Source organism: Acidisoma silvae (genome assembly GCF_020618775.1).
In the GTDB taxonomy this organism is placed as follows: domain Bacteria; phylum Pseudomonadota; class Alphaproteobacteria; order Acetobacterales; family Acetobacteraceae; genus Acidisoma; species Acidisoma silvae.
Genome location: NZ_JAESVB010000001.1, coordinates 451,419 through 506,992, shown reverse-complemented (window position 1 = coordinate 506,992; position 55,574 = coordinate 451,419). Strand labels below are relative to the sequence as shown.

Annotated in this window: 51 protein-coding genes, 1 tRNA gene and 1 pseudogene (2 of these 53 cut by a window edge); 17 read left to right on the top strand and 36 right to left on the bottom strand. The window is 64.8% G+C overall.

Going from position 1 to position 55,574, the window contains the following annotated elements; all coding sequences use genetic code 11:
* Nucleotides 1-1,071, bottom strand: the 5' portion of a protein-coding gene (gene ubiM, locus ASILVAE211_RS02405; RefSeq protein ID WP_227319675.1) for a 5-demethoxyubiquinol-8 5-hydroxylase UbiM. It extends 120 nt beyond the left edge of the window; the window shows 1,071 of its 1,191 coding nt (coding positions 1-1,071); its start codon is at nt 1,069-1,071; its stop codon lies beyond the left edge, outside the window.
* A 106-nt stretch (nt 1,072-1,177) separates the two neighbouring features.
* Nucleotides 1,178-1,954 (bottom strand): triose-phosphate isomerase, encoded by a 777-nt coding sequence (gene tpiA, locus ASILVAE211_RS02400; protein WP_227319674.1) that lies wholly within the window; start codon nt 1,952-1,954, stop codon nt 1,178-1,180.
* A 104-nt stretch (nt 1,955-2,058) separates the two neighbouring features.
* On the opposite strand from tpiA, the gene ASILVAE211_RS02395 reads away from it, so the two are divergent.
* Nucleotides 2,059-3,252 (top strand): BaiN/RdsA family NAD(P)/FAD-dependent oxidoreductase, encoded by a 1,194-nt coding sequence (locus ASILVAE211_RS02395; protein ID WP_227319673.1) that lies wholly within the window; start codon nt 2,059-2,061, stop codon nt 3,250-3,252.
* Between the two features lie 37 nt (nt 3,253-3,289).
* Nucleotides 3,290-4,792, top strand: coding sequence for an ATP-binding protein (locus ASILVAE211_RS02390; RefSeq protein WP_227319672.1), 1,503 nt, complete (start codon nt 3,290-3,292; stop codon nt 4,790-4,792).
* 55 nt (nt 4,793-4,847) lie between these two features.
* Here ASILVAE211_RS02390 and ASILVAE211_RS02385 read toward each other — a convergent pair whose 3' ends face one another.
* The 3 genes from ASILVAE211_RS02385 to ASILVAE211_RS02375 are packed head-to-tail and all read right to left on the bottom strand — an operon-like array spanning nt 4,848 to nt 7,491.
* A complete protein-coding gene (locus ASILVAE211_RS02385) occupies nt 4,848-6,179 on the bottom strand; it encodes an ATP-binding protein (RefSeq protein ID WP_227319671.1) in 1,332 nt (443 codons plus the stop codon).
* A gap of 34 nt (nt 6,180-6,213) precedes the next feature.
* Nucleotides 6,214-6,948 carry a response regulator gene (locus ASILVAE211_RS02380; protein WP_227319670.1) on the bottom strand — a complete coding sequence of 245 codons (735 nt, stop codon included), beginning with the start codon at nt 6,946-6,948 and terminating at the stop codon, nt 6,214-6,216.
* 9 nt (nt 6,949-6,957) lie between these two features.
* Nucleotides 6,958-7,491: a MarR family winged helix-turn-helix transcriptional regulator gene (locus tag ASILVAE211_RS02375; RefSeq protein WP_227319669.1), complete on the bottom strand. Its 534-nt coding sequence runs from the start codon at nt 7,489-7,491 to the stop codon at nt 6,958-6,960.
* 250 nt (nt 7,492-7,741) lie between these two features.
* Between ASILVAE211_RS02375 and ASILVAE211_RS02370 the strand changes: the two genes are divergently transcribed.
* A complete protein-coding gene (locus tag ASILVAE211_RS02370) occupies nt 7,742-10,069 on the top strand; it encodes an FdhF/YdeP family oxidoreductase (protein ID WP_227319668.1) in 2,328 nt (775 codons plus the stop codon).
* Nucleotides 10,070-10,311: 242 nt separating this feature from the next.
* Here ASILVAE211_RS02370 and ASILVAE211_RS02365 read toward each other — a convergent pair whose 3' ends face one another.
* From ASILVAE211_RS02365 to rpmH, 10 genes and pseudogenes are all read right to left on the bottom strand, one after another.
* Nucleotides 10,312-11,259, bottom strand: a complete 948-nt coding sequence (locus ASILVAE211_RS02365; protein WP_227319667.1) for a YihY/virulence factor BrkB family protein — start codon at nt 11,257-11,259, stop codon at nt 10,312-10,314.
* A 95-nt stretch (nt 11,260-11,354) separates the two neighbouring features.
* A complete protein-coding gene (locus ASILVAE211_RS02360) occupies nt 11,355-11,957 on the bottom strand; it encodes a TetR/AcrR family transcriptional regulator (protein WP_227319666.1) in 603 nt (200 codons plus the stop codon).
* A gap of 127 nt (nt 11,958-12,084) precedes the next feature.
* Nucleotides 12,085-12,777: a hypothetical protein gene (locus ASILVAE211_RS02355; protein ID WP_227319665.1), complete on the bottom strand. Its 693-nt coding sequence runs from the start codon at nt 12,775-12,777 to the stop codon at nt 12,085-12,087.
* Nucleotides 12,778-12,893: 116 nt separating this feature from the next.
* Nucleotides 12,894-13,586 (bottom strand): hypothetical protein, encoded by a 693-nt coding sequence (locus ASILVAE211_RS02350; protein WP_227319664.1) that lies wholly within the window; start codon nt 13,584-13,586, stop codon nt 12,894-12,896.
* Nucleotides 13,587-13,621: 35 nt separating this feature from the next.
* The gene (gene argB / locus ASILVAE211_RS02345) at nt 13,622-14,524 is read right to left on the bottom strand and encodes an acetylglutamate kinase (RefSeq protein WP_227319663.1); all 903 of its coding nucleotides are present in this window, start codon (nt 14,522-14,524) and stop codon (nt 13,622-13,624) included.
* A gap of 52 nt (nt 14,525-14,576) precedes the next feature.
* Nucleotides 14,577-15,278 carry a ribosome biogenesis GTP-binding protein YihA/YsxC gene (yihA, locus tag ASILVAE211_RS02340; protein WP_227319662.1) on the bottom strand — a complete coding sequence of 234 codons (702 nt, stop codon included), beginning with the start codon at nt 15,276-15,278 and terminating at the stop codon, nt 14,577-14,579.
* A 7-nt stretch (nt 15,279-15,285) separates the two neighbouring features.
* Nucleotides 15,286-17,067: a membrane protein insertase YidC gene (gene yidC / locus ASILVAE211_RS02335; RefSeq protein ID WP_227319661.1), complete on the bottom strand. Its 1,782-nt coding sequence runs from the start codon at nt 17,065-17,067 to the stop codon at nt 15,286-15,288.
* The gene (gene yidD, locus ASILVAE211_RS02330; protein ID WP_406566004.1) at nt 17,067-17,399 is read right to left on the bottom strand and encodes a membrane protein insertion efficiency factor YidD; all 333 of its coding nucleotides are present in this window, start codon (nt 17,397-17,399) and stop codon (nt 17,067-17,069) included. The genes yidC and yidD overlap by 1 nt, the downstream gene beginning before the upstream one ends.
* A 110-nt stretch (nt 17,400-17,509) precedes the next feature.
* Nucleotides 17,510-17,836 (bottom strand): annotated as a pseudogene (gene rnpA / locus ASILVAE211_RS02325) (ribonuclease P protein component); the annotation flags it as partial.
* A 40-nt stretch (nt 17,837-17,876) separates the two neighbouring features.
* On the bottom strand, nt 17,877-18,011 hold the full coding sequence (gene rpmH / locus ASILVAE211_RS02320; RefSeq protein ID WP_227319659.1) for a 50S ribosomal protein L34: 135 nt from the start codon (nt 18,009-18,011) through the stop codon (nt 17,877-17,879).
* A 199-nt stretch (nt 18,012-18,210) separates the two neighbouring features.
* Between rpmH and ASILVAE211_RS02315 the strand changes: the two genes are divergently transcribed.
* Both ASILVAE211_RS02315 and ASILVAE211_RS02310 read left to right on the top strand, forming a co-directional pair.
* Nucleotides 18,211-19,185: a patatin-like phospholipase family protein gene (locus ASILVAE211_RS02315; RefSeq protein WP_227319658.1), complete on the top strand. Its 975-nt coding sequence runs from the start codon at nt 18,211-18,213 to the stop codon at nt 19,183-19,185.
* Nucleotides 19,182-19,937, top strand: coding sequence for a sensor histidine kinase (locus ASILVAE211_RS02310; RefSeq protein ID WP_227319657.1), 756 nt, complete (start codon nt 19,182-19,184; stop codon nt 19,935-19,937). Before ASILVAE211_RS02315 ends, ASILVAE211_RS02310 begins: the two co-directional genes overlap by 4 nt.
* 169 nt (nt 19,938-20,106) lie before the next feature.
* Here ASILVAE211_RS02310 and ASILVAE211_RS02305 read toward each other — a convergent pair whose 3' ends face one another.
* From ASILVAE211_RS02305 to ASILVAE211_RS02290, 4 genes are all read right to left on the bottom strand, one after another.
* Nucleotides 20,107-21,309 (bottom strand): MFS transporter, encoded by a 1,203-nt coding sequence (locus ASILVAE211_RS02305; RefSeq protein WP_227319656.1) that lies wholly within the window; start codon nt 21,307-21,309, stop codon nt 20,107-20,109.
* A gap of 122 nt (nt 21,310-21,431) precedes the next feature.
* Nucleotides 21,432-21,914: a cupin domain-containing protein gene (locus ASILVAE211_RS02300; protein ID WP_227319655.1), complete on the bottom strand. Its 483-nt coding sequence runs from the start codon at nt 21,912-21,914 to the stop codon at nt 21,432-21,434.
* Complete coding sequence (locus ASILVAE211_RS02295) at nt 21,911-22,576, bottom strand: MBL fold metallo-hydrolase (RefSeq protein WP_227319654.1); 666 nt, start codon at nt 22,574-22,576, stop codon at nt 21,911-21,913. The genes ASILVAE211_RS02300 and ASILVAE211_RS02295 overlap by 4 nt, the downstream gene beginning before the upstream one ends.
* A 9-nt stretch (nt 22,577-22,585) precedes the next feature.
* On the bottom strand, nt 22,586-23,278 hold the full coding sequence (locus ASILVAE211_RS02290) for a DUF6134 family protein (RefSeq protein WP_227319653.1): 693 nt from the start codon (nt 23,276-23,278) through the stop codon (nt 22,586-22,588).
* 165 nt (nt 23,279-23,443) lie between these two features.
* Between ASILVAE211_RS02290 and ASILVAE211_RS02285 the strand changes: the two genes are divergently transcribed.
* The 3 genes from ASILVAE211_RS02285 to gltA all read left to right on the top strand — a co-directional run bounded on the left by ASILVAE211_RS02285 (nt 23,444) and on the right by gltA (nt 27,043).
* Nucleotides 23,444-23,983 (top strand): SixA phosphatase family protein, encoded by a 540-nt coding sequence (locus ASILVAE211_RS02285; RefSeq protein ID WP_227319652.1) that lies wholly within the window; start codon nt 23,444-23,446, stop codon nt 23,981-23,983.
* Complete coding sequence (locus tag ASILVAE211_RS02280; RefSeq protein ID WP_227319651.1) at nt 23,976-25,562, top strand: CHAD domain-containing protein; 1,587 nt, start codon at nt 23,976-23,978, stop codon at nt 25,560-25,562. The genes ASILVAE211_RS02285 and ASILVAE211_RS02280 overlap by 8 nt, the downstream gene beginning before the upstream one ends.
* A gap of 173 nt (nt 25,563-25,735) precedes the next feature.
* On the top strand, nt 25,736-27,043 hold the full coding sequence (gltA, locus tag ASILVAE211_RS02275; RefSeq protein WP_227319650.1) for a citrate synthase: 1,308 nt from the start codon (nt 25,736-25,738) through the stop codon (nt 27,041-27,043).
* A 129-nt stretch (nt 27,044-27,172) separates the two neighbouring features.
* On the opposite strand, the gene ASILVAE211_RS02270 is transcribed toward gltA, so the two are convergent.
* The 3 genes from ASILVAE211_RS02270 to ASILVAE211_RS02260 are packed head-to-tail and all read right to left on the bottom strand — an operon-like array spanning nt 27,173 to nt 29,011.
* Entirely contained in the window at nt 27,173-28,051 is an 879-nt protein-coding gene (locus tag ASILVAE211_RS02270) for a glycerophosphodiester phosphodiesterase (protein WP_227319649.1), read from the bottom strand.
* A 27-nt stretch (nt 28,052-28,078) separates the two neighbouring features.
* Entirely contained in the window at nt 28,079-28,750 is a 672-nt protein-coding gene (locus tag ASILVAE211_RS02265; RefSeq protein ID WP_227319648.1) for a GNAT family N-acetyltransferase, read from the bottom strand.
* Nucleotides 28,751-28,771: 21 nt separating this feature from the next.
* Nucleotides 28,772-29,011 carry a hypothetical protein gene (locus ASILVAE211_RS02260; protein ID WP_227305465.1) on the bottom strand — a complete coding sequence of 80 codons (240 nt, stop codon included), beginning with the start codon at nt 29,009-29,011 and terminating at the stop codon, nt 28,772-28,774.
* A gap of 229 nt (nt 29,012-29,240) precedes the next feature.
* Between ASILVAE211_RS02260 and ASILVAE211_RS02255 the strand changes: the two genes are divergently transcribed.
* The 3 genes from ASILVAE211_RS02255 to ASILVAE211_RS02245 all read left to right on the top strand — a co-directional run bounded on the left by ASILVAE211_RS02255 (nt 29,241) and on the right by ASILVAE211_RS02245 (nt 31,385).
* Complete coding sequence (locus tag ASILVAE211_RS02255; RefSeq protein WP_227319647.1) at nt 29,241-29,969, top strand: orotate phosphoribosyltransferase; 729 nt, start codon at nt 29,241-29,243, stop codon at nt 29,967-29,969.
* Nucleotides 29,970-30,193: 224 nt separating this feature from the next.
* A complete protein-coding gene (gene rpsD, locus ASILVAE211_RS02250; RefSeq protein ID WP_227319646.1) occupies nt 30,194-30,808 on the top strand; it encodes a 30S ribosomal protein S4 in 615 nt (204 codons plus the stop codon).
* 73 nt (nt 30,809-30,881) lie between these two features.
* Entirely contained in the window at nt 30,882-31,385 is a 504-nt protein-coding gene (locus ASILVAE211_RS02245; protein ID WP_227319645.1) for a GNAT family N-acetyltransferase, read from the top strand.
* On the opposite strand, the gene ASILVAE211_RS02240 is transcribed toward ASILVAE211_RS02245, so the two are convergent.
* The 4 genes from ASILVAE211_RS02240 to mutS all read right to left on the bottom strand — a co-directional run bounded on the left by ASILVAE211_RS02240 (nt 31,373) and on the right by mutS (nt 38,311).
* Complete coding sequence (locus ASILVAE211_RS02240; protein ID WP_227319644.1) at nt 31,373-31,747, bottom strand: hypothetical protein; 375 nt, start codon at nt 31,745-31,747, stop codon at nt 31,373-31,375. The two genes, ASILVAE211_RS02245 and ASILVAE211_RS02240, sit on opposite strands and share 13 nt — an antisense overlap.
* 159 nt (nt 31,748-31,906) lie before the next feature.
* Nucleotides 31,907-32,773 (bottom strand): SMP-30/gluconolactonase/LRE family protein, encoded by an 867-nt coding sequence (locus tag ASILVAE211_RS02235; protein ID WP_227319643.1) that lies wholly within the window; start codon nt 32,771-32,773, stop codon nt 31,907-31,909.
* Between the two features lie 64 nt (nt 32,774-32,837).
* Nucleotides 32,838-35,639 (bottom strand): [protein-PII] uridylyltransferase, encoded by a 2,802-nt coding sequence (locus ASILVAE211_RS02230; protein ID WP_227320118.1) that lies wholly within the window; start codon nt 35,637-35,639, stop codon nt 32,838-32,840.
* Nucleotides 35,640-35,641: 2 nt separating this feature from the next.
* A complete protein-coding gene (mutS, locus tag ASILVAE211_RS02225) occupies nt 35,642-38,311 on the bottom strand; it encodes a DNA mismatch repair protein MutS (protein WP_227319642.1) in 2,670 nt (889 codons plus the stop codon).
* Nucleotides 38,312-38,749: 438 nt separating this feature from the next.
* Between mutS and ASILVAE211_RS02220 the strand changes: the two genes are divergently transcribed.
* The 3 genes from ASILVAE211_RS02220 to ASILVAE211_RS02210 all read left to right on the top strand — a co-directional run bounded on the left by ASILVAE211_RS02220 (nt 38,750) and on the right by ASILVAE211_RS02210 (nt 41,887).
* Nucleotides 38,750-39,883, top strand: a complete 1,134-nt coding sequence (locus ASILVAE211_RS02220; protein WP_227319641.1) for a Hint domain-containing protein — start codon at nt 38,750-38,752, stop codon at nt 39,881-39,883.
* Between the two features lie 88 nt (nt 39,884-39,971).
* Complete coding sequence (gene speB / locus ASILVAE211_RS02215; RefSeq protein WP_227319640.1) at nt 39,972-40,874, top strand: agmatinase; 903 nt, start codon at nt 39,972-39,974, stop codon at nt 40,872-40,874.
* An 8-nt stretch (nt 40,875-40,882) separates the two neighbouring features.
* Nucleotides 40,883-41,887: a P1 family peptidase gene (locus tag ASILVAE211_RS02210; RefSeq protein ID WP_227319639.1), complete on the top strand. Its 1,005-nt coding sequence runs from the start codon at nt 40,883-40,885 to the stop codon at nt 41,885-41,887.
* 130 nt (nt 41,888-42,017) lie between these two features.
* On the opposite strand, the gene ASILVAE211_RS02205 is transcribed toward ASILVAE211_RS02210, so the two are convergent.
* The 4 genes from ASILVAE211_RS02205 to ASILVAE211_RS02190 are packed head-to-tail and all read right to left on the bottom strand — an operon-like array spanning nt 42,018 to nt 46,970.
* A complete protein-coding gene (locus ASILVAE211_RS02205) occupies nt 42,018-43,502 on the bottom strand; it encodes an amidase (RefSeq protein ID WP_227319638.1) in 1,485 nt (494 codons plus the stop codon).
* Nucleotides 43,499-44,311, bottom strand: coding sequence for an ABC transporter permease (locus ASILVAE211_RS02200; protein ID WP_227319637.1), 813 nt, complete (start codon nt 44,309-44,311; stop codon nt 43,499-43,501). The genes ASILVAE211_RS02205 and ASILVAE211_RS02200 overlap by 4 nt, the downstream gene beginning before the upstream one ends.
* Nucleotides 44,308-45,267: an ABC transporter permease gene (locus tag ASILVAE211_RS02195; protein ID WP_227319636.1), complete on the bottom strand. Its 960-nt coding sequence runs from the start codon at nt 45,265-45,267 to the stop codon at nt 44,308-44,310. Before ASILVAE211_RS02195 ends, ASILVAE211_RS02200 begins: the two co-directional genes overlap by 4 nt.
* Entirely contained in the window at nt 45,264-46,970 is a 1,707-nt protein-coding gene (locus ASILVAE211_RS02190; protein WP_227319635.1) for an ABC transporter substrate-binding protein, read from the bottom strand. Before ASILVAE211_RS02190 ends, ASILVAE211_RS02195 begins: the two co-directional genes overlap by 4 nt.
* Between ASILVAE211_RS02190 and ASILVAE211_RS02185 the strand changes: the two genes are divergently transcribed.
* A complete protein-coding gene (locus tag ASILVAE211_RS02185) occupies nt 46,939-47,358 on the top strand; it encodes a DUF2306 domain-containing protein (protein WP_227319634.1) in 420 nt (139 codons plus the stop codon). The genes ASILVAE211_RS02190 and ASILVAE211_RS02185 overlap by 32 nt on opposite strands.
* Before the next feature lie 18 nt (nt 47,359-47,376).
* Here ASILVAE211_RS02185 and ASILVAE211_RS02180 read toward each other — a convergent pair whose 3' ends face one another.
* Both ASILVAE211_RS02180 and ASILVAE211_RS02175 read right to left on the bottom strand, forming a co-directional pair.
* Complete coding sequence (locus tag ASILVAE211_RS02180) at nt 47,377-49,524, bottom strand: malate synthase G (protein ID WP_227319633.1); 2,148 nt, start codon at nt 49,522-49,524, stop codon at nt 47,377-47,379.
* A gap of 28 nt (nt 49,525-49,552) precedes the next feature.
* Nucleotides 49,553-51,052 carry a PfkB family carbohydrate kinase gene (locus tag ASILVAE211_RS02175; RefSeq protein WP_227319632.1) on the bottom strand — a complete coding sequence of 500 codons (1,500 nt, stop codon included), beginning with the start codon at nt 51,050-51,052 and terminating at the stop codon, nt 49,553-49,555.
* Nucleotides 51,053-51,229: 177 nt separating this feature from the next.
* Between ASILVAE211_RS02175 and ASILVAE211_RS02170 the strand changes: the two genes are divergently transcribed.
* Both ASILVAE211_RS02170 and ASILVAE211_RS25920 read left to right on the top strand, forming a co-directional pair.
* A tRNA-Gln gene (locus ASILVAE211_RS02170) sits at nt 51,230-51,303 on the top strand.
* 141 nt (nt 51,304-51,444) lie between these two features.
* Complete coding sequence (locus ASILVAE211_RS25920) at nt 51,445-51,579, top strand: hypothetical protein (protein WP_264478638.1); 135 nt, start codon at nt 51,445-51,447, stop codon at nt 51,577-51,579.
* Nucleotides 51,580-51,604: 25 nt separating this feature from the next.
* Here ASILVAE211_RS25920 and ASILVAE211_RS02165 read toward each other — a convergent pair whose 3' ends face one another.
* The 4 genes from ASILVAE211_RS02165 to ASILVAE211_RS02150 all read right to left on the bottom strand — a co-directional run.
* The gene (locus ASILVAE211_RS02165) at nt 51,605-52,990 is read right to left on the bottom strand and encodes an MFS transporter (RefSeq protein ID WP_227319631.1); all 1,386 of its coding nucleotides are present in this window, start codon (nt 52,988-52,990) and stop codon (nt 51,605-51,607) included.
* An 89-nt stretch (nt 52,991-53,079) separates the two neighbouring features.
* Nucleotides 53,080-53,433: a hypothetical protein gene (locus tag ASILVAE211_RS02160; RefSeq protein WP_227319630.1), complete on the bottom strand. Its 354-nt coding sequence runs from the start codon at nt 53,431-53,433 to the stop codon at nt 53,080-53,082.
* Nucleotides 53,430-54,884, bottom strand: coding sequence for a hypothetical protein (locus tag ASILVAE211_RS02155; protein WP_227319629.1), 1,455 nt, complete (start codon nt 54,882-54,884; stop codon nt 53,430-53,432). The genes ASILVAE211_RS02160 and ASILVAE211_RS02155 overlap by 4 nt, the downstream gene beginning before the upstream one ends.
* Before the next feature lie 29 nt (nt 54,885-54,913).
* Nucleotides 54,914-55,574 carry the end of a putative bifunctional diguanylate cyclase/phosphodiesterase gene (locus tag ASILVAE211_RS02150; protein ID WP_227319628.1) on the bottom strand. It continues 1,400 nt past the right edge of the window, so 661 of the gene's 2,061 nt are visible here — the last part of the coding sequence; the start codon falls outside the window, past its right edge; its stop codon occupies nt 54,914-54,916.

Below are 55,574 nucleotides of genomic sequence, written 5' to 3'. Positions count from 1 at the left end.
CGGGCTTTCCTTGCTGTAAAGCGTCGCGACCGCATTGGTGCCGGCGAAAAGGGGAAAGCTGGCGCGGCGATGGCGGGATTCATACCGGCGCAGCGCGCCCGCCAGACCGGCCTCGACCCCAGCGGCTTTCAGCTCGGCCGCCAGAATGGCCATGCCGGCAAGGCCGAGATTGAACCCATGGGCGGTGACCGGGTGCATACCAACCGCCGCATCACCGATGACGGCAAAGCGCTGGCCGGCGAAGCGATGCGCGAAGGTCGCGACCAGCGGATAGGCGTGGCGCGTGCTGACAAGCCGCAGAGTCCCGAGCTTACGGCGGGCAAGGCTGCGCTGCATCTCGGCCTCGAATGCCGCCGGCTCCATCGCCATCAGTTTCGCGATGTCGGCGGCGCTGCGGGTGATGACGACGGATGAAATCTGGCCGTTGACCGGCAGCAAGGCTGCCGTCTGCCCATAGTCGAACCACTCGACCGCCGTTTCATGATGCGGGGCGTCATGCGCCATGCGGCAGACCATCATCGACCGCTTGAAGTCATGGGTGATGGCGCCGATGCCCTGGCCTTTGCGCGACTCTGAAAAGCGCGTGTCGGCGGCAATCGCCAGTTTGGCCGTGATCGTGTCACCGCCGGCCAAAGACAGGGTGGCCTGATCCCGCGTCACCGTCGGCGTCTCCAGCGCGGTGCCGGCAAAAAGCGACATGCCGTCCGCCTGCCGGAAACGGGTAAAGAGGGCGCGGCGGATGAGATGATTGGGCACCAGGAAGCCCAGCGGCTGGTCGCTGGTTTCCTTCGGCGGATTGAAGGTCAGCGCATGGGACGCATGGCCGTTCATGACCTGAGCGCGGCGCAGCGGTGAGATGGACTCGGCCGGAATTTCGTCCCAGGCACCGAGGCTTTCCAAAATCTGACGCGAATGGTGGGTGAGCGCGATTTCCCGCCCGTCGAAGGGCGGGTCGGCCAGCACGCTTTCCGCCTGGCGCTCCACGATCGCGACTGACAACCCCTGTCCGCCCAGGCTTTGGGCGAAGGCGAGGCCCACCGGACCGGCACCGATAATCGCGACGTCATACACAGCAGGACACTCCCCGAATGCGGATGGCGAACCATCCGACTTCGCGTTTCAGTATAATGCGCGGCGGCCCTCAGGGATGCAGGCCGCCGGCGCATGGCCGCTTCTATCAGCCGAGCTTGGCATCCGCCACGATGCGGACCATGGCGGCGAAGCCTTCCGCCGTCCAGGCCGAGCGGCCGATGAACAGGCCGTCGACATTGGGCAGGCTGATCAGGCCGGCGCCGTTCGCGGGGGAGACCGAGCCACCATAGATGATACGGGTATCTTCGGCGGTCTTCGCACCCCATTCACGGGCCAGCAGCGCGCGCAGCGCGGCATGACGTTCCTCGACATAGGCTGGCGGCGCGGCTTCGGCCTGGCCGATGGCCCAGCGCGGCTCATAGGCTAGAACGACGCCGGGAATGCTGGCGGCCGTCTGGCCTGCCAGCGCCGTCGTCACCTGATAGCGCAGGGTATCGTCGGAGGTGCCGTTCTGCTTGTCGGCGGCACTTTCGCCGAGGCACAGAATCGGCGTCAGGCCCGCCTTCATGGCGGCATCGATCTTCAGGCGCACCAGTTCATAGGTCTCGCCGAAATGCGTCAGCCGCTCGTGATGGGCGAGTTCGGCATAGCGGCAGCCAACTTCCTTCAGCATCGGCGCGGAAACTTCGCCGGTCCAGGAGCCGCTGTCCTCCCAATGGATGTTCTGGCCGCCGATGGCGACCGGCGAGCCCGCAAAGGCCGCCGAGGCAGCCGACAGCGAGACCAAGGGCGGCAGGACGAAGATATCCAGCCCCTCCGTCTTCTGCTCGGCCAGCAGCGCACGCAGCTTGGCCGCATAGGTCAAAGCGGCGGCCGGGCCGTGGTTCATTTTCCAGCCGGTACCAACCAGGGGTTTACGCATCTTGGCCTCTCTGTCGTCTATGCACGGATGATGTCTTTCAATCCGCGTTCTGTTGCTCTTGTTTCCGCCCACCGATATCCCTGCGAACCGGGATTGGACAGGCTATGATTGCCGTCATCGGCGCAGGTCCGGCCGGCCTGATGGCCGCCGAGACCCTGGCGAAAGCGGGTCTGGCCGTCACGGTCTTCGACCAGATGCCCTCGGTGGGACGCAAATTCCTGATGGCAGGGCGCGGCGGCCTTAACCTCACCCATTCCGAAAATCTTGCGACGTTCCAGACGCGCTATGGGGCGGCGGTGTCCCCGCAGCTGATCGCGGCTGTGCAGAATTTCCCGCCCGACCGCTTGCGCGAATGGGCGGAGGGCCTGGGTCAGACGCTGTTCGTCGGTTCCAGCGGACGCGTCTTTCCGAAAGCCATGAAAGCGAGCCCGCTGCTGCGCGCCTGGCTGCAACGGCTGGCGACGCTTGGCGTCAGTTTCCGGCTGCGCCAGCGCTGGCTGGGTTTTGCCGATGACGGCGCGCTGCTGTTCGAGGGCGCCGAGCCTGTGCGGGCGGACGGCGTGGTGCTGGCGCTGGGCGGCGCGTCCTGGCCGAAACTCGGCAGCGATGGCGGCTGGGTTTCCGCACTCACCGCGAAAGAGATCCACATCGCCCCCCTGCGACCCGCCAATGCAGGCTTGCGCATCGGCTGGACCGAGCTTTTCCGCGAAAAATTCGCGGGCACGCCTCTGAAATCGGTCGCGATACGCTGGCAGGATCGGGTCTCCCGGGGAGATGGTATAATGAGCACATATGGTATGGAGGGGGGACTGGTCTATCCCCTGACCAGCGCACTGCATGACACGACGGCGACAAGCGGGCTGGCTGAGGTCACGATCGACCTGCGGCCGGAATTCAGCGAGGCGCAGGTCGCCGACAAGCTGCGGCAGATGCGGCCCAGCGACAGCCTCTCCACCGGATTGAAACGCGCGCTTTCCCTCGCCCCGGTTGCCGTCAGCCTGCTGCGCGAAGCCAGCCGCGATCTGCCGCGTGACCCGGCTGGCCTCGCCCATCTCATCAAGCATCTGCCGCTGACGGTGACAGGCACGGAATGCCTGGCCCGCGCCATTTCCTCCGCAGGCGGCATTACCTGGGACGAGATCGACCCGCGCTTCATGCTGAACCGCCTGCCCGGCGTCTTCGTGGCCGGGGAAATGCTGGACTGGGACGCGCCGACCGGCGGCTATCTGCTGCAGGCCAGTTTCGCAACCGGCTTTGCCGCAGGCCAGGGAATGCTCGACTGGCGCGGACAGGGTTGATACTCCCCTCCTCGCCAAGGAGGCGCCTTACCGAGTCATGACAATCGCGATCGAAATGGGGCAGACGGCGGCCAATGCCCCGGCGGTGCTGGATTTGGAAGAATTGCTGGCCACCCGCCTTCTAGTGCAAGGCAATTCCGGCTCCGGCAAATCCCACCTTCTGCGCCGGCTGATGGAGCAGAGCGCGCCCTGGGTGCAGCAGGCCGTGATCGACCCGGAAGGGGATTTCGTCACGCTCGCCGACCGCTTCGGCCATCTGGTGATCGACGCCGAGGAACATACCGAACACGGCTTGCAACTGGCCGGAGAACGCGCGCGCATGCATCGCGTCTCCACCATCCTCAATCTGGAAGGGCTGGACGCCGAGAACCAGATGCGGCGCGCGGCGGCCTTCCTGGGCGGGCTCTTCGATGTCGGGCGCGAGCACTGGTATCCGATGCTAGTAGTGGTGGACGAGGCGCAGTTATTCGCCCCGGCTGTCGCGGGCGAAGTATCCGATGACGCGCGCAAACTCTCCCTCGGCGCCATGACCAACCTGATGTGCCGTGGCCGCAAGCGCGGCCTAGCCGGGATCATCGCCACCCAGCGCCTGGCCAAGCTCGCCAAGAATGTCGCGGCCGAGGCGTCGAACTTCCTCATGGGCCGCACCTTCCTCGATATCGACATGGCGCGCGCCGCCGATCTGCTGGGCATGGAGCGCCGACAGGCGGAAGCGTTTCGCGACCTCGAACGGGGCCACTTCATGGCGCTGGGTCCGGCGCTGTCCCGTCGCCCGCTGTCCCTGCGCATCGGCGATACCGAGACTCAGGCGCGCAATGCGACACCCCGGCTGATGCCCATGCCCAATGCCAGCCTGGAAGATGCCGCGGCCGTCATTCTGGCAGCACCGCCGCCCGAGGCGATGCGCGCCGCCGCCCGCCGCGCGCCTAGCACCCCGCCGCCCGATCTGCTCAGCCAGCTGATGGCCGCCAAGCCGGCCGCCAGCGAACAGGCGCGCGAGGTTGAGGTGACACCGCTGACGCCAGAGGAGATCGCGGCCCGCCGGGCGCGGCTGGACAATATTCTGCGCGCCATCCTGGCCGACCCCGAGGCCGGTTTCCGCGCCATCGGCGTGCTGTATCAGGATTTCCTGGTGCGCTGCCGGATCGAGGGCCTGGGCACGGGTGCGCCGGACCTTTCGGCTTTCCGCCGCATGCTGACCCGCGCGCGCGCCGGCATCAGCGCCGAGATGGCCGAGGATGCGGTGTGGCAGGATGTCTCGGCCCGCGCCGCCGTGCTGCCCGAGGATATGCAGGGCATCTTCATGATGATCGCGGGTGCCGCGCGTGAGGGCGCCCCCTGCCCTGGCGACCCGGCGCTGGCCCGCGCCTATGGCACGCGGTCACCCAGCCGCGCGCGGCGTCTGCTGACCTATATGGAAGAACAGGGGCTGATCGTCTGCCAGACGGATGGCGCCGGCCGCCGCATCGTGACGCTGGTGGAACTGGCCTGGGCGACCGCCCCCGGCGACCCGAATGCGGATGCCGTTTTAGCGGTTTGAAGTCTGCATGAACGCGCAACCGCGATAATCAGGGCGCCGACCCAAGACAGCGCCGTCACACCGGCAGGCGAACCCCGGCCCGCAGCCCGCCCAGCGGACTGCGCGACAGAATGATCTCCCCGCCATGGGCGCGCACGATATCGCGCGCGATGGTCAGGCCCAGCCCATGGCCGCCGCTGGCCTCCCCGCTTTCGAAGGGCCGAAAGACCGTCTCCAACCGCTCCTGCGGAATGCCCGGCCCGTCATCATCCACCGTCACCTCCACCATGCTGGCCGAGAGATAGGCGATGCCGACCGCCACATGCGGCGCGTGGCGCCGGGCATTGTCGACCAGATTGGTGATCGCGCGGCGAATGGCGTCGGGGCGCAGCAGCAGCACCAGATCGGGCGTGCCATGCAGCGTGACCCGTGACCCGGCCCGGCAGGCGCGGGCCACCACTTCCTCCAGCATGGCCGAGAGATTGGTGATCTGGGTCTTCTCCTCCCCCTCGCCGCGCGCGAAAGCCAGATAGCCGCTGATCATGCGCTCCATCTCTTCGACATCGGTCGTCATATCCGCGATATCGGGCTGAAGCTCCGGCGTCTTAGGCAGCATCGCCAATGTCAGCCGCATGCGCGTCAGCGGCGTCCGCAGGTCGTGGCTGACGCCGGCCAGCATATCGGTGCGCTGGGCCAGGAAGCGCATGATGCGCTCCTGCATGCGGTTGAAGGCGATGGCCGCGCGCCGCACTTCCCTGGCACCTTCCGGCCGGATGGGTCCACGGTCGCGCCCCATGCCGAAGGACTCGGCCGCCCGCGCCAGCCGGCGGATGCCGCGCACCTGAATGCGCAGGAACAGGCTGGCAACCACGACCAGCAGAACCGAGGTGCCGAAGACCCAGGCCGCGAACATGAACAGCGACCCGGCCCACAGCCGCTTGCGCGGAATATCGACATGCACCACGCCGTTTTGCAGCTGCACGCTGACGATGACGAAATCCGGGTTCGAGACCCAATCGGCGGTGAAGGGCTTGCCCAGATGCTGGGCCAGCGCCGCCGACAGATCGTCATCCATCGGACCGAAAATATTGACCATCTTGCGATTCTCGAGCTTAGCGCCGGGATCGAAAGCCATGGTCAGCTGAAACTGCTCCTGCACCTCATTCATGATGCGCCATTGCCGCGCCGGGTCCGGCCCACGATCGAGCTGATCCAGCGTGAAGGCGATTTCGCTGGCGATGCTGAAGGCGAAGCGGCGCGACACGATGCTGAGATGGCTGCCGTAAAAGACCTGCAGCACCACCGCTTCCAGCAGCAGCACCGGCAGCAGGATGATCAGCAGGCTGCGCGCAAACAGCCCGCGCGGCAGGAACTTCCGAAAAAGGCGCTCGGGCAATCGCATCGCCATCGTCAGTCGGCCTTGAACGGCGCCGGCCGGGCGGTCACAAACCCGGCTTCAGCACATAGCCCCGGCCACGCACGGTATGGAGATAGCGCGGCTCCCGGCTGTCGCGTTCGATCTTGCGGCGCAGGCGGGTGACCTGCACGTCGATGGCGCGCTCGCCGGGCTCCTCCATGTCCAAGGCCTCGGCAATCTCTTCCCGCGACAGGATCTCATTCGGCTTACGGGCGAGCGCCGTCAGCAGTGCCAGTTCCCCGCCTGTCAGGCGGATGGGACCGCCGGAATTGCGCAGCTCTCCCCGCGCGGAATCGAATTCCGCGTCGCCCAGGCGGATCGGGCCGATATCGACGGTCTGCGTATTGGCGACCGCGCCGGCGCGGCGCAGCAAAGCCCGCACGCGCAGCACCAGTTCATAAGGGTCGAAGGGCTTGCCCAGATAATCATCCGCCCCGGCCTCGAAACCCGCGATGCGGTCTTCCGGCGCGCCGCGCGCCGTCAGCAGCAGCACCGGCAGTTCCGGGTCACCGTTCCGGCGCAGGTCATCGACCAGTTCCAGCCCGCTTTCACCCGGCATGGTGACGTCCAGCACCATCAGGTCCGGACGCAGCGAGCGCAGGCTATCGCGCGCATGGGCCGCATCCTCCGCCGCCGTGACCCGAAAACCGTGATCGGTCAGGTAGCGCACCAGCAGACGCCGCAGCTTCTCATCGTCATCGACGACGAGAATATGGGCGTTCAAGGTCGCGTCGGCCGCGGTGGAGACAGTGGCGCTCATGGACGGTCCTCAGGCAGATCGGGCGCGCAGCTCCCGCGCTGCCGCTTCCATGGCGGCAAGATGGGCCTGCCCCGTCTCATCCGTCAAAGCCCGCAGTACGCGGCGGAACCCTTCCACCGCCGTGCTGCCGGCATCGCGATAGGCGCGCAGCAGCAGGTCACGCTGCCGCTCGAACAATTGCCGTTCCAGCGCGGCGCCCTTGGGTGTCAGGCTGAGCAGGCGCTGGCGGCGGTCCACCCGGCCCGGCGCCTGAGTGACATAGCCTTCTTCGATCAGCGTCGTCAGCACGCGCGACAGGCTCTGTTTCGTGATGCCGAGGATGGAGAGCAGGTCAGAGACGCTCATGCCCGGCATTCGGGCGATGAAATGCAGCGCGCGATGATGGGCGCGCCCCAGTTCCAGCTTCTCCAGCACCTCATCCGCCGCATGGGTGAAGTCGCGATACGCGAAGAACAGCATGTCCTGCGCCAGACGCAGCTCCTCCTCCCGCAAAAAAAGCAAGCCTGCGCCGGCATTCGACGGAGACGACGCGCTGGGGGGCATAGCTGACATGGCCGCAGTTTAAGGCAGCTTCATTGCCTTAACAAGAATTGCGGGCAAAGACCCGCTTTGCTTTCCGCAACAATATGTCGGCATCTATCTTACATACCGCTCATTTCTTTCGGCGCCGCCAAGGCATCATCTGCCCTTGCGCGACCGGCAGGCGCGGGTTCAGATGCTCATTGAAACAGTCGCGGCTGTCGCAAGCGCAGACTGCCGACGGCACGAAGCCTCGATCAAAAGGGACCGCTGCATGAGCGACAATGTGATCGAAAAGGGCTCGCCCGAAGGTATCGAACCCTATGACGGTCCGGCCGGCGGCTGGGGCGCCCTAAAGGCGGTCGCGAAAGCGCTGCGTGAGCAGATGAACACCGTGTCGGGCGGCAAGCTGCTGCTGCGCAACAACCAGCCGCATGGGTTCGATTGCCCCGGCTGCGCCTGGCCTGACCCGAAACACACCTCGACCTTCGAATTCTGTGAAAACGGCGCCAAGGCCGTATCCTGGGAAGCGACGAAAAAGCGCGCGACGCCCGCCGTCTTCGCCCAGCACACGGTCAGCGACATGCTGACCTGGACGGATCGCGATATCGAAAATCTCGGCCGGCTGACGCATCCGATGGCATATGACGCGGCCAGCGATACCTATGTCGAAATCGGCTGGGACCAGGCTTTTACCAAGATCGCCGCTCATCTGAACGCCCTGCCCGACCCGAATATGGCCGAGTTCTATACCTCCGGCCGCGCGTCGAACGAGGCCGCCTTCCTGTATCAGCTTTTCGTTCGGGCTTACGGCACCAATAACTTTCCCGACTGCTCGAACATGTGCCACGAGGCGACCAGCGTCGGCCTGCCGCAATCCATCGGCATCGGCAAAGGCACGGTCAGCCTGGAAGATTTCGACCATGCCGACATGATCCTGTCGATCGGCCACAACCCCGGCACCAATCATCCGCGCATGATGCGGACATTGCGCGAGGCCTCGCTGCGCGGCGCGCCGATCATCGTGCTCAACCCGCTGAAGGAACGCGCGCTGGAACGCTTCGCGGACCCGCAGGCGCCGGTGGAAATGGCAACCTTCAGCGCGACCCCCATCGCCAGCGCCTATCACCAGCTCAAGGTCGGCGGCGATGCGGCGGCGCTCAAGGGCATCATGAAGGCGGTGCTGGCGCTGGACGCGGCCGATCTCGCGGCGGGCGGCCCCGGCACGCTGGACCGCGCCTTCATCGCCGAACATACCAACGGTTTCGAGGCTCTCAAGACCGATCTGGAAACGACGGACTGGGCCGATATCGAAACCGTCTGCGGACTTCCGCGCTCCGTTCTGGAAGACACGGCGCGAAAATATTGCGCCGCCAAATCCGTCATCGTCTGCTACGGCATGGGCGTGACGCAGCATCGGCGCGGTACCGAGAATGTGCAGCAGATCGCAAACCTGCTGTTGCTGCGGGGCAATTTCGGCAAGCCGGGCGCCGGTATCTGCCCGCTGCGCGGACATTCGAACGTGCAGGGCGACCGCACCGTCGGCATCGACGAGAAGGCCCCTGCTGCATTGCGCGAAGGCATCAAGCGCGTTTTCGGTTTCGATCCGCCGGTCGCCAAAGGCCATGACGCGGTCGAATCGATCGAAGCGATTTCGGAAGGCCATTCCAAAGTTCTGATCGCCCTCGGCGGCAATCTGGCCGTCGCGATGTCCGATCCGCTGACGACCTTCGCCGCCATGCGCAAGCTGGATCTGGCGGTGCATATCGCGACCAAGCCCAACCGCTCGCATCTGCTGGTGGGCAAAGAAACCCTTCTTCTGCCCTGCCTGGGCCGGACGGAACTCGACCGTCAGGCCAAGGGTGCGCAATCGGTGACCGTCGAGGACAGCATGTCCATGGTCCATGCCTCCACTGGCCGGCTGCCGCCGCCGTCGCGGGAGGTGCGTTCGGAACCCGCGATCGTGGCAGGCATCGCCAAGGCCGTGCTCGGCACCCGCCACGGCATCGATTGGGACGGCATGATTGCCGATTACGACCTCATCCGGGACAAGATCGAGGGCGTGTTTCCCGTCGCCTTCAAGGATTACAACATGCGCATCAAGGAGCCGGGCGGCTTCCGCCTGCCCTTGGCGCCGACCGAGCGGAAATGGCTGACGCCGTCGGGCAAGGCGGAATTCCGGCTCTTTCCCGGCATCTATGAAGATCCGCGCCTGACGGACCCGAAGGTGCTGACGCTGACGACGCTGCGTAGCCACGACCAGTACAATACGACGATCTATGGGCTGGATGACCGCTATCGCGGCATCTTCGGCCGCCGCGACGTCGTTTTTCTCAATGCCGACGACCTGGCAGCCCAGGGGTTGCAGGCGGGCGATCTGGTGGATGTGGAAGCCGAACCGGAAGCGGGCGAAGCCCCCTATCCCGGCGCGGTGCTGCGCAACCAGACCATCGTCGCCTATAACATCCCGCGCGGGTCAGCCGGCGCCTATTACCCGGAAGCGAATATCCTGATCCCCCTGTCGCACCAGGATAAGCATAGCGGCACGCCGGGCTATAAATCGGTCCCGGTGCGGATCTCTCCGGTGACGCGCGCCGCCTAACGCGGCCCGGCCTGACTCGGCTCGGCCTGACGCGGCGGGGTAAGACTGAAGCGCTCTCTATCGTCGCCCGCGGGCTTGTCCCGCGGGCCTACCCGTTACGGCGCACAGACGTCGTCATGGCGCCACGAGGGGTAGATGCCCGGCCTAAAGCCGGGCACGACATAATGGGTAATGCGTCCGCCTAAACCCGAAACGCTCTAGCGCGGCCCGGCCTGACGCGGCCCGGCCTGACGCGGCCCGGCCTAGCGCGGCTCGGCCTGATCGGGCGTTTTGGGTGGCACGCCCTGGGTCCAGGCGCCGAAGGCGCGGCGTGCCTGGGCCTGACTGCCGTGGCGGTTGGCATAGACTTGCGTGAATTCGGCCCCGAGCAGAAAAATCTGCGCCGAGTAATAAACCCAGAGCAGCAGGATCACGAGCGCGCCCGCCGCCCCGTAGGAGGAGGAGACGTGGCTGCCGCCGATATAGAGCGCGATAGCCGCTTTCCCGACCGTATAGAGCACGGCGGTGAAGGCCGAGCCGATCAGCACATCCCGCCAATACAGCTTCTTGTCCGGCAGAACTTTGTAGACGGCCGCGAAAAGCACGGTCGTGAAGACGAAGGACACGGCCATATTGATCAGCGGCAGCATGAAGCCGACATCCGGCACGACCTGATTGATGCGCCGCCAGGCGGCGGCGATGGCCGCCGTGATGGCCAGCGACACCAGCAGCAGAAAGCCCAAGGTCACGACCAGGCCCAGGCTTTGCGCGCGCGCCTTGATCAAGCCGGAGACCGTGCCATGGGCGGAGGAATCGGTCTTCCAGATAACGTTCAGCGAGGTCTGCAATTCTCCGAAGACGCCGCTGGCGGTCACCAGCAGCATGACGATGGAAAAGACGGTCGCGATGACGCCGGTGCGGCGGTTGGCGGCGCTCTGGATCATGGACTGCACCAATCCAGCGGCATCCGCCCCCATCATGCCGTGCAGCTTGTCGAAGATAACGCCGCGCGCCGCATCCTGGCCGAAAACGAACCCGGCGATGGCGATGATGACGACCAGGATCGGGGCCAGGGAAAAGATCGTGAAATAGGCGATGGCCGCACCGCGACTGAGGCAATTGTCGCCGATAAAGCTCATGATCGTGTCTTTGGCCATCTGCCAAGGCGCGATGGACTTGGCCTTGGTGACGGCAGATGTCGCGAAACCCATGCCCATTCCTTGAAAAACGGTTCTGAAACCGAGATGAGGGGTAGGTGCCGGGGATCAAGGCAGGAAGCGAAACGGCAGGCGCTATCCTTGCCCGCTCATGAAGGTTTGACCGGCAATATCGCGCCGAGGAAGCGACGGCAGGCCAATTGCGCCGCCCCCCGGTCGAAGCGGCTGTCCAGAAACAGGATATCCTGCCAATAGCGGTCCAGCAGCCCGGCGAAGGCGCGCGCCAGCACATCGGCCTCGGCCGGCCCTAGGCCAAGCTGCGTCATGCGCCCGCGAATGGCATCCATATAGAGCGCATCGCGATCGCCGCAGATTTCGGTATAGGCGGCGCGCCAGGGCGCTTCCGCCTGGAAAGCGAACCAGACGGCGACATGCGCCGCGTCGGAAATGTCGGGATTGAAATTATGGTCGATGATGGCAACCAGCGCGGCGGCTGCATCATCGCCCGCACCGGCCAGCGCCGCTTCCAGCCCGGCCGCGAATTCCTCGGACAGGGTGCGCAGCGTCTCAACCAGCAGCGCTTCCTTGGTATCGAAATGGTGGTTGACGATGCCGGCGGTCAGCCCGGCTTCCGCCGCCACCTTGGCCAGCGTCGTGCCGGCCAGACCGTTGCGGGCTATGATAGCGATGGCCGCTTCCACCAGATCGCGGCGGCGGCCCTCTCGCGTGCCTCGCTCGCTCCGAACCGCCAATTCCAAAACGCTACCCCCCCGCAATCGGCCGGAAGGTGGAATAGGCGCGGGCCTGCCGCAAGGGCTTCGCAGTCTGGCCGCTGTCGTCACGAGTCGCCGGAATCGGTGGCCCGCGCAGCGCCTAGCGTTAGGTCTGGGAAGCTTCCGGCACGGCGATGGGATGCACATCGCGCGCCGGGATCAGGTGCGGCGTGGCCGTCGCGGGCGGCGGCACCATCCGCTGCACGGCGGGCGTCATACCGGGTTTGGCGCCGCCACAGGCGCCCGCGCTGTGCTGAACGATCTGCGCCGCCTGGCCCGCTGCTCCGCTGGTGATCTGGATGCTTTGCATGCAACCGCCACCGAGACCGCCGGTGACGGACACGAAGGAATAGCTGGCGCTGCCGCCGGCCATCGGCAGCGGGCCGAAGGATGCCGGCATCATGCCGCTGGTACCGGGCAGATGCGGCAGGGGCATAACCTGCATGGCCTGCATCATAACGGCCGCCTGCTGGTCCATCATCGCCGAGATACGGTTGAGCTGGGAGAAGGGATCGGCCGGACCGGCGAAAGGATTGGCCGGTGTCAGGACGGCAGGCCCGTTCATGAAGGCCACCGGCATCGCCGTGGCACCGGGCGCGGCGGAGGGAAGCACCTGCACCTGCGGCTGAACCGGACCCGAATATTCGATCTGGGTAACGCTGCCGCCAGGCAATTGCAGGCTGAGCGTCTTCAAGCCGCTATCGCCGGCATAGGCGAGGCCGGCGAGGCTGATGGCCCCGGCCGTTACGGCACCGGCGAGGAGAAGGATACGGCTGGGCTGCATGGACGAAGGTTCCATAGGCTTTGATGTCCTTTTCCTTACCTTAAGGACAGATCGCTATCCGAAGCTTGGCGGCCAGCTAAATTTCCTGTCATGCACGGGCAAGCTGAGGCGGCCGTACCGGCCGCCATCCCTCAGCAAGCCAGTTTCGGAATGGCCTTGGTGAGATTGGGAAAATCGAGCCGAAGCTCATGCAGCGCCGCCGCGTCGTCGGCGTAATGCCCCTTCGTCGTCAGCGTCTCGGTCGGGTAGAATTTCATGTGTTCGCGGTTGAGGCGATAGAGCCAGACCTTGTAGCGATGCGGCGCCACATGCGGCTCGTCGCCCCAGATGAAATCCCAGACCGCCAGGCCATAGCCGCGATGGCTGCCGAGGTCGCCCACGTAAATGCCGCCCTCGGCCTGGGTGTCGATGGTTTTGGGCGTCCACAGGCTGAGCTTGCCGCGTTCCGACCCGAAGACGATCGCCTCATAGGCGCAGTCCGATCCGCCGGTCGCAGCAGCGACGGCCAGCACGGCCTTAGAGGTCACGTCCGGCCCGTTCAGCACCGCGTAATGCACGGTCGGGTTCAATGTGCCGTCCGCACTTTTGGAGATGCGGAAATAGTCGGACTGCGTGCCGCCCACCGTCGCGTTCAGCAGCACTTTTCCGTCAGGGCCGGCCAGCGCCACGCTGGGGAGAGCGCCGACCGCCTTGATGGTGCGCAGCGTGACCGTTCCGATTCCCGGAAAATCCACGTCGGAATGCTCGGCCCTGGCCGCGACGGACCCAAGGAGCAGCGTTCCCGCCAAGCCCAAAGCCAAAGCACCGCTTCTCACGAAACGCATGGAGTTTCCTGCCCTTACCAATCGACTCGGAAGTATTACCCGAGAATCATGGTGCCGACACCGCCTTCCGTGAAGAGCTCCAACAAGCAAGCGTGTTCGACACGGCCATCTAAAATGGTCGCACCCTTCACGCCGCCGCGCACCGCGGCCACGCAATTCTCGACCTTCGGGATCATGCCGCCGGTAATGACGCCGCTGGCGATGCCGGCCTCGACCTGAGCGACCGTCAGTTCGGGCATCAGTTCCTTATTCGCGTCCAGCACGCCGGGCACGTCGGTCAGCATCAGCAGGCGATGCGCCTGCAAGGCCGCCGCGATGGCGCTGGCCGCCGTGTCGGCGTTGATATTGTAGGTCTGGCCGTCATCGCCGATGCCGACAGGGGCGATGACCGGAATCAGCCCCGCACCCGTCAACGCATGAATGACGCGGATATCGATCTGCGCCGGCTCGCCCACGAAGCCGAGGTCGAGCGCACGCTCGATATTGCTGTCGGGATCGCGGATCATGCGGGTCAGCTTGCGCGCCCGGATCAGGCCGCCGTCCTTGCCGCAGATGCCGACAGCCAGAGCGCCCGCCCGGGTGATGAGCGAAGTGACCTGCTTGTTGACCGAACCGGCCAGGACCATTTCCACGACTTCGACCATGGCTTCATCGGTCACCCGCAGGCCTTCGACGAAGGTGGACTGAATGGCCAGCCGCTTGAGCATGGTATTGATCTGCGGGCCGCCGCCGTGAACCACGACCGGGTTGATGCCGACCTGCTTCAGCGCCGCGATGTCACGGCCAAAGCTGGCCGCCAGCACGTCGTCGCCCATGGCATGGCCACCGTATTTCACCACGATGGTCGCACCGGCATAGCGGCGGAGATAGGGGAGCGCGCGCGCGACGGTGGAAGCCTGTTCGGCCGCAAGCCGGTAGCGTTCGGAAGCGAAGCTCATCCCTGGTCCTTTCAGCGTCTGACAGGCTCTCAGGGGAGCCCGGCAGAAGCCTTTAGCCTTGGGAGATGATGGGCGCCAGAGCCGCGAAGGCCGCGCGGGCCTCAGGAATGCCCAGACCGGTCCGTGCGCTGGTGACGAGAATCTGCGGGAAGCCGGCGGCGTGCTTACGCGCGAGTGCCGTCAGTTCCTCTGTCTTGCGGGCCAGCGCGCCGGGCTTCAGCCCGTCCGCTTTGGTCATCACGATCTGGAAGGTGACGGCGGCCTTGTCGAGCAGGTCCATCACGGCAAGATCGGATTCCTTGACCTCGATGCGGCCGTCCATGAGCAGGGCGACACGCGCGAGATTGGGCCGGCCACGCAGATAGTTGAACATCAGCCCCTGCCAGTCTTCCTTCACCTTCTTCTCGGCCTGGGCATAGCCGTAGCCCGGCATGTCGACGAGGATGAGGCGGCCGGACAGGTCGAAGAAATTGAGCTGGCGCGTGCGGCCTGGCGTATTGGAAGCGCGCGCAAGCGTATTCTGGCCGGTGATGGCATTGACGAGAGAGGACTTGCCGACATTGGACCGGCCGGCGAAGGCCAGTTCGATGCCGCGCGGTTCGGGCAACTGATCCAGGCTCTGTGACGCGTAGAAGAAATTGCAGGGCGCGGCGAAGTAAACCCGCGCCGCTTCCAGCTCGTCCGCATCGGCGGGGCCAAGGGCGAGGTTGAGTCCCTCGACCTCGTCACCGCCACCTAGAACCTTGTCAGCCATAATACCGTCAGCCCTGCGCGTTCTTGCGTTCCGTGCGGATCATACGCGGCTTTTCCAGGCGCGTGCGGCGCATGATGTACCACTGCTGCGACACCGAGAGCAGGTTGTTCCAGCTCCAGTAGATGACGAGGCCCGCCGGGAAACGCGCCAGCATGAAGGTGAAGATGATGGGCATCAGCTGGAACAGGCGTGCCTGGGCCGGGTCCGGCGGCGGCGGGTTCATCTTCTGCTGCAGATACATCGTGCAGCCCATGATCAGCGGCCAGGCGCCGAGATGCAGGAAGGGCGCGATGGCCATCGGATCCCAGGGAATGAGCCCGAACAGCGTGAAGATATTGGTAGGATCGGTCGCAGACAGATCGTGAATCCAGCCGAAGAACGGCGCGTGCCGCATTTCGATGGTCACGAAGATCACCTTGTAGAGGCAGAAGAAGACCGGGATCTGGATGACCATGGGCAAGCAGCCCGACGCCGGGTTGGCCTTCTCGGACCGGTACAGCGCCATCGTCTCGGATTGCAGCTTGGCCGTATCGTCCTTGTAGCGCTCGCGCAGTTCCTTAATTTTCGGCGCGAGCAGCTTCATCTTGCTCATCGACTTGTAGGACTTGTTGGCGAGCGGGAAGAACAGCAGCTTGACCAGGAAGGTGAAGGCCAGGATCGCGAGGCCGAAATTGCCCAGCAGGCGATAGAGGTAATCCAGCGCGAAGAAGATCGGCTTCGTCAGGAAGTAGAAGATGCCGAAATCGACGGCCTTGTCGAAGCTCGGGATATGATACTCGGCCTCGTAATGATCGAGCAGGCGAACGACCTTGGCGCCGCTGAAGACATGGCTGGCGGTGGAGGCCGAACCGCCGGGCGCGATCGTCTGCGCCTGGGAGGAGGTGAAATCCGCCTGAAAGCCGTCGGTGCCGTTGGCGGTGATGGCGCGCACCGCGCCGGTCATATCGTCATGCTGACCGGGGATCAGCATGGTCGCCCAATATTTGTCGGTGAAGCCGAGCCAACCGCCGTCGCTGGTTTCCGTATAGCCGACGCCGTCATGTTCGGCGCCGTCCTTCTGGATGGCCTTGTAGCCCAGCTCATGCAGCGTGCCGTTGAAGACGCCGATCGGGCCTTCATGCAGCAGATAGAAGCCGGAGGTCGGCGGCATATATTCGCGGCGGATGCGCGACCACGGGAACAGGGCAACCGACTGGCTGCTGGCGTTCTTCACCTGCTGGTCGACCGAGAACATGTAATGGTCATCGACCGCGTAGGTGATGACGAAGGTCAGCCCCTGGCCATTATCCCAGCTCAGCGTCAGCGGCATCGCCGGCGACAGGGTCGTCTCAGAGGCGGACCACAGCGTATTGGAATCGGGCAGGCGCACCGGCTGGCCGCCGATAGTGGCGCCGGAGGCCGCCGCCCAGCCGTATTGGACGTAATAGGGCTGCGCCGCGCTCTGCGGCGACAGCATCTGCACCAGCGGCGACTTGGGGTCTACCGTCTCGTGATAGTCGGTCAGCACGAGGTTATCGAGCAGCGCGCCACGCAGGCTGATGCTGCCGTCCAGGCTGGGGGCCTTGATGGTGACGGTCGGCGACGGTCCGGACGCGGCGGAAGAGGCCGAGGCCATCGCCATATTGCCCATGGGCTTGCCCGAGGCCGACATCTCGCCGTTCGGGGTCGTCGTGCTGGCGACCGGCGGCGGTGCCTTGGGGTGCGGCAGGTGCGGCGCCACCAGGAACTCGAAGCCGAGCAGGATCACGAGTGAAGCCGCGATCGCGATGAAAAGGCGCTTCTGTTCCATCAGCCAACAGGGTCCCAGGTTGAAGGCCGGGCAGAGCCCGGCAGCGAGCGATGAGCGTGATCTGAATGGTCGTGGTCGTGATGGCCGCAGTCATCCTGCGGCGGCACAGGGTCATAGCCACCCGGATGCCAGGGGTTGCACCGCAGAATGCGGCGGAGCGCAAGCCAGCTTCCGCGGACAGCCCCATACTCCCGCACAGCCTCCACTGCATAGTCGCTGCAGCTGGGTTGAAAGCGGCAATTGGAGCCGAGGATGGGACGGAATACGATCTGCCAGAGGCGGATGATGCCGATCACCAGCGCGCGCAGCAGGGTCGCCGCCATATCGTTCATGGCCGCAAAGCCTGAGCGGGAGACGGGGCCTCGGCTTGATCCGGTGACTGGATGTGCGGCTCTGCCGCCTCGGCTGCCGTCGGCCTTGCGGCCGTCGCGGCATTGCGCCGCGCGCGCGCCAAGGCCTTCCGCACATCCTCCATCAGATCCGTGAAGGGGCGTGCGGCGGTCTTGTCGCGGCCGATCACGACGATATCGAAACCGCGCTCAAGATCAGGGTCGAGGGCGAGGCGCACAGCCTCGCGCAGACGCCGCTTTGTCCGGTTGCGGACCACGGCGTTGCCGACCTTTTTGGTGACGGTGAAGCCCACGCGAAAGGGCGCATCGTCACCGCGCGGCATGAATTGCAGAACCAGGCCGGGCATGGGCGCCTTGGCACCCTTGCCCGCGACGGCCAGGAACTCCGCGCGGCGTTTGAGGCGTGGCGGCTGGCTCATGATCGAGTCGTCGCCACTGTCTCACGTGATCCCGAAGGGATCAGGCGGACAGTTTCTTGCGGCCCTTGGAACGACGGTTGGCGATCACCTTGCGGCCACCGACCGTCTCCATACGGGCGCGGAAGCCATGGCGGCGCTTGCGAACGAGCTTAGAGGGCTGATAGGTGCGCTTCACGTTACTCTCCAGTCTTTCCGGCCAAGGGCGGGCTCACCCGGCCGGGTAGTGGCAAATTTGTTATCAACACAACACGCGGGCACACCCACCTGTAACAGTCAGGGTCCCGTTCGGTCGGGCGGTATAGGGGGGTCACCCTGCCGCCGTCAATGACCATGCGCCTGTTGCCAGCCAAGACCTTTCGCAAGATTTTAACAGCATGACAGCTTTTCCAGCCTCCGATCTCAGCGGCCAACGGCCAGACGGCCAGGGTTGCGTGCTGGCCCTGCAAGGGGGCGCTGCCCACGGCGCCTTCACCTGGGGCGCGGTCGACCGGCTGCTAGAGGCCGGAAAACACTTCGATAAGATCTGCGGCGTCTCGGCCGGCGCCATGCTGGGCGCGGTGCTGGTGCAAGGCATGGTCGAGAACGGCGCAACCGGCGCGCGCGCCGCCATGCGCCGGCTATGGGACGGGGTCAGCGCTATTGGCGCCATCGGCCCCCTGCAACGCTCGCCGCTGGAACGGTTTCTGTACGGGTCCGATCTGAGCAGCAATGTCATGTGGGCAGGGCTGGAAACCGCCATGCGCCTGTTCAGCCCGCACCAGCTCAACCCGCTCGGCCATAATCCACTGCGGCCGCTGATGCAGGACCTGCTGCGGCCCGACCTGCTGGCCGCCCCCGGCGCACCGGACCTTTTTGTCGGCGTCACGGATGTGGAGACCGGCGCCCCGGTGATCTTCCGCAATGGCGCGATCACCGTCGAAGTGCTGCTGGCCTCCGCCTGCCTGCCGCTGGTCTTCCCCGCCGTCGAAATCGACGGCCGCGCCTATTGGGATGGCGGCTATAGCGGCAATCCGCCACTGGAACCGCTGCTGACGCCGATGCCGCATACCCTGATTCTGGTGCGCGGCCAGCCGGCGCGGCGGCCCGGCGTGCCCCGCACGCCCGCCGAGGTCATGAACCGGCTGAACGAAATCGCCTGCCATGCCGTGCTGGAAACCGAGCTGGCTGCCCTGCCCGCCAACGTCACCGTCATATCCGTCGATGCCGACGCGGCCCTTGGCACGCTGCCCATTTCGAGCAAGTTCAATACCGACCGGTCTTTCCTGGCCGAGCTATTCGCGGAAGGACAGCACGCCGCCGACCGCGCACTTGCCCTTGCCGCGCCTTTGACGGAGCCATTATCCGCATGATCGATCCCCAACCCGGTGAGGCGCAGGCCCGCGAATTGACCAGACTGCGGCAGGAACTGGCCGAGCTGAAGGCGGCTCAGGGCGAGGACGGGTTTCGCCTGCGCCGCCTGGCCGAACTCGGCGTCGCGCAGGCCAAGCTCAACCATGATCTGCGCAATGCCCTGGCGCCGGCCTTGATGCTGGCCGACCGCCTCAGCGGGTCGGAAGACCCCAAGGTCGGGCGCTCGGGCAAGATGATCGTCACGGCCCTGGATCAGGCCTCTGCACTCATCGCGACGACACTGGAATTCGCGATCGAAAAGTCCGCCGTGCCGGCGCTGGCGTCCTGCCCGCTCGCCGCCGTCATGACCGGTCTGGTCGCGGCAATCGGGCCGGATTTTCCGGCCTTTCAGGTCGATATGCAGATTCCGGCCGACCTTACGGTCCTGGCGGACCGGGCGATGATCACCCGCGCCTTCGGCCATATGCTGCGGACGGCAGCCAAGGCGCAGGCCAAAAGGATGACGGTCAGCGGCGAACGGGCGGGCGATGAGGTTTTGGTCGTCCTGCAGGATGACGGGCGCCCCTTCCGCGATCCGAACATACCCGACCCGCTGAGCGCCTTTTCAGGCGCCTTCCGCTACGGCAGCAGCGGGCTTGGCCTCGTCATCGCACGGGATGTGATCGAAGCGCATGGCGGCACGCTGACCCTGCTGCCCGACCCCGAAGCCGGGCGCACGATCATGGAAGTGATGCTGCCGGCCCGGGACTAACGCCGAGGCCGGCAGTCGGCATCCAGCCATTTCAGATTTGAATTAAAGCGTTTCCGGAACCGTCATTCCCGCGCACGCGGGAATCTTCTGCGCCTTGTCGTAGTGCCGAAGGGAAAAGATTCCCGCCTTCGCGGGAATGACGTCGTTTCAATGAAAGCCTGACAAACCTCTAGTGCGCGTGTCCCATCTGCAAATGTCGTCGTTCGGTGCCGAGTGAGATCAGCACCGCAATGACGACGGCGACAACGCCCGCCACACCCGCCAGGGCGTAGCTGTAATTGTGGCTGTAATGCGAGCCGATCGCCGTCTGCAGCGTCGCGTTGTAGGAGGCGAGGAAATTGCCGAGCTGGTAGACGAAGCCCGGAAAGGTGCCGCGAATATCGGGTGGCGACATTTCGTTCAGATGAGCCGGGATGACGCCCCAGGCGCCCTGCACCATGAACTGCATCAGAAAGGCGCCCAGCGCCAGAAGCCAGGGCGAATTCGAGAAAGCCCAGAGCGGAATGACCGGCAAAGCCAGCAAGGCCGCGATAACGATGGCCCGCCTGCGGCCGATCTTCTGGGACAGCGCCCCGAAACAGAGCCCGCCCAGCATGGCGCCGATATTATAGGTGATCGCAATGGCCGTGATGGTGCCGTGGTCGAAGCCGTGCTGCACCTTCAGGAAGGCCTTGGGATAGATATCCTGCGTGCCGTGGCTGAAGAAATTGAAGGCGGTCATCAGGATCACGGCATAGACAGTGAGGCCGGCATGGCGGCGCAACACCTCCATGATCGGCACCTTCGGCTGAGACTGGCGCGCGTGCCAATCCGGGCTTTCGGGTACGTTGCGGCGAATATAGACGACCAGCAACGCCGGCAGCGCGCCGATGATGAAGAGACCCCGCCAGCCCAGCCAATGGCCGAGAATGCCATAGGCGAGCGTCGCTAGCAGATAGCCGCTGGGATAGCCCGCCTGCAGCAGGCCCGAGACCCAGCCGCGCCATTTGGCGGGAATGCTTTCCATGGTCATGGAGGCGCCGACGCCCCATTCGCCGCCCATGGCGATGCCGAAGAGCGCGCGCAAAATCATGAAGGAGATTAGCGTCGGCGCCAGGCCTGACAGCAGTTCCAGCGCCGAGAAGCACAGGATATTGAACATCATGACCGGGCGCCGGCCGTAGCGGTCGGCCAGGCGGCCGAAAATCAGCGCACCCACGGCCCGCATCACGAGCGTCAGCGTGATGGCGAGGCTGGCCGTCGTCAGTCCGACACCGAAGGTCTTTGCCACGTCATCGAAGACGAAGATCATGATAAAGAAATCGAACGCATCGAGCGTCCACCCCAGATAGGCGGCAAGCACCACCTTACTGGCGTTCCGGGTGTCGGACATACATCCCCCACAGTGTTCTTATGACAGAGAGGGACCGCATCAAGCTGCCCCGTTCACGCCATCCTGTCAGTTCAGACAGGAATTGCCAAGCTTGGGGAAAGGTTTAGCCGATGGCGGCCCGGTCAGGGATGGCGATGGATGGGGTCGATCCAGGCCACCGTTTCCGGCTTTTCGACGGGCGCGATATCGAGATTGACGACGACCGCCTCACCGCCGCTGCGCACCAGCACGCATTCCAGCGGCTCATCCGTGCCGGCATTGATCTCCTGATGCGGCACGTAGGGTGGCACGAAGATAAAATCGCCCGGCCCCGCTTCGGCCACGAATTCCAGCGCCTCGCCCCAGCGCATCCGGGCCCGGCCGCGCAGGACGAAGATGACGCTTTCCAAATCACCGTGATGATGGGCGCCGGTCTTGGCGTCCGGCGCGATGGTGACCGTGCCCGCCCAGATCTTCTGCGCGCCGTTGCGGGCGGCGGTGATGGCGGCAGCACGTTCCATGCCCGGCGTCTGCGCGGTATTGGCATCCAGCTGGTCGCCCCGGATCACCTGCACGCCGTCATGACGCCAGCGGGCGGCAAGCTCCGGCACTGCTTCGTCGGTCACGCCTGCTCACCGACGAAGGGATTCGTCTTGCGTTCCTGCCCGATGGTGGACCGGGCGCCATGGCCGCAGAGGAAAACGAAATTGTCGTCCAACGGCAGCAGCTTGGTGCGGATCGCGGTCAGCAGGGCCTCGGAATCGCCATAGGGAAAATCGGTGCGGCCGACGGAACCCCGGAACAGCACATCGCCGAAGATGCCGAAACCGAGTTGGCGGTCGAGAAAGACGATATGGCCCGGCGTGTGGCCGGGGCAGTGCAGCACTTCGAACTTATGGCCGGCGATGACGACATGATCGCCCTCATGCAGCCAGCGGTCGGGCGTGACCGCCCGCGCATCGGCAATGCCGTAACCTTCGCCCGTCACCTGCAACCCATCGAGCAGGAACTTGTCCTCCTCGCTCGGCCCCCAAATGGGTACCGGCACGCCTGCGATGGTGCTCAGCTCGTCCCGCAGCCTGGCCGCGCCGCCGGCATGGTCTATATGGCCATGGGTCAGCAGGATCTGATCGATATGCAGGCCGAAGCCGGTGATCGTCTCCAGCACGCGATCGATATCGCCGCCGGGATCGACGACGACGCCATGCTTGGTCGCGTCATCCCAGATGATCGTGCAGTTCTGCCGGAACGGCGTGACCTGCTCGACCGCAAGCTTGAGCTGGCTCAAAGGTGGACCTCACAGCTTTTCATAGGTGACGAACGAACCGTCTTCCGCCCGAAAAGACAAGCCCACCCACTCCCAACTGGCGCTGAAATAGGTATCGAAATGCAAATCGCCCCGCGCGCTGAACATCCGGGCCGGGATTTTGCGACCATTCGCCGCCGCGACCGTGGTCTGGCCCGCCGCTGTCACGGCCGGGTGCATCATGCGCCCGTCCTCGGTATTGATCATCGGACCGTCCAGCATGGCATGGTTCCATTGCGAGGTCGGCAAAGCCCCTGGCGGCACCTGGTAGCTGTCAGGATGGGCCGTGCCGCGCACCATGAACCTGCCATTTTCCCGCCAGCCCTGCGCATAGAAATCACGCCCGCCCTTATGCGTCGTCGCCGCGAAGCTGATGAGCTGGCCGTTCTCCCATGTCTCCGTCTCATGATGATGCAACCGGTAGACGGGAATCATCGCCACCGTGACGCGGATTGAAACATCAACGGCCACGGTCAGGCGGCTGCCGGAGGGCTGGAAGGTGACCGTTTCATGTCCGATGATGTCGCCGTTGCGGACCAGCTGGAACGCGATCTGCCCGCCGGGCGGCACGACCTGTGCGCGGACGGGACCGCTGGCAAGCAGCGCGGCACTGCCGGCGCCGAAGGCCAGAACAGACCGCCGGCCCAGGGCTGGCTGTCTGTTCTGGCGGGTCGTCTCGGCCATCAGCCTTGCCTCCCGTCACGCGCAGGAACCGTCATCCGGCAGGCTCCGATGTGGCGTCCGCTCAACGCAAATGCCCGAAGCCAAAAAGCCAAAAGGAGATAGACACCGCCGCACGGGATGCCGAAGCTGGGGACAGACAGCAATTTCTGTGACAGAATGAAGACCATGCGTCAGCTCCTTCTCTTGCGTCATGCAAAGTCCAACTGGGACGACCCTACTCTCAACGACCATGACCGGCCGCTGGATGCAGAAGGCCGGGCTGCCGCAACCGCCCTGCGCGCGGCGATGCTGGACCTGGGGCTGGCACCGGAGCTGATCCTTGTCTCCTCCTCCCGTCGCACCCGCGAAACCCTGGAGCTGCTTGAGCCGCTGGCGGAAACCACCCGCGTGCTGCGGAGCAGCGAGCTCTATCTGGCAAGCCCGGCCCAGATCCTGGAGCAGATCGCCGCCATTCCGGCGGAGACCCGCAGCGTCATGGTCATTGCCCATAATCCTGGCCTGCATGATCTGGCGATGATGCTGATCGGCTCGCATGCCATCAGCCTCAACCAGCCCGGCACGCTGCGCGTCGCGCGCGGCTTTCCGACCGCCGCGCTGGCCGAATTTTCGGTCGCCGGCCCTTGGCCGACCCTCGCACAAGGCGCGCGCCTTGTGCGGTTCCTCACCCCGCATGATGTACAGCAGACCGTCCAAAATAATGCCTGATTCGATTGCCGTCGCCCTTCCCGCCGTGACGCTGGAGCTTGTCTGCGCGCCCACTGCCTTGGCCAAGCTTGCCAGACACGCAGCGCTGAAGACGTCCAAAGTCAGGCGGCCGCGTGCGCGGGCCTTCACGGTGACCTGGCACGACACGGCCAGCTATGCCCTGGCCGGGCGCGACCTTGCTTTGGCCGATACCGGACAGGGCTGGGAGCTTGGGCGACTGGGCCTCGGCTGGCCGCGCCGCCCCGGCATGGCGGCCGACCCGATCGCCACCGCCATCAACCCGGCCGGATTGGAAGAGGCGGGTTTCGCCATTCCCGGCCCCCTGCATAAAACCGGCAGTCTGACCGGCGAGCGGCAGCAATTTACCGTCATCCGTGACGGCGTTCCGCTGGATTGCACGCTGATGACCGGCGCGGCGGCGACCATTACGCCGCAAGGCAGCACGGGCGAATCCCGCCCGGTCGCACGCCTCACGATCAGCGGCCCGGCCGCAGCCGCCGTGGGCCTGGCCCAGGCCTTGGCCACAGATCTGCCGGTCTTTCCGGCTCTGGTGACCCTGCCGCAGGAAGCCCTGCTGCTGCGCGGCGCCAAGCTGAAGCCCCTGTCGGCGCCGGTTCTGACTGCCGACATGCCGACGACCGAGGCCTTCGCCGTCCTGGCCTCGGGTTTCGTGCAGACCTTTTTGACCAGGCTGGAGCAGATCGAAGGCCGCAGCGGCCCAGAGCCGGTGCATCAGGCGCGCGTGACGCTGCGGCGCATCAGCGCGCTCATGCTGTCCTTCCGTCCCATCCTCGGCGATGCGGAAGACCGGCTGAAACCTTTGCTTGGCCGCCTAAAGACGGTGCTGGGCCCGGCACGCGACTGGGACGTGTTCCTGTCGGAAACCGTGGAACCTATCGCCCGCGCGCTGCCCGAGGCTGATCCCGCGATCGACTGGCTGCGCAGCGCCGCCACAGCCCGGCGCGAAGCGGCCTATGCCAGCTTGATCGACTGGCTGCATCGGCCGGACTATCGCAGCCTCGTCTGGCGGCTGGTGGACCTTTGCCTGGTGCCGGCACAGCCGCCCTCGCCGCTGCCCGCCCCTGCTGTGCCTGAGGCCGGCACGTTACCGGGCGCGGTGGCAGAGGATGCCGGATTGGCATCGCTCACCTTGGCCTCCGACGCGCTGATCGGCGATTTCGCCGCGCATTGCCTGGAAAGCCGGTGGAAAAAGACGATGCGCCCGGTGCGCGAGCTTCTCCCTATGCCACTGCCTGAGCTGCATGAGTTGCGTATCAAATGCAAAAAATTGCGTTACCAGGCCGAGATGCTGCAAGACGCGCTGCCGGCTAAGACGGCCCGCAAGCTCATCAAGCGGCTGGCGGAAACCCAGGAGGTCATGGGCCTGTTGAATGACGGCGCGGTCGCGACAGAGCTTGCCGTCAGCCTAAGACCCGGACAGGACGTGGCTTTGCGCGAACAGGTGCTGGCTGCCGAAGCGATCGGCGTCATTCACGGCTATGGCATCGGCCATACGCGCGACAGCCGCGCGGCGGTGATCGAGGCCTGGCGAAAACTGGTGAAGTCTAGCCCGTTCTAATCCCAATGGTTAGTCCCTCACCGCGCGACTAAGCCTCATGCTGCAAGCGCGAAGATTGCCAGGATCGCGGCTCCGGCCTATGTCAAGGCTTCTCAAAACCGACCTCTCGGACGGCTAGAAAGCCGCCGGGGGGCGCGGTCACGCGCACAACCTGAAAAACGAAGGGCGGCGGAATGAGCGACACACCCAAGGACGTGGTGACAGTCTCGCTAGAGGGAACGGACAAAACTGCCACGCTGCCGCTGCTGCACGGAACCATGGGACCGCCGGTCGCCGATATCCGTAAGCTCTACGCCGATATGGGCGTTTTCACGTTCGATCCCGGCTATGGCGGCACGGCGGCCTGCGCCAGCAAGATCACCTATATCGACGGCGACGAAGGCATCCTGCTGCATCGCGGCTATCCGATCGACCAGCTGGCCGAAGAATCGAGCTTCCTGGAAGTCGCCTATCTGCTGCTGAACGGCGAATTGCCGACGGCCGCCGAAGCCGCAGAATTCCACAAGGGCGTCACGCACCACACCATGGTGCATGAACAGCTGCGCAACTTCTTCCAGGGTTTCCGCCGCGACGCGCATCCGATGGCCGTCATGTGCGGCGTCGTCGGCGCGCTGTCGGCCTTCTATCATGACAGCCTGGACATCACGAACCACGATCATCGCAATATCAGCGCCTTCCGGCTGATCGCCAAGCTGCCGACGATCGCAGCCTGGGCTCATAAATACTCGATCGGCCAGCCGTTCATGTATCCGCGCAACGATCTGAGCTACGCGGCCAACTTCCTTTATATGATGAATGCGGTGCCGGCCGAGCCTTACGAGGTCAATCCGGTTCTGGCGCGCGCCATGGACCGCATCCTGATTCTGCACGCCGATCACGAGCAGAATGCCTCCACCAGCACCGTGCGTCTGGCGGGCTCGACGGGTGCCAATCCCTTCGCCTGTATCGCGGCCGGCATTGCCTCGCTTTGGGGTCCGGCGCATGGCGGCGCCAACGAGGCGGTGCTGAAAATGCTCGCCGAGATCGGGCACAAGGACAATATCCCGGAGTTCATCGCGAAGGTGAAGGACAAGTCCAGCCATATCCGGCTGATGGGCTTCGGTCATCGCGTCTATCGCAACTACGATCCCCGCGCGAAGATCATGCAGCAGACCTGCCACGAAGTCCTGGACGAGCTTGGCATCAAGGACGAGCCGATGCTCGACCTGGCGCTGGAGCTGGAGCATATCGCGACGACCGACCCGTATTTCGTCGAGCGCAAGCTTTACCCGAATGTCGATTTCTATTCGGGCATCATCCTGAAGGCGATGGGCATCCCGACCAGCATGTTCACCGTGCTTTTCGCCGTCGCCCGTACCGCCGGCTGGATCAGCCAGTGGCAGGAAATGATCGAAGACCCGGCGAACCGCATCGGGCGTCCGCGCCAGATTTATACCGGCGCGCCGCTGCGCGATTACGTGCCGATCGACAAGCGCGGCTGATACGCTTTCATTCGCGAAACAGTGTCGTGCCCGGCTTCATGCCGGGCACCTACCCGGCAGGGCGCCACGACGGGTAGATGCGCGGAACAAGTCCGCGCACGACACTTTGGTCTCGGTCTCGCGAAACCATCAAGCGAGGGCGATGCCCTTTGCGGCCATCACCGCCCGCGCGCGGTCCGGATAGTCGGTCGTCAGCGCGCCGACGCCCCAATCCAGCAATCGCGCCATGTCCTCGGCCTCATTCACTGTCCAGGGATTGACCACAATCCCAAGGTCGTGCGCTTCCGCCACGTCAGCTTCGGTAAGATCGCGAAAATCCGGCCCCCAAACGCGCCCGCCGCGCGAAGCGATGAGGCGGGGGATGGACCCGCCGCAATCGTCGGCCGACGCACCGTCCCACCACAGCCGGTCCGCCGCCCGCGTCTCGGCATCCGTCAGATAGCCGAGATCGAGCCCCGGCCGGACGCGGCGCAGATAGGACAGCACCCGCCAGTCAAAGGAAATGATCCGCGTGCGCGACAGCGCGTCCTGATGATCCAGCACGGCCAGCACCGCATCCACCATCTCATCCGGCGGCACGGTGCGTTCGGGATGATCCGGGAAGGTTTTCAACTCCACCGCCAGGCGCACGGCCGGGTCCAAAGCCACGACATCCGACAGCATCGGCAGGCGCACCCCGTCCAGACCGGCCTGATCGGGAAAGGCAGCCTCCTGCGCACTGCCGGGGCGAATACGTCCGACGTCGAAACCGCTGGCTTCGACATAGGAGAGGTCGCGGATCAGACCGCCGGGTGCCGCGATCCAGGCACCATCCGGCCCACGCGTGATCAGCGGATCGAGAATGGGGTCATGGCTGAGAATGGCGACGCCGTCTTGCGTCAGCGCCACATCCATCTCGATGGCGGTGACACCGATGCCGATCGCGCCCCGGAAACCGGGAATGGTGTTTTCCGGCCAAAGGCCGCGCGCGCCGCGATGGCCATGCAATTCGATGGCAGGCAATGGCATGGCCTTGGTCGTCCTCAGCGGAGAGGGTTAGCTGGCGCGGAAATCTTCCAGACGACGCTTTTGCTGACCGGCGGCGTTGAAATTCGCGGGGTCGAGCCAGGCCTGGAAGGCGGCCGATAAAGCCGGCCATTCGCTGTCGATCATCGAAAACCAGGCCGTGTCGCGGTTCTGGCCCTTTGCCACCATATGCTGGCGGAAAAGCCCTTCATAGGTGAAGCCGAAACGCCTGGCTGCCTGCTTGGACGGCGCGTTGCCGTCGTTGCATTTCCACTCAAAACGCCGATAGCCCAGCGTCTCGAAGGCATAGCGGGCGAAGAGATACAGTGCCTCGGTCGTCACGCGGCTGCGCTGGATCGCCGGTCCCCAATGAATGCTGCCGATTTCGATGACTCCATGGACAGGGTCGATGCGCATCAGCGCCTGGCGGCCTTCGGCCCCCCCGGTGGCCTTGTCGATAACGGCAAAGAATAGCGGATCGGTGCCGGCGGCGGCTTTCGCGACCCAGGCCGAAAATTCGGCCGCATCGGCGGGCTCCGACTCGAAAAGATAGCGGAACCGTGCCGCGGCGCCGGGCGCGCTGGCCGCGTCGAACAACTCATCTGTGTGGCGGAGAGGGTCGAGCGGCTCAAGCCGCGCATAAAGCCCGTCGAGCGTCACGCGCTCAGGGCGGGGAACGCCGGCCCAATCGGAGAGAGACATGGCCGGCCGAACCTTCGAAAATCAGGGGCAGTCGCAGCCGTCGGTGGGGCCGTCATCGGCGCGGACGATATGATGGTCGATCCATTCGGCAACCAGCCGATGCGCTTCCGTCAGGGACGCTTCAGGGTGATGGATGCGATAGAGGGTGGTGCAGGCACGAAACGAGTCCATATCGCCATTACCGTGAACCATGAGTTCACGATATGCCGTCACGACCGCACGCTCACAACGCCGAGCGATGGTGCTTACGTCACGCGCCATCTGAAAACCGCTCCTAATCCAACCGGTCCAAGCGCGCGGACCAGTCATTATCTGTATATCAAGCTGTGATCTAACGCGAGACCCACGCCTGTTCAAGGCAAGCCAGCATCCCCTTTAACGATGGCAAGACGATGATGCCCATCGGCCACAGAAGGGATCTGCACAGGCAATCCTTGCGGCATGGCGCGAATCCGCTAGAAATCCGGGCTTTCTTGGATCGGAGTGCAGAATGACCGCCCTATCCCGCAAACTGGCAGGCCACGCGAGCGACTGGGATCGCGATGCGGCCATGACCGCCGCACGTATCCTGCTGGAAATCAAGGCGATCAATTTCCGCCCGGAAGAGCCCTATACGCTCACCTCCGGCTGGAAATCCCCGGTCTATATCGACTGCCGCCGCATCATCTATTTCCCGCAGGCCCGCACCAAGATCAGCCAGCTTGCGGTCGAGAAGATCCAGCGCAATATCGGCTATGAGACGATCGAGGCGATTGCCGGCGGTGAGACAGCGGGCATTCCCTATGCCGCCTGGATTTCCGACCGCATGGGCCTGCCGATGTCCTATGTGCGCAAGAAGCCCAAGGGTTTCGGCCGCAACTCCCTGATCGAAGGCGACGTGCCGGAAGGCAAGGAAACCCTGCTGGTCGAGGATCTGACGACCGACGGTCAGTCCAAAATCCGCTTCGCCCAGAGCCTGCGCGACGCCGGTGCGATTTGCAACCATGCCTTCGTCGTCTTCTTTTATGGCGTCTTCGGCGGCAGCATCGAAAAACTCGCTGAGAACAATATCGCGCTCCACTACCTCACCACCTGGTGGGATGTGCTGGAAGCCTGCCGTGAGCGGCCGTATTTCCCCGAGTCGTCGATGGCGGAAGTGCGCCGCTTCCTGGAAGACCCGGCGGCCTGGTCCGCCGCGCGCGGCGGCGCCACCTCCAACCAGACAAAAGCCGAAGACTAAGCAGGCTCTGGCGCGGCTGCGCATGGCAGCTGCGGTTTGACAGTTTGGAGACGGCCACCTAGAAGGCGCCTCCATTGCCGGGAATGTGGGTGATCAACGGCCTTCCGTGGATCGCCCCGCCACCCAAGGCGAACAGGCTTCGGCCTTTTCGCTGTTTCCGCGTTGATCAGCCGATCAGCGGAAGCCGGGACGGACTACTGGCGCCATAGACGAAGGAGACGCGCATGACCAAGCGCACCGAAAGTAAGTTCAAGATTAACCGCCGCCTTGGTGTCAATCTGTGGGGCCGTGCGAAGTCCCCGGTTGCCAAGCGCGATTACGGTCCGGGCCAGCATGGCCAGCGCCGCAAGAAGCCCAGCGACTACGGCGTCCAGCTGATGGCGAAGCAGAAGCTGAAGGGCTATTACGGCAATATCAGCGAGAAGCAGTTCCGCAAGTATTATGAGGAAGCGGTTCGCCGTAAGGGCGACACCTCCGAGAACCTCATCGAGCTGCTGGAGCGCCGCCTGGATACGGTCGTGTACCGCATGAAGCTGGCGATCACCCCCTTCGCCGCGCGCCAGTTCGTCTCCCACGGCCATCTTCTCGTCAACGGCCGCCGTGTGAACATCGCGTCCTATCGCGTGTCGAACGACGACGTCATCGAAGTGCGCGAGAAGTCGAAGCAGCTCGCCGTCGTTCTCGACGCGACGCAGAGCGCCGAGCGTGAAGTTCCGGAATATATGGAAGTCGATAACCGCTCGCTGAAGGGCCGCTACCTGCGCGCTCCGAAGCTGGCCGATGTTCCCTTCCCCGTGCAGATGGAACCGAACCTGGTCGTCGAATTCTATTCGCGCTGATCCAAGTTCAAAGCCGATCGAAAAAGGGCGCCGCGAGGCGCCCTTTTTTATGGCCGGCACAGGAAAGCATGCAGTGATCGAGACCGCACGGCTGACGCTCAGGCGCATGACTTTAGCGGATGCCCCGGCGCTCCATGATTTCATGCGCGATGCCGAGACCATGCGCTATTGGTCCAGCCTGCCCCATGCGACGCTGGCCGAGACGGAAGCTTTCGTCGCGGATACCGTGGCCTCCGTCGCCGCCGGCAGTTCCGATGATTTCCTGATTACACAAGCAGGCGTCACGCTTGGCAAAGCCGGTCTGTGGCGCGGCGGTGAATTGGGAATTTTGCTGGGACGCCCCTTTTGGGGCCAAGGCTTTGCGCGGGAAGCGGCGAAAGCCGTCATCGATCGGGGATTTGCCAGCGGCACGCCCGCGATCGTCGCGGATGTCGATCCGCGGAATGCGTCATCGCTTAAACTGTTAGGTCGCCTTGGCTTTCGCAAAACCGGCGAAGCCAAGGCAACCTTTCAGATTGGGCCGGACTGGGTAGACAGTGTCTACCTAACCCTCACCCCAGCCGATTACGGGACGTAATAGGCCGGAGGCTGCGGCGCCGCGTAATAGACGGGCGGCGGCGGCGGCGCATAGACCACCGGCGGCGGCGCGTAATAGACCGGCGGCGGGGCTGCATAGACCGGCGGCGCGGCTATGGCGCTGCCGACGGCGGCACCAACGGCGAGACCCAGAAGGCCGGAGGCAACCGCCACGCCCGGGCCAGGTCCACCCCAGCCACCGCCGTGATAGTAGCCACCACCACCGTGATAATAACCGCCACCACCGTGGTAATAGCCTTGCGCCTGTGCGGAATTAGCGACGGCCAAAGGCGCGCCAATAACACCAATCATGGCCGCAACGGCCAAGCCACGCGTGAAGCGCGAATACGACAAGAGTTTCATGTCAGAACTCCTTTCGACGTCATTGTTGAGCAGGTTTGTAACACCTTGATTACCAACTCTGCCGACAACGTCTTTGTGAGTTTGTAGATAGAGACTGGTTTGGACGGATCTAGGGCAGCGGCGGCACATTGCCGCCGCAATGCCGTGAAGTCTGGCCATTCAGTCCGCGAAGCGCCCGATCAACACGCCCTGAACCTCAACCGGCATCTCAAAAAGACCGCCGGCCTGCGGAAATTCCCGGCGTTTCACTTCGTCACTCGGTAGCGCGGTTGTGATGAAGATACGGTTACCGGCGAAGCAGGGCATGGTCGCATTGGGGACCGGCATGGCGATTTTTTCGACCAAGGTTCCGTCCGGCGCGAAGCGGTTGAGGACACTCATGCCTGACCCGGCCGACCAGTAGAACCCGTCCATATCCAGCGCGCCGCCATCCGGCCGGCCCTCGGCATTCGGCACGTCGGCAAAACGGCGGCGATTGCTGATGGCACCCGTCGCGGCGTCGAAATCCCAGATATCGATCCAGGGGCCGCGCGTGTCGGAGTGGTACAGGGTGCGGCCGTCGGCCGTCCAGGCGAGACCGTTGGAGTTCTTCAGGCCTTCGACCTTCTTCTCCACCTGCCCTTGCGGCGTAATGCGGTAGAGATTGCCCGAGGGCAGACCGTCCGCGCCCTCGTTGATGGTGCCGACCCAGAAACAGCCGTCCGGCCCAACCTTGCCGTCATTCAGGCGATTGGTCTGCGGCTCATCGATCTGCGCCAGAAGGTCGAGGCTACCGGTCGCGGGATCAAAAAACATGATCTTCTGCTTCTGGCAGACCAGAATGCGGCCCGAGCGGCATAGCGCCAGACTGCCCAGAACCTCGGGCAATTGCCAGGTATCGCGTGCATCCGTGGCGGGTGTGTAGCGATGCAGGCGACCGTTCGGGATATCGGTGAAATAGAGCTGCCCGGCATCGGCGTCCCAGGTCGGGCTTTCCCCGGTGCCGCACCCGCTGTCCCAGACGAGAGAGACTGTCCGCTGCGTCATCTGCCACTCCATTCCCTGCGCGCGCCAAGGCGGCACGCCTTCGGGGCGGAATATGGTGTATCCCTCAGGCGGCGTCGACCTTCGGGCGGCCGCGATTGAGGCTTTCGGACTCGGGCTCGGTCGGCGTCGACGTATCGCCCGCCGCCAGCGCTTCCAGAATGGCCTGACGCAGATTCTCAAGCTTGCGCTCGTTCTGAACCTTCAGGCCGAAAACGTCCTTGATATAGAAAACGTCGATGGCGCGGACGCCGTAGGTGCTGACATGGGCGGAGGCGATTTGCATGCCCTCGCCGGTAATGGCGGCCGTCACGTCATGCAGCAGGCCGGGCCGGTCACGGCCGTTCACCTCCACCACCGTATGGGTATTGGAGGCGTGATTATCGATGACGACGCGCGGCGGCACATGAATGGCCCGCATGCGCTGGCCCAGCAGCGCGTCGGACAGGCCGCGTATCTCATTCTCCATGCGCAGGCTGCCGGCCAGCGCCTGCTCGATCAGCACCGACAGACGCGCGAGGCGCTGGGGCGAGGCAAAAATGCCGCCATTGGCGTCCTGAATCCAGAAGGTATCCAGCGCCATGCCATTGGTCAGCGTATGGATACGCGCATCGACGATGGAGGCGCCGGCAATGGCCAGAGCGCCCGCGATCCGGCTGAACAGGCCGGCATGATCGGCCGCATAGACAGTGACTTCCGTCACCGCCCGGTTGTGCAGAACCTCATGCTGGACGCTGAGCGGCGCATTCCGATGGCTGGCGTCCCGAATGACGCGGCCGTGACGCTCATGCGTCGCCGGATCGAAGCTGAGCCAATAGGCCGGATAGCCGAGATCGAGGAAGGTCGCGATATCCTCGGCCGTCCAGTCGCTGAGCCGTTCGGCGGCGGCTTCCTTGGCGCGAGCCACGCGCACGTCCCGTTCGGTCGTGGCCAGGCCGCCGGCCAGGACTTCCGCGACGCGGGTGTAAAGCTCGCGAAGCAGCGTCGCCTTCCAGCCGTTCCAGACTTTCGGCGAGACCGCGCGCATGTCGGCGACCGTCAGAACCAGTAGCAGCTTGAGGCGTTCCGGCGACTGCACCGTATCGACAAGATCGAGAATGGTTTTGGGATCGTCGATATCGCGCTTGAAGGCAGTCTGGCTGAGCAGCAGGTGATGCAGCACCAGCCAGGACACCATTTCGGTCTCTTCGGCCGACAGGCCCAGCATGGGGCAGATGGTGAGCGCTATTTCCGCGCCCAGCACCGAATGGTCGCCGCCCCGGCCCTTGGCGATATCGTGCAGCAGCACGGCGGTATAAAGCGCGCGGCGGGATTGCAGATGATCGACGAGGCTGGAAGCGACGGGGGCCGCTTCCGTCAATTCGCCCCGTTCCAGCGAGGCCACCACGCGCAGCGCCTCGATCGTATGCTCGTCGACCGTGAAGACATGATAGGTGTCGAACTGCATCTGGCCGACGATGCGCGCCCAGTCCGGCACCAGACGGCTGAGGATGCCGGTCTCGTTCATGAGCGTCAGCCAGCGGGCACCGTCAGACCGCCCGGTCTCGCCATCCTTGCCGCAGAGAAGGTCCAGGAAGATCGCCATGGCCTGCGGATCACGGCGCAATTGGATGGTGGTGCGCTCGTTGCGGATCATGGACCGCAGCGCCAGAGGATGAATGCGCAGATGGCGATCCCGCGCGAATTGCATGATCTTGAGCATGATGATCGGCGTATTGGCCGAGGCATCGATATCCGCGCAGAGCAACTGGCCGTCGGCCAGGATGATGCCGGCTTGCAGCAGGATCTTGTCGGTGGGCGCCACAACGGCCGGCGAGCCGCGGGCGACGCGGACAAGTTCCGGCTCCAGCACATGGGTCAGCCGCGCCACATCGCGCGCGGTGAGGAAATAATGGCGCATGAAGCGCTCCACCCCGTCCTGCACGCCATGCCGCGTATAGCCCATGCGGGCGCCGACGATAGGTTGCAGATCGAAGGTCAGGCGTTCCTCTGGCCGTCCCGCGACATAGTGAAGATGAAAGCGCACGGTCCAGAGAAAGTCCTGCGCACGGCGGAAGTGTCGCGCCTCCCGCAGCGTGAGCATTGGGCCGTAAGGGCCGTCGATCGACAGCAGGTCATCGACGTCGCGGATGTCATAGACGTAATTGGCGACCCAATGGAGATAGTGCAGGTCGCGCATCGCGCCCCGGCCTTCCTTCACATTGGGCTCGACCAGAAAGGGGCTGTCGCCGTAGCGGCGATGACGGGCGGCGCGTTCCGCCTGTTTGACGCGAATGAATTCGGCGGCGCCCAGTTCGACGCATTGCGCCCGGAAGCGGCGGCGAAACTCATCGAACAGCGGCTTTTCGCCGACCAGGCAGCGCGCATCCAGCAAGGTGGTGCGAACCGTGGCGTCGCTCCGCGCTTCCGTCAGGCATTCCTCGACCGACCGGGTCGCGTGCCCGACCTTGAGACCGAGATCCCAGAGGAAATAGAGCATGAACTCGACCGCCGCGAGCGTCTCCTCCGACGGATCGGCGTCCGTCAGAAACAGCAGATCGATATCGGAGAAGGGCGCCAGGAAGCCGCGACCATAGCCGCCGGTCGCCACCACCGTCATGCGATCCGGCGCATTGGGCCGGGCGACCGAGCCCGTATAATCCATCAGCGTGACGACGACCGCGTCCATATGCCCGGCCAGCGCGGCGGCAGCCGTCAGACCGGAGAGCTCGTCCCGCTCGAAAGCCTGCTGCAATAAATGCTGCGTCCGCGCCAGATGGCGCCGGAAGGCCGCAAGGGCCGCCTCACGCGAGATGCTGCCGTCCATCGCCGCGATCTCGGCCAGGGCGTCGGACAGGCTGGGGCTGGAAGCGATGGTGTCGGTGGTCATTGTCACGATGCTAGAGAATCCGCGGCTGAGGCACCAGAAGCCAAATCCTTGAGTCGAAACAGGTAATCCAGAGCCTGGCGGGCGGTCATCTGCTCGGGATCGATGTCGGCCAGAGCCTGACGCAGCCTGTCCGCTTCCGGCTCCTGGCCCAGTTCCGCACCAGGGGCGGCATCATGTTGCTGTTGCGCTGCCGCGAACAAGGGCAATTCGGCGGATTGCGTCAGCGGACCTGCTTTTTCGAGGCTGGCAAGCAGCGCGCCCGCGCGTTTGACGACCGGGGCCGGCACGCCCGCAAGGGCTGCCACATGCACGCCCCAGCTTCGCCCTGCCGCCCCTTTGGTGACTTCGTGCAGGAAAATGACGCTGCCCTTCCAATCCTTCACCCGCATGGTCGCAGGCTGCAATTGAGGCATTATGCCCGACAATCGGGCCAATTCATGAAAATGCGTGGCAAAGATCGCACGGCAGCGCACCGTATTGTGCAGGGCCTCTAAAACTGCCCAAGCAATGGCCAACCCATCCAATGTCGCGGTGCCGCGACCGATTTCATCGACCACGACCAGACTGCGCGGCCCACCCTGATGAAGAATGGCCGCAGTCTCGGTCATTTCAACCATGAAGGTCGACCGGCCACGGGCCAGATCGTCGGAGGCACCGACGCGGGAGAAAAGCCGGTCGACCAGCCCGATGGTGGCTGTCGCCGCCGGCACCGGCAGCCCCGCCTGCGCCAGAATGACGATCAGCGCGTTCTGCCGCAGGAAGGTGGACTTGCCCGCCATATTGGGGCCGGTCAGCAGCATCAGCCGCTGGCCGGGCGACAGCGAACAGTCATTGGGCACGAAAGGATCGCGCCCGGCGAGGGCGGCCTCGACCACGGGATGGCGTCCGGCCTCGATGGCGAAATCCTCGCCCTCGGTCATCTGCGGGCGGCACCAGCCCACCTGTTCAGCGAGGCGGGCCGCCCCCTGCAGAACATCGAGCAGCGCCAGCGCGGCAGCGCAGGCCGAAATCGCGTCGCGCGCCTGCATGACGGTCTTGACCAGACCGTCGAAGACGATCCGCTCCCGCGCACCGGCGCGCTCGGCCGCTGCCGCGATTTTCTGATCCAACTCGGAGAGTTCAGTGCTGGTGAAGCGCGCGCCGGAGGCGAGGCCCTGGCGCAGCACGAGTTCGGGGAAACCGCGCAGCTTTTCCGACACCGCCGCCGGCACCTCGATCACATAGCCCAGCTGGGCGTGATGCTTGATTTTGAGATTCGGCACGCCGTAGCGCTCGGCATAGTCCAGCTGAACGCGGGCCAGAATCTGCCGCTGCTCGTCGCGCAGGCTGCGTTCCTCATCCAACACCGCGTCGAAACCGGGCGCGATGGCGCGGCCGTCTTCCAGCCGCACCGGCACCGGATCGACGAAGGCGCCCGCGAGATAGGCGCCGAGGTCGGGCAGCGCGCCCAGCGCCTGCCGCGCCGATTGCAGGATCGGCGGCAATGCCTCCGGCAACTGGCTGGCCAGGCTGGCCGCAACCGTCAGTCCCTGCCCCACCGCCGCGACGTCGCGCGGGCCGGCCTGGCCGAGCGCCACGCGCGCCAATGCACGGGCGAGGTCTGGCGCGGCGCGCAGGCCAAGCCGCAACTCCTCCGTCAAAGCCGCATGGGAGAGCAGAAAATCCCAACCGTCCTGCCGGGCAAGGATGCCGCCGAGATCGGCCAGCGGCGCATGCAGCCAGGTGCCGAGCAAGCGGCTGCCGCCAGGCGTGCTGGTCCGCCGTATGGCGGCGAGCAGGGTATGTTGGCTGCGATCGCCGGCCCGCGTCTCGGTGATATCCAGGCTGACCCGGGTGGCCGCATCCATCGCCAGCACGCCGCGCTCGCCTTGCGGCGCGGGATGGGCCAGATGCGGTTGCCGGCCGGCCTGGGTGAGGCGCAGATAGTCCAGCGCCATGGCGGCGGCCATCGCTTCCAGATCGGTGAAATTGCCGAAGGCGTCCAGGCTCGCGACATGAAAGGCCTGAGCCAGCCGGGCGCGGGCATCTTCGGCGCGCGGGGGCGCGGGAGGCCAATCGACGCCACGCCGATCCTCCCAGGGACCGAGCGGAATCGCGGCATCGGCCAGAATTTCGGCCGGGGCCAGGCGCCCGAGCAGGGAAGCGAGATCGGCGCGCGACACCTGCGCCGTTTCGAACTGGCCGGTCGAGATATCGAGCCAGGCGGCACCGATGGCACCCTGGCTCCTGTCGCGGCCGCGCGGCTTCTCGGCCAATTCCACCAGAGCCAGCAGCAGATTGGGCTGCGCCGCTTCCAGCAGCGCGTCTTCCGTCAACGTGCCGGGGGTGATGACCCGCACAACTTCCCGCCGCAGCGGTGCCTTTCCGGCCCGCTTTTTGGGGTCTTCCATCTGCTCGGCGAGGGCGACGCGAAAGCCGCGCCGGATCAGCCGTGCCAGATAGGCATCCCGCGCGTGGACGGGCACACCGCACATGGGGATCGGCTGGCCGCCATGCTCACCGCGCGCCGTGAGCGCGATGTCGAGCGCCGCCGCCGCCGCCTGGGCGTCGGCGAAAAACAACTCGTAAAAGTCGCCCATCCGAAAAAAGAGCAGGGCATTGGGATGATCCGCCTTCATGGCGAACCATTGGGCCATCGAAGGGGTTGCGCCGGCGGCACTCGGTATCTGCATGGCTAACTCTGTAGCCATCACATTCGCAACGCGATAGAGGGCTGGCCATAATGGAGACTTGCCCGGGGCAATGACCGGGCGCCGACGCCCGGGATAAGGCGGGACAGGGACGGGATGGCTATCGCTGAAGAAACATAACCAACATCGCAGATGCAGCAATTCTTGCCGCAGTTTAGTCGCCACTTAGTATAATTTTGCTCTTTCAGGACAAAAATAAAAATCGGTAGCAAATGCCGTAAACTGGCGCGTTCGATTTCGCTAACGCATTACAAAACACTTGAAAAAGCCATACCGTTTTATAAAAAATGGTTCGGATTCGAAATGTTATATCAGCCGTCTTCATAAAAATATGTTAAACGAAGTTGACCGACGATATGCTTAGAAGTCACCTTACATAATCGACAATCTGTCCCCTTGCAGCTGAGGCGATAACGCAAAATGGGCGCGAGCTTTTGCGGCGGCACGCGAATACTGACCACGCGCGGAAGAGTGCGGGTCGAAAAACTTCGACTGACCGACCAAGTTTTAACACTACAGCACGGCATTCTGCCGATCCGCTGGATTGGCCAGCGCATCTACGGGCGGCATTTCGCCCGTCTCAGCCCGAACAGCATTCCCTTGAAGATTCAAGCGGATGCGATTGATGACGGCGTGCCCTCGCGCGATCTTTTTCTGTCGCCATTGCACAATCTCTTTATCGACGGCGTCCTTGTCCCCGCTGAGTCCCTGCTCAACGGCAGCACCATCACGCGCTGCGAGGATATGGACCCCATCGCCTACTACAACATTGAAATGCCCGTTCATGCCGTGGTCATGGCCGAGGACATGCCGGCCGAAAGCTATATCGACCGCGGCGACCGCGCGATGTTCATGACCTCGACCTCGTCCGGAACCTGGGACGACGTGCCGAGCCAGGGCTGGAAAACCTGCGCGCCGATCCTGCAATCCGGCCCCCTGGTGGACCGCATCCGGGCGCGTATCGCACTGCGCGCCGGTTTGACTGAGCCCAATATCATGGACCGCCCGCAGAGCGGCCCCTTGATGGGCAAGGTGGAATGGGTGGATCGCACCATTTTGTCAGGCTGGGCCTGGCTGCCTGATCATCCTGACGTGCCGGTTGTGCTCGAAGTCATGGACAAGGGCCATATCATCGCGGTCACGGTGTCGGATCAGTTCCGCAGCGATCTGCGGCGTGCCGGTATCGGCAACGGCCATCACGCTTTTCACGTCGAATTGTCGCGTCCGCTTGATCCGCGCGAAGCCCATGAATTGATCGTGCGACGCGCCGCTGATGGAAAAGCCCTCAATGGTTGCCCAATCAGCTTCTCCGCGATCACGCCGTCCAGCGCGTTGACCGATCTCGACATCGCCGCAATGATTGAGGAATCGGACTTGCCTGAAACTTTGCGCGTTCTGGAATGGCTGGAACGCCAGGTCGTGCAGCTGCATGCGCGCCTCGTCGCGATAGACCCCGCAAACTCGGTGACCGCGCCTGAGGCAGCGGCAGCCGGCGACAGCGCAGGTCCACGCCCCCGGCCGCGATTGAGCGTATCCAAACTCGCGCGCATGTAGGCTGTCCGAGGTCGCCACGGCGACCACTCTGGTTTATGCAACGAAGGCGCCGGGACAGGACCGGCAGGCATAGAGACAGGGTGAGACGATGGCAGGCATTCCGACTTTCGCGACCGGTCCCGGCTTTCTGGGCCGCAGCATTTCGGGCGTCGGGCCGACCTTCACCGTCGCCGGCATTCCGCTCGATATCGGCGTCACCAACCGGTCGGGCGCGCGCTCCGGCCCCGGTGCGATCCGCCAGGCCAGCCGCATGCTGGTGGACGGCGAACATCCGCATTTCTGGACCGACGTGAATGCCATGCCCATCGCCGACGCGGGCGAGTTCGAGATCGCGCTCGGCGACCTGCCCAAAAGCCTTTCGCTGATCGAAAAGCAGGCCACCGGTATTCCGCATCTTCTCGCCATGGGCGGTGAGCACGGCATCACCCTGCCGCTGTTGCGCGCCCTGCGGACGCGCATCGGCGAGCCGCTCAGCCTCATCCATTTCGACGCCCATGTTGATACCTGGGACGACAATTTCGGTCAGGTCTACGGCCATGGGTCGGTCTTCTTCCACGCCATTAATGAAGGGCTGGTCGATCCGACCCGGATGATCCAGATCGGCATCCGGTCCCCCGTGCAGCGCGATGTCTGGGATTGGACGGTCAGCCAGGGCGTTACCATCCTGTCCGCACAGGACGTGCATGAGATGGGTGTCGCGGCCGTCGCCAAACGCGCCATCGCCGTCGTCGGCTCCGACCGCCCGACCTATCTCACCTATGACGTCGATTGCCTGGACCCGGCCTTCGCCCCCGGCACCGGCACGCCGGAAATCGGCGGCCTGGCCAGCTGGCAGACCCAGGCCATCATCCGCCGCTTCACCGACCTCTCCTTCGTCGGCATGGATGTGGTGGAGGTTCTGCCCGCCCATGACGTGAGCGAAATCACCGCTCTCGCCGCTGCCACGGTGATGTGGGAATACCTCGCCCTGCTCGGCCGCCCTGAAGCCTGAGCCGGATCATGCGCAACCTGCTGACGGATATTCCCGGCCTCATCGTCGGTCATGCGACCGACCTCGCCCTTGGCTCGGGCGTGACGGCCATTCTCTTCGACGAGCCGGCCACGGCTTCCGTCAGCATCCTGGGCGGCGCGCCGGGCAGCCGGGATACGGCGCTGCTGGAGCCTGAGATGACGGCCGGCGGCGTGGATGGTTTCGCGCTGGGCGGCGGCTCCTGTTTCGGGCTGGACGCGGCCGGCGGCGTGCAGGCCTGGGCGCGGGAGCAAAAGCGCGGCGCCGTCTTCGGCGGCGTGCAGGTGCCTGTCATTCCCCAGGCGATTGTCTTCGACCTCACCAATGGCGGCGACAAGAACTGGGGCCGTTTCTCCCCCTATCGCGAGATGGGCTACGCGGCAGCCGAGGCCGCGACCGACGGCGCTTTCGCTCTCGGCACGGTGGGCGGCGGCACGGGCGCGACGACACCGCTGGTGAAAGGCGGGCTGGGTTCGGCGAGCATGGAAACACGCGCGGGCTACAAGGTCGCGGTCATCACCGTCGCCAATCCGGTCGGCAACCCGCTGGTGGGGCAAGGCCCGCATTTCTGGGCCGCTCCCTTCGAACAGGGCGGCGAGTTCGGCGGCTTGGGGTTCCCGTCCCACGCGCTCTCAGCCGAGGATCTGAAGCTGCGGGCGAAGGGCCTTCCCGATGATCCGAATCCGCCGACCGCGACGACGATCGGGCTGGTGGTGACGGATGCGCCACTGACCAAGGCACAGGCCAAGCGGCTGGCCATCGCGGCGCAGGACGGACTGGCACGGGCGGTGCACGGCGCGCATCTGCCCTTTGACGGCGATACGATGTTCTCGGCCGCCACCGGCAAGGGCGAGGCGGTCAGCCCTCAGGTGCTGACCGTGCTGTGCCATGCCGCGATGATGGTGACGGCGCGGTCGATCGCGCGCGGCGTGTTTGTGGCGACCGCCCTGCCCTATCCCGGCGCGCTGCCCGCATGGAAAAACCTGTTCGGTTAAATTTTGTCGTGCGCGTGCTTGTCACGCGCATTTACCCGCTGCGGCGCCAACACGCCGTCATGGCGCCCTGACGGGTAGATGCCCGGCATGAAGCCGGGCATGACTGCTGATTGTTTAGGTAGCTGACTGTTCAGGTAATCGCCTCGTATTCGGCGGCGAAGGCGATCAGCCGCGCCTCTTTCCACAGCCGGCCTACGAAGAGCAGGCCGAAACCGGCGCCGGACGGGTAAAGCCCCGCTGGCACGGTGATCGCCGGCAGGCCGGCGATATTGATTTCGGAAACCGCCGTTTCCAGAATCGGCTCGGGTGCGTGCAGCAGCGGCGGCTCCGCCTGGGTCTGCGGCATCACCATCGCGTCCAGCCGATGGGCGTTCATCACCTGCTTGAAGATCTGCAGATAGTGTTCCCGGATGCCGAGGAAGCGCGTAAGCGGCGGCGGGTCACGGTAATTCGCGACCAGATGGCGAAAATCCTCCAGCTCCCACAGATAGCCGAGCGGCCCGGCGGGGTCGAACGGATCGGCACCGGTGACGCGCCTCAGGCTGTCCAGCGAATTGATCGGGCTGTCCGGCCCGAAGGTCGCCAGGTAGCGGTCCAGGTCATAGACAACCGATTCCTCGCCGCGCGGATCGTAAGGCAGGGCGCTGACGAAATGGGCCAGATCGGCGAAGCCCGAGCCCGCGAAAGGATCTTCGATCAATTCAGCGCCCAGCGCCCGCAGCCCCTCGCAAGCGGTGCGGAACAGCGCTTCGCTGGCCGGGGACAGGTTCGCGTGGCGCCAGCCCGGCCCGTACAGGCCGAGGCGCTTGCCCTGTAGCGCCCCGGGGCGGATGGCGGCGGCATAGCCGCCCAGCGGACGGCGACCGATGCCGGCAACCGTTTTGGGGTCTTCCGGCGTATAGCCCGCCAAAACGTCCAGCGCGATGGCGGCACCGCGCACCGTCTGCGCCACCGGCCCGACTACATCGCGCGTGCTATTGGCCAGGGGCATGACGCCGGAATTGGGCACCAGGCCGAAGGTCGGCTTGATACCGACCAGCCCTTGCGCCGCCGCCGGATTCTGGATGGAGCCGCCGGTTTCCTCGGCCAGGCCGATGACGGCATAGCCGGCGGCGACACCGGTCGCCGAGCCCGCGCTGCTGCCACCCGGCGCGCGCTCGGGCGCGATGGCATTCAGCGTCGGACCGGCCCAGCTGTCATTGGCATTGGTGCCGCTCGCGCTCATGACCGGGACATTGGTCTTGCCCAGCAACAGGGCGCCGGCCGCGCGCATGCGCGCCACCACGGCACTGTCGCGCCGGGGAATAAGATCGACGCCGCCGGCGCGCGCCGACAGCTTGGACCAGCCGCCGGTGGTCGGCAGGCCCGCCATATCCATCGTATCCTTCACCAGAACGGGAATGCCGGCCAGCGGTCCCACCGCCTCGCCCGCCGCACGCCGGCGGTCGATAGCGCGCGCATCCTCCAGCACGTGCGGGTTGGGCGTGATGATAGCGTTGAGCGTGCCGTCCTCGGCCGCGATGCGGGCCAGCGACAGCTCGGCCACCGCTTCCGCCGTCACGTCGCCGCGCGCCAGGGCCGCGCCAAGCGTTCGGACTGTCCAGGGCGGGGTCATGCGCGTCTCCGTCGTCTTAAATCCATGGCGTCCCGCAATCCGTCACCCAGCATGTTCAGGCCCAAAACCGCGAGCGCGATGGCCAGACCGGGAAATAGCGTCAAAAACGGCGCTGTATAGATGTAGGTCTGCGCATCGTTCAGCATCCGCCCCCAGCTCGGCGCGGGGGGCTGCGCACCCAAACCGACGAAAGAAAGCCCGGCCTCGGCCAGAATCGCCAGTGACAGTTGAATGGTGATCTGTACGGTCAGCACGCTCAGGATATTCGGCAGGATGTGAACGCGGGTGACGGCGCCACGGCCGCGCCCCAGCGCACGGGCGGCGCGCGCATAATCCTGCACCCAGATGACCCCGGCGGCGGTGCGGGTGACCCGCGCCAGCACCGGTGCGGTGAAGACACCGATGGCGATCATCACCGTATAAGCCCCAGGACCGCGCAGCGCGGTGATCATCACCGCTGTCAGCAGCGCTGGAAAGGCGAAGGTGAGATCGGCGCCGCGCATGAGCAGTTCTTCCGTCCAGCCGCCGCGCGCGGCGGCCAGCAGCCCGGCCGGAATGCCCAGGACCGCGCCAAGACCGACAGCGGCGAGCGCCACGATGATGGAATTCTCGGCGCCCGCCATGATCATCGACAGCGTATCCCGCCCGAAAGCATCCGTGCCGAAAGGATGCGCCGCGGAGGGTGCGGCCAGACGATGCAGGATGTCGATGGCGGTCGGGCCATAGGGCGTCCAGACCAGCGCGACCAAGGCGGTGACGATGACGATCAGCGTCATGGCGCCGCCGATGAGAATGCGCAGATTCCTCATTGCAGCCCCTGCCCCAGATTTTGGGCCAGCCGGGGGTCGATGACGGCATTGAGCACATCGACCAGGAAATTGATGAGGATGACGAGGCCCGCGAACAGCAGCACGAGGTCCTGCACCAGGATGAGATCACGCTGGCCGATGGCCTGGAACAGCAGCGAGCCGAGGCCCGGCAGGGTGAAGACATTCTCGATGATGATGGTGCCGGCCAGCAGAAACGAAAATTGCAGGCCCATCAGCGTCGTGACGGGAATGAGCGCATTGGGCATGGCATGCCGCCACAGGATGGCGCCTTCGCGCAGGCCCTTGGCCCGCGCCGTACGCAGATAATCCCGCAGGCCCACATCCAGCACCGCGCCGCGCGTGACACGCGCCAGGATCGCCGCCTGCGGCACGGCGAGTGCCACCACCGGCAGCACCAGCGCCTTCAAGGCCGCGCCGGTGCCGTGCCACCAGCCGGGAAAGCCGCCAGCGGGAAACCAGGTGACATGGACGGCAAAGATCAGAATCAGCAGCAGCGCCAGCCAAAAATCGGGTACAGCGATGCCGATCTGAGTCACCGCCATGATGCTGCCGTCGACCGCGCCGCGCCGCGCCGCCGCCCAGGCACCGACCGGGATGGCGAGCAGGCTGGCCAGAAGCATCGCAAAGATGGCAAGCGGCACCGTGACCGCAATGCGCTGCAAGATCAGATTGGCGATTGAGCTGTCATAGGCGGTGCTGCGGCCGAGATGGCCGGTCAGCACGCCGCCGATCCAATGCAGGTAGCGCAGCCAGACCGGCAGATCGAGGCCGAGCTGATGCCGCAAGGCTTTCAGCGTATCGGCCTGCGCATCCGGCCCCAGAATCACCAGCGCCGGATCGCCCGGCAGAATCTGCAGGACGATGAAGATGATGATGGAGGCAAAGAACAGTGCGGCGACCAGCGTGGCGCAGCGCCGCAGCAGATAATGGGTCACGGCCCCCAATAGACCTCTGTCACGTCATCCGCCGGCATGGGATCGTTGGACCACATGCCTTTCAGCTTCGCATTCCAGATGCCGATCTTGGGCAGCGCGAAAAGGAAGATATTGGGTTCGTCGGCCGAGAGTTGACGCTGCAACTTCTCGACCAGCGCCGCTTGGGCGGCAGGGTCGGTCGCCGCGATATACTGCGCGTAGAGCGCCTTGTAGGTTGGGCTATCATAATTGAAATAGTAATGCGGCCGTGCATAGATATCGAGATCGCGGGATTCGACATGGGCGATGACCGTCGCGTCGAAATTGGACTGGCTGAAGACCTTGGACAGCCATTGCGCCCATTCGACCGATTCGAGTTTCACATTGATGCCGACCTGGGACAGATAAGCTGCCACCAACTGGCCGCTGCGCTGTGCATAGGATGGCGGCGGCATGGTGATGGTGAACGTCATGCCCGGCTTCACGCCGGCTTCCTGTAGCAACTGCTTCGCCTTGGCAGGGTCATAGGGATAGGCGTTGGCCAGATCGACGAAGTTCGGGTCGCTCGGCGTGTAATGAGAGCCAATGACGCGGCCATAGCCGGAATAGGCGGCTTGGACGATGGCATTGCGGTCGATGGCATAGGCCAGAGCCTGGCGAAACCGGATATCGCTGAACGGCTTGCGCGCATCGTTCAGCGCCAGAATGACCTTGCCTTCCGTCGTGCCGATATCGACCGTGAAGCGCGGATCATGCTGGAACTTCACCACCGTCTCGGGCGCCGGAAAATCCGGATAGGCGTCGAGCGCGCCGGAGAGCAAAGCGGCCGTCGCCGCTGCCGGGTCGGCAATCACGCGGAAGGTAACGGCGGCGAGTTTGGGCGCATTGCCCCAGTAATGCGGATTGCGGACCAGTTCGATGCGGTCGCCCGGCACCCAGCGGCTGAGCATGAAAGGCCCGGTGCCGACAGGCTGCGTTTTGTTGGTCGCCGCCGTCTTGGGAGCCACCATCACCGCGTCCCCCCAGGCCATATCGTAAAGGAAGGTCGAGATTGGCTGCTTGAGGGTGATGACGGCCTTCAGCGGGCTGGGGCAATCGACCTTGGCGATGGGCGCGAAAAGCTGCTTCTGCGCATTGATGCTGTCGGCAGCCATGGCCCGGCCATAGCTGAACTGAACGATGGAACAGTCGAAGGGCGTGCCGTCCGAAAAGGTGACGCCGCTTTGCAGGTCGAATGTATAGGTCAGGCCGTCCGGCGCGACCGTCCAAGCTTTGGCGAGGCTCGGCACCACCTGCCCTTCTGCGTCGATCTTTGTCAGGCCCTGGAAGATATTGTCATAGGTGACGTCGCGAATGGCACCCGCCGCCCCAGCGGTCGGGTCCAGGCCCGGCGGCTCCAGCGCGATGCCGAGCGTCAGGCTGTCGGGCGGGGCGGCCAAAGCCGGCAGCGCCGGCAAAAGTCCGACCATGGCGGCCGCGAACAGGATCGTCGGGCGCCGCATCATATTTGTCTTCAAGAGCCGCTCCTCGCCACGGGTGTTGCAGTGCAGAAGACCACCCCTGCCGCCCGATGCCAACAGGCGTGACGTCCGATCGCGATTTTTACGCCCGCCGACCTGTTCCACCTGCCGGAATGCCTTCATATTCGTTGCGGCATCATGCAGGATGATGGAGCACTGGCGGATACCCATGATGCGCGACACGCTGTCCCTGGCGTCACCCATCGTGCTTGGCCATATCGCGGCGGCCGTTCTGGCACTGCTGATCGGCACGCTGATCCTGCTGCGCCGCAAAGGCACCCTGTCGCACCAGGCCATGGGCTGGGTCTGGGTGGGACTGATGACGGCGGTCGCGGTACTCGCCATTCCCATTCGCACCTATCGCGGCCTGCCGAATATCGACGGCTTCACGCCCATCCATCTCTTCGTTGTGCTGGTGCTGGTAACCCTGCCGCGCGGGGTCTGGGCGATTTATCACGGCAATCGGCTGACCCACGGCAAGGCGATGCGGGGCCTCTTCTTCGGCGGCCTCGTCCTGGCAGGGCTGTTCACGCTTCTGCCGGACCGGCTGCTGGGCCATCTTCTATGGCATGACGTGCTTCATCTCATGTGAAGCACGTCATGCCACCGGTCAGCCCGCTTTGGCGACGCGCCGCCACTGATGCAGGACGAATTCGGTATAGCCGTTGGGCTGGGCGCGGCCTTTAAAGACGAGGTCCGACGCCGCTTTGAAGGCCGGCCCGTCAAAGCTAGGGGCCATCGGCCTATACAGCGCGTCACCGTCATTCTGCTTGTCGACCACCGCCGCCATGCGGCGCAAAGCGGCCTCGACCTCGGCTTGTGTCACCACGCCATGATGCAGCCAATTGGCCAGATGCTGGCTGCTGATGCGCAAAGTCGCGCGATCTTCCATCAGCCCGACATCGTGAATGTCTGGCACTTTGGAGCAGCCCACGCCCTGATCGACCCAGCGCACGACATAGCCCAAGATGCCCTGGACATTGTTGTCGATCTCCTCGCGGATTTCCTCCGGGCTCCAATTGGTGCCGTCGGCGACCGGGATGGTCAGCAGGGCGCCGAGCGAGGCATGGGGGCGCGTTGCCAGCTCCTCCTGACGCTCCGCGACATCGACCGCATGATAATGCAAGGCATGCAGCGTGGCCGCTGTCGGTGACGGCACCCAGGCGGTGTTGGCGCCGGCGCGCGGGTGGCCGATCTTCTGTTCCAGCATCTCGGCCATCCGGTCCGGCGCGGCCCACATGCCCTTGCCGATCTGCGCATGACCACGCAACCCGGCGGCGAGGCCGATATCGACATTGCGGTCTTCGTAAGCCTTGATCCAGGCGGTGCCCTTCATGGCGTTCTTGCGCACCATGGCGCCCGCTTCGATGGAGGTATGGATTTCATCGCCCGTACGATCGAGGAAGCCGGTATTGATGAAGAACACGCGGCTTTTGGCGGCTTCGATACAGGCGCCGAGATTGGCGGAGGTCCGCCGCTCCTCATCCATGATGCCCATCTTGAGCGTATTCGGCGCCAAGCCCAGCAAAGTCTCGATCCGGTCGAAGACAGTATTCGCGAAAGCGACTTCTTCCGGCCCATGCATCTTGGGTTTGACGATATAGACCGAGCCCGCGCGGCTGTTGCGGATCGGCCCCTTCGACTTCAGGTCATGCAGGGCAATCAGCGAGGTCACCACGCCGTCCAGCAGGTTTTCAGGGATTTCCGCGCCGTCTTTCGTCAGCATCGCGTCGGTCAACATATGATGGCCGACATTGCGCACCAGCATCAGGCTGCGCCCGGACAGCCAGAGCGCGCCACCGTCAGGCGCGGTGAAGCGGCGGTCTGCCTCCAGCTTGCGCTCGATCACGCGGTCGCCTTTGGTGAGATTCGCCGACAGGTTGCCTTGCATCAGGCCGAGCCAATTGGCGTAGACGGAAATCTTGTCCTCGGTATCGACGGCGGAAACGCTGTCCTCGCAATCCATGATCACGCTCAGCGCGGCTTCCAGCACGATATCCGCCACACCCGCCACATCATCACGGCCGATGGGATGCGCGCGGTTCAGCACCAGTTCGATATGCAGGCCGTTATGGCGCAGCAGCACGGAATCCGGCGCATCCGCCGTACCCAGATAGCCGGCGAAAGCAGCTGCATTCTGCAAGGGCCCAATGCCCGTCGCGACGAGGGCGCCATCCACAACAGCATAGCCCTGGGCGTCGGCGTGGCTGCCACCGGCAAGCGGCGCCACCCCATCCAGCCAATCCTTGGCATAGGCGACGACACGCTTGGCGCGGATGGGGTTGAGACCGCGCCCGCGTTCGGCCCCGCCATCCTCGGCAATGGCATCCGTGCCGTAAAGCGCATCATAGAGGCTGCCCCAGCGCGCGTTGGCGGCATTCAGCGCGTAGCGCGCATTGGTGATGGGCACGACCAGCTGCGGCCCTGCGAGCGTCGCGATCTCCGGATCGACATTGGCGGTCGTGACCGTGAAAGGCGCAGGCTCGGGCTGTAGATAACCGATATCGTTCAGGAAGCCGCGATAGCTGGCCGCGTCCACCGCGCCCTTATTCTGCTGATGCCAGCCGTCGATCGCCGCCTGCAACTCGTCCCGCTTGGCCAGAAGCGCCTGGTTGCGCGGCGCCAGATCATGCACCAGCGCCGAAAACCCGGCCCAAAAAGCCGCCGCATCCAGCCCGGTGCCGGGCAGCGCCTGGTTTTCGATGAAATCATGCAGCGGTTTCGCGACCTGCAATCCCTGGGCGTCGATACGGTCCATGTCTGGCAATCCTTTTGGTTTGGGCACGTCAGAGTTCGGGGTCTGAAACTACCCTGGCCTTGCCGCGCGCGGAAGCGGGCAGAAGCTCCGCTCGCAGCACTGTGCCTCCCCAGGCCGCCACCCGGTCCGCGCCGATGATATCGCCCTCGGCATGGCTGGCGCCCTTGACCAGAAGATCGGGCTTGAGCGTCAGGATCATCGCCAGCGGACTCTCCTCCTCCAGCACGCAGACGAGATCGACCGCCGGCAGGGCGGCCAGATCCATCGCCCGATCCGCCGCGCGACGGGTGGCGCGACCGAGCGAGCGCTTAGGCAAAGGCGGCTCATCCGCGTCGATCGCGACGATCAGCCGGTCGCAGGCGCCGCGCGCCTGTTCCAGCAGATGGGCATGGCCCTGATGCAGCCGGTCGAACCGGCCGTGCGTGAAGCCTACGCGCCAGCCGCGCCGGCGCCAGCGCTCCGCCTGTTCGATGGCCGCCGCCGGGGTGACGATTTTGGTGTGGTCGCCGGTCTCGGGCGCCAGCCGCGCCTCGATATCGGCCAGGCGCGCGACCGCCGTGCCGACCTTGCCGACGACAATGCCGGCCGCGATATTGGCCAGCCGCGCCGCCATGGGCAGCGCCAGGCGCGCGCCCATGCCGGCGGCCAGGATGGCGGCGACGGTATCGCCCGCCCCGGCCACGTCATGCACCTCCAGCGCCTCCGCCGGGAAATGCCAGGCGTCTTCCGGCGTCACCAGGCTCATGCCGTGCTCGGACCGCGTGACGAGGGCGGCGCCGATGGCAAAGCGGGCCAGCAGCGCGCGGCCGGCCAGCACGATATGCTCATCGCTTTCGGCCGGCAGACCGGTGACGGCCGCCAGTTCCCGCCGGTTGGGCATGATGACATCGGCCCCGCGATAGGGCTCGTACTCCTCGCCCCTGGGGTCGACGATGATGGGGCGCCCGATCTTTTTCGCGGCAGCGATGAGCTTGGCCGGCATATCGCCCGCCAGCACGCCCTTGCTGTAGTCGGAGAGCAGCGTGACGGCGGTGGCGGCCATCGCGTCGGTTGCAATGCGCAGCAGCCGCTCGGCGATTTTAGGGTGCAGCGGCACCGGGTCTTCCGTATCGACCCGCAGCAGGTGCTGACCCTGGGCCAGGAAGCGGGTTTTGACGGTGGTGACCCGGCTGCCCTGCACCAGCAGCCATGGCTCCACCCCGTTCTGCCGGCCGATCAGCGCCGTCAGGTCCGAGCCCGCCATATCGTCCCCCACGATGGAGACGAAGGCGGCGGCACCGCCCAGCGCGATGATATTGCGCACCACATTGGCCGCGCCGCCGGGCAAGGACAGTTCGCGTTGCACGCAGAGCACGGGAACCGGGGCTTCCAGGCTGATGCGATTGGCCTCGCCGTAGAAATAGCGGTCCAGCATGGCGTCCCCCACCACCAGGACCGAGGCACGGGCCAGGCTGCGCGCGCCGTCCAGCAGGTCTTTCGGCAGATCGCTGGGAAAGGACGGGGTTTCGCTGGCGGCGTCGTTCATCATTCTGCAATAGCGCCCCTCATTCCGGGCCGGTAGTAGGGAAAGCGGCTTGACCCGGATTGGGCATTCTGACCGGCGCGCCGGTGGCAAGTATGCGTCGGCGCGGGGTTCACATGAATGTCACGCATAAGCAGCGGGTTGATCCCGGCGAAACAGCATGGTAACTCGCCGCCATCCCGTTGGGGGATAGTTTAGCGGTAGAACTCCCGGCTCTGACCCGGGCAGCCTTGGTTCGAATCCAGGTCCCCCAGCCAGCGTTCAGCACAATAGATATTGCCAGGCGCGAACTTCGCGGATGCGTCAGACGCCCGCCGTTTCTCTCGCGTCACAACCATTGACGCGCAGCCAGTCCTGCCCATGTCCCCTCTATAAACAAACCCGTTGAGGGGGCTTCCATGAACCGGATCAGAACCGTCCTCGTCTTGGCTGGGCTCGCGGTCGCAGTATCGGCCTGTTATTACCAAGGCCCCGGCGGCTATTACGGGCCGCATTACTACCATCACCCGCATTATTACTGGGGCCCGCGCTAACCGGGCCTGAGCTATCGCGCGGGGGCTAGATGCTCTGCTTCATCAGCACGCGCGAAAAGCTCAACACGGCGCCGGTGAAGGCGGCGAGCGCCGCGAAGGTCAGGCAGGTCTTGGTCGGCGCCGGCAGCGCGAAGCCCAGCGTAATTGCCACCAGCATGCCGCCGATGGTCTGGCCCAGCAGGCGCGAGACCGAGATCATGCCGCTGGCCCCGGATATGCGGTGCTTCGGCGCCGCCATCAGCATGGCCTTATTGTTCGGCGGCTGGATCATCGAAAAGCCGCAGCCGGCGACGGCAATGCGCCAGGCGATGTCGATATCGCTCGGGTTCGGCGGCAGCAGGCGCAGCAGCAAAAAGCCGGTGCCGCAGATGACCATGCCGATCGAGGTCAGAAAGGCCGCCGGATAGCGGTCCGCCAGCCGGCCGACGAAGGGCGCCGTCAGCACAATCGCCACCGGCCACGCGGTGATGACGAGCCCCGTCTCCACCGGGCTGCGATGCAGCACATTGGTGAGGTTGAAGGGCATCGAGATGATGAAGAAATTCGAGGCCACGAAAGCCAGAAAGCCGGCGGCGAAGGCGATGGAAAAGCCGCCCCGCGCCAGTAGGTCCACCGGCAGCAGCGGGTGGCGCTGCGACAATTGCAGACGCACCAGAACGGCCATGCTGACGATACCGATGGCGAGCAGGCCAAGCCCCATGGCCGCACTGCTGCCCTGGGCGAAATTATCGCCCCCCGTCACGATGCCGCCCAGGCCAACGGCCAGCAGCAGCGCGCTCACACCGTCGAATGTCACCGGCGTGCGCGGCGTTTTCGGCAGGGCGGTGACCGCGAAATACATGGCCACCGCGCCCAGCGGCAGGTTGATCAGAAACAGCCATTTCCAGCTGGCGAAGGACAAAACCGCCGCCGCGACGGAGGGGCCAAGCGCCACGCCGAGCGCGATGATCAGCCCGTTCAGCGCAATACCACGCCCCAATATCTTGGCCGGATAGATATAGCGGATGAGGGCGGCATTGACGCCCAGAATGCAGGCGCCGCCCAGACCCTGAATGGCGCGCGCGGCCGCCAGTTCCGGCAAGGTCTGCGAAATAGCGCAGAGCAGCGAGGCGCCGACGAAGGTGACAAGCCCGATGAGGCACATGCGGGCATGGCCGAATTTCTCACCCAAGGTCGCCACCGGCAGCAGGGCGATGACATTGGCCAGCTGATAGGCGTTGATGACCCAGATGGCCGAGGACGCCGAGACATGCACGTCGCGCGCAATATCCGGCATGGCGATATTGACGACCGTATAATCCAGCACGGAAAGCAGCACCGCCATGGCGACGGCGGTCATGGCCTTCAGCCGGGTGTTTTTCGGCAGGCCATCCTGTGCCGGGATCGGGATAGAGGCAGTGCTGGCAGACATCCTTCATCCCTATGCCGCAGTGCCGCGAAAGGGCAGGTTTTATGCCGTAGGTCAGCCATGCGGCTCAGCTTTTGGGACTGACGACAGCTTTAGTAGCCGCCGCCGTCATCGCCGAGATCGTCACTGCTATCGTCATCGCCGCCGAAGCCGGTGCCGAAGGATGAGCCGGCAGTTCCTGAAATAGGCACCAGGCTGCCGATGGCCAGGCCCAGGAAGGTCGCGCTGCCGATGGCACCCGCAAAATCAGGCGCCCAGGTCTGCAGCGCCCAGATTTCCAGGCACAGCAGCACGGCGGTTGCCAGAAACAGCGGCAGCATGGCGAGGTTCGTCGTCGAAATCCGGAACTTCCGCCTCACGACAAGCGCCAGCCGCCGCAGGCCGTGATGATACAGCGCGGCCGCAAGGGCCGCCGCCGCGCAGTAAAGTGCGGTTTGCGAAATCACGGGCCCGGCGGCGCGCTGCCGGCCGGCAGGGTTTTGAGCCGGAAGACATCGACATCGTCACGGCCCAGCTTCGCCCGCAGGGACAGCCCGTAGTCCTTCGCGATCTCCGCCAGCACAAGCCGGCGGGCGGCCTCGTTCTCGTCACCGTAAGGCACGCTGACGATGATCGTCGCCGGCTGGCTGGCCAGGATGCGGCTGACCTCAGCCAAGGGGTCCACACCCAGGGCCTTCGCTTCCTCCAGCCGCGACAGATGGCTGGGAAAGGCGAAGCGGGTCGGGATGCAGGCATCGGTGGCGTTATAGAAGGCAGGGTCGCCGCTATAGACGTAAAGGCAACCGGCGGGATCGATCGCCTTGGCGATGCGATTAAACTGCGCGGCGGAGCCATGATGTTTCAGGCTGATCAGCATCATGCTTTCCCCCGTCACGAAGCCGATGGCCAGAATGGCAATCGCCGCCGTCCGAAAGCGCGGACGGCCCAGCAGGCTGGCGGCACCGGTCGCCGCCGGCACCAGCACCGGCAGCAGATAGTGATGCAGATAGGTGCCGAACAGCAGCAGGCCAAGGACAGCGGCAGCCAGCCATAGCCGCACGAAGCGGAAGGCCGTGCGGCCATCCGTACCATCGCAGGGCCGGGGCCAGGCCGCGCAGAAGATCAGCGGCAGCAGCACGACGGCGATCAGCGCCAGGCGGGTCAGCAGAACGCTTTCCGGCGTATCGGCGCGGGAAAAGATGGAAATGAAATTAGCGAAGACAAAGGCCTGTTCATGGCCCAAAGCCGCATAAACGCCAGCGGCCAGCAGGGTGGGCGCTAGTGCCACCACAATCCAGAGAGCGCCGGCGGCCAGGGCGCGGGCGAGGCCGCTCTGCCGATAGGCCAGGACCAGAAAGGTCAGGCCGAAGAAAACCCCTTCGAACAGCGCGCTGTATTTGATCTGCATGGCCAGACCCATCAGCAGCATGACGGCGCAACCGGCGCCCGTCAGGCCGGTGAAGGGCGGCCGCCGGCCCAGCACGGCCCACAGCGTGATGAAGCCGGCAGCAGCGACCGGCAGATTGTAGAAAATGGGGGACTGCCCTGCCCCGGCATGGCCGAGATTGAGCCAGAGAATATAGGCGAGACCGGCGCAGATGGCGCCAAATCCGGCGCTGAATGTCAGGCCGATGCGGCGGATGATGTCCGCTGTCAGCACAACGAAAGCCGTGCCCACCAGCTGATAGGCCAGCACGCCATGCCCGCCCAATGCCCGCATGGCGGCATAGAGCAGGAACAGGCCGGCCGGCTTGCGGTCCCAGAGATCGACAAAGGGGATAGCCCCGTGCAGCAGGCGCGAGCCGACGAGAAGGTAGAATTCCTCGTCCGTATAGATGACGGGATTGCCGAACATCGGCGCTCGCGTCAGCAGGGCGGCCAGCAGGAACAGCAGCAGTGGCGAGCGAAGCAGGCGCATAGGTTTGGGCAATCCGTAGGGAATGGCCTCTATACCGCCTGAATGGCGTCGATGAGAGCCGGAATATCCTGCAACGGCACAGCGGGGCTGAACAGATAGCCCTGCGCCTCGCGGCAGCCCAGCCGGCGCATGGCGTCCAGCTGCGCCTGTGTCTCCACCCCTTCGACGGTCGTTGTAATATCAAGACTATCGCACAGCTGGGCGACAGCGCGAATGATGGCCGATCCGCTGCCTTCCTCATCCGCCGCCACCACGAAGCTGCGATCGATCTTCACCTTGTTGAAGGGAAACTTGACCAGATAGCTGAGCGAGGAATAGCCCTGGCCGAAATCATCCATGGCGATTGAAATGCCAAGCTGGCGAATCTGGTGCAGGACACGCAGCACGTCATCCGTATCCTGCAGCAGAACGCGTTCGGTAATTTCCAGTTCCAGCCGGGCGGGGGCCAGGCCGGTCATCTGCAGGATATGCACCAGGCTCTGGACCAGATTTCCCTTGGTGAACTGCACCGATGACAGATTGACGGCGACTTTCCGATCTTCAGTCCAGGTTCTGGCATCGGTGCAGGCCCGGGTCAGAACCCACAGGCCCAGCGCCTCGATGATATTGGTGTCCTCGGCATGGGCAATGAAGGCGTCCGGCAGGACAAGGCCGCGCGTTTCGTTGCGCCATCTGACCAGCGCTTCGAAT

What these genes read in the sequence shown, in the direction of transcription:
- tpiA (WP_227319674.1), bottom strand. Translation starts at nt 1,954, where the DNA reads ATGCGTAAACCCCTGGTTGGTACCGGCTGGAAAATGAACCACGGCCCG.
- ASILVAE211_RS02395 (WP_227319673.1), top strand. Translation starts at nt 2,059, where the DNA reads ATGATTGCCGTCATCGGCGCAGGTCCGGCCGGCCTGATGGCCGCCGAG.
- ASILVAE211_RS02390 (WP_227319672.1), top strand. Translation starts at nt 3,290, where the DNA reads ATGACAATCGCGATCGAAATGGGGCAGACGGCGGCCAATGCCCCGGCG.
- ASILVAE211_RS02385 (WP_227319671.1), bottom strand. Translation starts at nt 6,179, where the DNA reads ATGGCGATGCGATTGCCCGAGCGCCTTTTTCGGAAGTTCCTGCCGCGC.
- ASILVAE211_RS02380 (WP_227319670.1), bottom strand. Translation starts at nt 6,948, where the DNA reads ATGAGCGCCACTGTCTCCACCGCGGCCGACGCGACCTTGAACGCCCAT.
- ASILVAE211_RS02375 (WP_227319669.1), bottom strand. Translation starts at nt 7,491, where the DNA reads ATGCCCCCCAGCGCGTCGTCTCCGTCGAATGCCGGCGCAGGCTTGCTT.
- ASILVAE211_RS02370 (WP_227319668.1), top strand. Translation starts at nt 7,742, where the DNA reads ATGAGCGACAATGTGATCGAAAAGGGCTCGCCCGAAGGTATCGAACCC.
- ASILVAE211_RS02365 (WP_227319667.1), bottom strand. Translation starts at nt 11,259, where the DNA reads ATGGGTTTCGCGACATCTGCCGTCACCAAGGCCAAGTCCATCGCGCCT.
- ASILVAE211_RS02355 (WP_227319665.1), bottom strand. Translation starts at nt 12,777, where the DNA reads ATGGAACCTTCGTCCATGCAGCCCAGCCGTATCCTTCTCCTCGCCGGT.
- ASILVAE211_RS02350 (WP_227319664.1), bottom strand. Translation starts at nt 13,586, where the DNA reads ATGCGTTTCGTGAGAAGCGGTGCTTTGGCTTTGGGCTTGGCGGGAACG.
- argB (WP_227319663.1), bottom strand. Translation starts at nt 14,524, where the DNA reads ATGAGCTTCGCTTCCGAACGCTACCGGCTTGCGGCCGAACAGGCTTCC.
- yihA (WP_227319662.1), bottom strand. Translation starts at nt 15,278, where the DNA reads ATGGCTGACAAGGTTCTAGGTGGCGGTGACGAGGTCGAGGGACTCAAC.
- yidC (WP_227319661.1), bottom strand. Translation starts at nt 17,067, where the DNA reads ATGGAACAGAAGCGCCTTTTCATCGCGATCGCGGCTTCACTCGTGATC.
- yidD (WP_406566004.1), bottom strand. Translation starts at nt 17,399, where the DNA reads ATGAACGATATGGCGGCGACCCTGCTGCGCGCGCTGGTGATCGGCATC.
- ASILVAE211_RS02315 (WP_227319658.1), top strand. Translation starts at nt 18,211, where the DNA reads ATGACAGCTTTTCCAGCCTCCGATCTCAGCGGCCAACGGCCAGACGGC.
- ASILVAE211_RS02310 (WP_227319657.1), top strand. Translation starts at nt 19,182, where the DNA reads ATGATCGATCCCCAACCCGGTGAGGCGCAGGCCCGCGAATTGACCAGA.
- ASILVAE211_RS02305 (WP_227319656.1), bottom strand. Translation starts at nt 21,309, where the DNA reads ATGTCCGACACCCGGAACGCCAGTAAGGTGGTGCTTGCCGCCTATCTG.
- ASILVAE211_RS02290 (WP_227319653.1), bottom strand. Translation starts at nt 23,278, where the DNA reads ATGGCCGAGACGACCCGCCAGAACAGACAGCCAGCCCTGGGCCGGCGG.
- ASILVAE211_RS02285 (WP_227319652.1), top strand. Translation starts at nt 23,444, where the DNA reads ATGCGTCAGCTCCTTCTCTTGCGTCATGCAAAGTCCAACTGGGACGAC.
- ASILVAE211_RS02280 (WP_227319651.1), top strand. Translation starts at nt 23,976, where the DNA reads ATGCCTGATTCGATTGCCGTCGCCCTTCCCGCCGTGACGCTGGAGCTT.
- gltA (WP_227319650.1), top strand. Translation starts at nt 25,736, where the DNA reads ATGAGCGACACACCCAAGGACGTGGTGACAGTCTCGCTAGAGGGAACG.
- ASILVAE211_RS02270 (WP_227319649.1), bottom strand. Translation starts at nt 28,051, where the DNA reads ATGCCATTGCCTGCCATCGAATTGCATGGCCATCGCGGCGCGCGCGGC.
- ASILVAE211_RS02265 (WP_227319648.1), bottom strand. Translation starts at nt 28,750, where the DNA reads ATGTCTCTCTCCGATTGGGCCGGCGTTCCCCGCCCTGAGCGCGTGACG.
- ASILVAE211_RS02260 (WP_227305465.1), bottom strand. Translation starts at nt 29,011, where the DNA reads ATGGCGCGTGACGTAAGCACCATCGCTCGGCGTTGTGAGCGTGCGGTC.
- ASILVAE211_RS02255 (WP_227319647.1), top strand. Translation starts at nt 29,241, where the DNA reads ATGACCGCCCTATCCCGCAAACTGGCAGGCCACGCGAGCGACTGGGAT.
- rpsD (WP_227319646.1), top strand. Translation starts at nt 30,194, where the DNA reads ATGACCAAGCGCACCGAAAGTAAGTTCAAGATTAACCGCCGCCTTGGT.
- ASILVAE211_RS02240 (WP_227319644.1), bottom strand. Translation starts at nt 31,747, where the DNA reads ATGAAACTCTTGTCGTATTCGCGCTTCACGCGTGGCTTGGCCGTTGCG.
- ASILVAE211_RS02235 (WP_227319643.1), bottom strand. Translation starts at nt 32,773, where the DNA reads ATGACGCAGCGGACAGTCTCTCTCGTCTGGGACAGCGGGTGCGGCACC.
- ASILVAE211_RS02230 (WP_227320118.1), bottom strand. Translation starts at nt 35,639, where the DNA reads ATGACCACCGACACCATCGCTTCCAGCCCCAGCCTGTCCGACGCCCTG.
- mutS (WP_227319642.1), bottom strand. Translation starts at nt 38,311, where the DNA reads ATGCAGATACCGAGTGCCGCCGGCGCAACCCCTTCGATGGCCCAATGG.
- ASILVAE211_RS02220 (WP_227319641.1), top strand. Translation starts at nt 38,750, where the DNA reads ATGGGCGCGAGCTTTTGCGGCGGCACGCGAATACTGACCACGCGCGGA.
- speB (WP_227319640.1), top strand. Translation starts at nt 39,972, where the DNA reads ATGGCAGGCATTCCGACTTTCGCGACCGGTCCCGGCTTTCTGGGCCGC.
- ASILVAE211_RS02210 (WP_227319639.1), top strand. Translation starts at nt 40,883, where the DNA reads ATGCGCAACCTGCTGACGGATATTCCCGGCCTCATCGTCGGTCATGCG.
- ASILVAE211_RS02205 (WP_227319638.1), bottom strand. Translation starts at nt 43,502, where the DNA reads ATGACCCCGCCCTGGACAGTCCGAACGCTTGGCGCGGCCCTGGCGCGC.
- ASILVAE211_RS02200 (WP_227319637.1), bottom strand. Translation starts at nt 44,311, where the DNA reads ATGAGGAATCTGCGCATTCTCATCGGCGGCGCCATGACGCTGATCGTC.
- ASILVAE211_RS02185 (WP_227319634.1), top strand. Translation starts at nt 46,939, where the DNA reads ATGCGCGACACGCTGTCCCTGGCGTCACCCATCGTGCTTGGCCATATC.
- ASILVAE211_RS02190 (WP_227319635.1), bottom strand. Translation starts at nt 46,970, where the DNA reads ATGGGTGACGCCAGGGACAGCGTGTCGCGCATCATGGGTATCCGCCAG.
- ASILVAE211_RS02180 (WP_227319633.1), bottom strand. Translation starts at nt 49,524, where the DNA reads ATGGACCGTATCGACGCCCAGGGATTGCAGGTCGCGAAACCGCTGCAT.
- ASILVAE211_RS02175 (WP_227319632.1), bottom strand. Translation starts at nt 51,052, where the DNA reads ATGATGAACGACGCCGCCAGCGAAACCCCGTCCTTTCCCAGCGATCTG.
- ASILVAE211_RS25920 (WP_264478638.1), top strand. Translation starts at nt 51,445, where the DNA reads ATGAACCGGATCAGAACCGTCCTCGTCTTGGCTGGGCTCGCGGTCGCA.
- ASILVAE211_RS02165 (WP_227319631.1), bottom strand. Translation starts at nt 52,990, where the DNA reads ATGTCTGCCAGCACTGCCTCTATCCCGATCCCGGCACAGGATGGCCTG.
- ASILVAE211_RS02155 (WP_227319629.1), bottom strand. Translation starts at nt 54,884, where the DNA reads ATGCGCCTGCTTCGCTCGCCACTGCTGCTGTTCCTGCTGGCCGCCCTG.